Annotated in this window: 46 protein-coding genes, 2 tRNA genes and 1 pseudogene (2 of these 49 only partly in view); 19 read left to right on the forward strand and 30 right to left on the reverse strand. The window is 68.5% G+C overall.

Annotation, left to right across the window (positions count from 1 at the left end):
• The 6 genes from BN1187_RS02535 to BN1187_RS02560 all read left to right on the forward strand — a co-directional run.
• On the forward strand, window positions 1-1,094 hold the 3' portion of the coding sequence (locus BN1187_RS02535) for an ABC transporter family substrate-binding protein (RefSeq protein ID WP_157754726.1). It extends 409 nt beyond the left edge of the window; the window shows 1,094 of its 1,503 coding nt (coding positions 410-1,503); the start codon falls outside the window, past its left edge; its stop codon occupies window positions 1,092-1,094.
• 41 nt (window positions 1,095-1,135) lie between these two features.
• Complete coding sequence (locus BN1187_RS02540) at window positions 1,136-2,581, forward strand: uracil-xanthine permease family protein (RefSeq protein WP_040158434.1); 1,446 nt, start codon at window positions 1,136-1,138, stop codon at window positions 2,579-2,581.
• 23 nt (window positions 2,582-2,604) lie between these two features.
• Window positions 2,605-3,132: a DNA-3-methyladenine glycosylase I gene (locus BN1187_RS02545; protein WP_052462203.1), complete on the forward strand. Its 528-nt coding sequence runs from the start codon at window positions 2,605-2,607 to the stop codon at window positions 3,130-3,132.
• A gap of 143 nt (window positions 3,133-3,275) precedes the next feature.
• A complete protein-coding gene (locus BN1187_RS02550; protein ID WP_040158438.1) occupies window positions 3,276-5,342 on the forward strand; it encodes a cytochrome c oxidase assembly protein in 2,067 nt (688 codons plus the stop codon).
• Window positions 5,339-7,615 (forward strand): heavy metal translocating P-type ATPase, encoded by a 2,277-nt coding sequence (locus tag BN1187_RS02555; RefSeq protein ID WP_040158441.1) that lies wholly within the window; start codon window positions 5,339-5,341, stop codon window positions 7,613-7,615. The genes BN1187_RS02550 and BN1187_RS02555 overlap by 4 nt, the downstream gene beginning before the upstream one ends.
• Window positions 7,616-7,773: 158 nt before the next feature.
• Complete coding sequence (locus BN1187_RS02560) at window positions 7,774-9,384, forward strand: FMN-binding glutamate synthase family protein (protein ID WP_040158444.1); 1,611 nt, start codon at window positions 7,774-7,776, stop codon at window positions 9,382-9,384.
• On the opposite strand, the gene BN1187_RS02565 is transcribed toward BN1187_RS02560, so the two are convergent.
• The 4 genes from BN1187_RS02565 to BN1187_RS02580 all read right to left on the reverse strand — a co-directional run bounded on the left by BN1187_RS02565 (window position 9,366) and on the right by BN1187_RS02580 (window position 15,265).
• Window positions 9,366-11,618 (reverse strand): sensor histidine kinase, encoded by a 2,253-nt coding sequence (locus tag BN1187_RS02565; protein WP_162182369.1) that lies wholly within the window; start codon window positions 11,616-11,618, stop codon window positions 9,366-9,368. The genes BN1187_RS02560 and BN1187_RS02565 overlap by 19 nt on opposite strands.
• A gap of 159 nt (window positions 11,619-11,777) precedes the next feature.
• Window positions 11,778-14,012 carry a sensor histidine kinase gene (locus tag BN1187_RS02570; protein ID WP_040158449.1) on the reverse strand — a complete coding sequence of 745 codons (2,235 nt, stop codon included), beginning with the start codon at window positions 14,010-14,012 and terminating at the stop codon, window positions 11,778-11,780.
• Between the two features lie 139 nt (window positions 14,013-14,151).
• On the reverse strand, window positions 14,152-14,601 hold the full coding sequence (locus BN1187_RS02575; protein ID WP_040158452.1) for a DUF1810 domain-containing protein: 450 nt from the start codon (window positions 14,599-14,601) through the stop codon (window positions 14,152-14,154).
• Window positions 14,602-14,653: 52 nt separating this feature from the next.
• Window positions 14,654-15,265, reverse strand: a complete 612-nt coding sequence (locus BN1187_RS02580) for a TetR/AcrR family transcriptional regulator (protein ID WP_040158456.1) — start codon at window positions 15,263-15,265, stop codon at window positions 14,654-14,656.
• 90 nt (window positions 15,266-15,355) lie between these two features.
• On the opposite strand from BN1187_RS02580, the gene BN1187_RS02585 reads away from it, so the two are divergent.
• Window positions 15,356-16,744 (forward strand): dihydrolipoyl dehydrogenase family protein, encoded by a 1,389-nt coding sequence (locus BN1187_RS02585; protein ID WP_040158460.1) that lies wholly within the window; start codon window positions 15,356-15,358, stop codon window positions 16,742-16,744.
• A gap of 246 nt (window positions 16,745-16,990) precedes the next feature.
• Window positions 16,991-19,156, forward strand: coding sequence for a heavy metal translocating P-type ATPase (locus BN1187_RS02590; RefSeq protein WP_052462205.1), 2,166 nt, complete (start codon window positions 16,991-16,993; stop codon window positions 19,154-19,156).
• A gap of 144 nt (window positions 19,157-19,300) precedes the next feature.
• Here BN1187_RS02590 and BN1187_RS02595 read toward each other — a convergent pair whose 3' ends face one another.
• From BN1187_RS02595 to BN1187_RS14560, 5 genes are all read right to left on the reverse strand, one after another.
• Complete coding sequence (locus tag BN1187_RS02595) at window positions 19,301-20,584, reverse strand: MFS transporter (RefSeq protein WP_235750556.1); 1,284 nt, start codon at window positions 20,582-20,584, stop codon at window positions 19,301-19,303.
• Between the two features lie 5 nt (window positions 20,585-20,589).
• The gene (locus BN1187_RS02600; protein ID WP_147675050.1) at window positions 20,590-21,072 is read right to left on the reverse strand and encodes a MarR family winged helix-turn-helix transcriptional regulator; all 483 of its coding nucleotides are present in this window, start codon (window positions 21,070-21,072) and stop codon (window positions 20,590-20,592) included.
• Window positions 21,073-21,141: 69 nt separating this feature from the next.
• Window positions 21,142-22,344 carry a chromate efflux transporter gene (gene chrA, locus BN1187_RS02605; protein WP_040158463.1) on the reverse strand — a complete coding sequence of 401 codons (1,203 nt, stop codon included), beginning with the start codon at window positions 22,342-22,344 and terminating at the stop codon, window positions 21,142-21,144.
• The gene (locus BN1187_RS02610; RefSeq protein WP_040158464.1) at window positions 22,341-23,585 is read right to left on the reverse strand and encodes an amidohydrolase family protein; all 1,245 of its coding nucleotides are present in this window, start codon (window positions 23,583-23,585) and stop codon (window positions 22,341-22,343) included. Before BN1187_RS02610 ends, chrA begins: the two co-directional genes overlap by 4 nt.
• A 105-nt stretch (window positions 23,586-23,690) precedes the next feature.
• Window positions 23,691-24,149 carry a protein-tyrosine phosphatase family protein gene (locus tag BN1187_RS14560; RefSeq protein WP_052462399.1) on the reverse strand — a complete coding sequence of 153 codons (459 nt, stop codon included), beginning with the start codon at window positions 24,147-24,149 and terminating at the stop codon, window positions 23,691-23,693.
• A gap of 221 nt (window positions 24,150-24,370) precedes the next feature.
• Here BN1187_RS14560 and BN1187_RS02620 point away from each other — a divergent pair, with 221 nt between their 5' ends.
• The 6 genes from BN1187_RS02620 to BN1187_RS02650 all read left to right on the forward strand — a co-directional run bounded on the left by BN1187_RS02620 (window position 24,371) and on the right by BN1187_RS02650 (window position 30,243).
• The gene (locus BN1187_RS02620) at window positions 24,371-24,877 is read left to right on the forward strand and encodes an aldo/keto reductase (protein ID WP_040159773.1); all 507 of its coding nucleotides are present in this window, start codon (window positions 24,371-24,373) and stop codon (window positions 24,875-24,877) included.
• Between the two features lie 886 nt (window positions 24,878-25,763).
• A complete protein-coding gene (locus tag BN1187_RS14175; RefSeq protein ID WP_147675052.1) occupies window positions 25,764-26,027 on the forward strand; it encodes a hypothetical protein in 264 nt (87 codons plus the stop codon).
• Entirely contained in the window at window positions 26,008-27,078 is a 1,071-nt protein-coding gene (locus BN1187_RS02635) for an XRE family transcriptional regulator (protein ID WP_072041940.1), read from the forward strand. Before BN1187_RS14175 ends, BN1187_RS02635 begins: the two co-directional genes overlap by 20 nt.
• A 165-nt stretch (window positions 27,079-27,243) precedes the next feature.
• Window positions 27,244-28,146: a DUF4747 family protein gene (locus tag BN1187_RS14180; protein WP_147675053.1), complete on the forward strand. Its 903-nt coding sequence runs from the start codon at window positions 27,244-27,246 to the stop codon at window positions 28,144-28,146.
• Between the two features lie 148 nt (window positions 28,147-28,294).
• Window positions 28,295-28,732: a hypothetical protein gene (locus tag BN1187_RS14185; protein ID WP_147675054.1), complete on the forward strand. Its 438-nt coding sequence runs from the start codon at window positions 28,295-28,297 to the stop codon at window positions 28,730-28,732.
• A gap of 249 nt (window positions 28,733-28,981) precedes the next feature.
• A protein-coding gene (locus tag BN1187_RS02650; protein ID WP_097677297.1) for an IS3 family transposase occupies window positions 28,982-30,243 on the forward strand; the annotation gives its coding sequence in 2 pieces (ribosomal slippage) (window positions 28,982-29,330 and window positions 29,330-30,243; 1,263 coding nt in all).
• Window positions 30,244-30,279: 36 nt separating this feature from the next.
• Here BN1187_RS02650 and BN1187_RS14565 read toward each other — a convergent pair.
• From BN1187_RS14565 to BN1187_RS02700, 10 genes and pseudogenes are all read right to left on the reverse strand, one after another.
• A pseudogene (locus BN1187_RS14565) lies at window positions 30,280-30,423 on the reverse strand (transposase); the annotation flags it as partial.
• Window positions 30,424-30,620: 197 nt separating this feature from the next.
• Window positions 30,621-34,019, reverse strand: coding sequence for a Swt1 family HEPN domain-containing protein (locus tag BN1187_RS02660; protein WP_040158482.1), 3,399 nt, complete (start codon window positions 34,017-34,019; stop codon window positions 30,621-30,623).
• Window positions 34,020-34,083: 64 nt separating this feature from the next.
• Window positions 34,084-35,202: a PDDEXK nuclease domain-containing protein gene (locus BN1187_RS02665; protein WP_082034459.1), complete on the reverse strand. Its 1,119-nt coding sequence runs from the start codon at window positions 35,200-35,202 to the stop codon at window positions 34,084-34,086.
• Between the two features lie 3 nt (window positions 35,203-35,205).
• Window positions 35,206-38,037 carry a DUF1156 domain-containing protein gene (locus tag BN1187_RS02670; protein ID WP_052462208.1) on the reverse strand — a complete coding sequence of 944 codons (2,832 nt, stop codon included), beginning with the start codon at window positions 38,035-38,037 and terminating at the stop codon, window positions 35,206-35,208.
• The gene (locus BN1187_RS02675; protein ID WP_235750559.1) at window positions 38,034-41,531 is read right to left on the reverse strand and encodes a helicase-related protein; all 3,498 of its coding nucleotides are present in this window, start codon (window positions 41,529-41,531) and stop codon (window positions 38,034-38,036) included. Before BN1187_RS02675 ends, BN1187_RS02670 begins: the two co-directional genes overlap by 4 nt.
• A 161-nt stretch (window positions 41,532-41,692) precedes the next feature.
• A complete protein-coding gene (locus tag BN1187_RS02680; protein ID WP_040158487.1) occupies window positions 41,693-41,893 on the reverse strand; it encodes a helix-turn-helix domain-containing protein in 201 nt (66 codons plus the stop codon).
• Window positions 41,894-42,383: 490 nt separating this feature from the next.
• Window positions 42,384-42,456 (reverse strand) — tRNA-Ala (locus tag BN1187_RS02685).
• A gap of 54 nt (window positions 42,457-42,510) precedes the next feature.
• Window positions 42,511-43,272, reverse strand: a complete 762-nt coding sequence (gene sepX, locus BN1187_RS02690; protein WP_052462209.1) for a divisome protein SepX/GlpR — start codon at window positions 43,270-43,272, stop codon at window positions 42,511-42,513.
• A gap of 112 nt (window positions 43,273-43,384) precedes the next feature.
• Window positions 43,385-44,029, reverse strand: a complete 645-nt coding sequence (locus tag BN1187_RS02695) for a GNAT family N-acetyltransferase (protein WP_235750560.1) — start codon at window positions 44,027-44,029, stop codon at window positions 43,385-43,387.
• Window positions 44,026-45,342, reverse strand: a complete 1,317-nt coding sequence (locus tag BN1187_RS02700) for a molybdopterin molybdotransferase MoeA (RefSeq protein ID WP_040158489.1) — start codon at window positions 45,340-45,342, stop codon at window positions 44,026-44,028. Before BN1187_RS02700 ends, BN1187_RS02695 begins: the two co-directional genes overlap by 4 nt.
• Before the next feature lie 18 nt (window positions 45,343-45,360).
• Here BN1187_RS02700 and BN1187_RS02705 point away from each other — a divergent pair, with 18 nt between their 5' ends.
• The 4 genes from BN1187_RS02705 (at window position 45,361) to mscL (ending at window position 47,588) form a co-directional block, all read left to right on the forward strand.
• Window positions 45,361-46,008 (forward strand): 5-formyltetrahydrofolate cyclo-ligase, encoded by a 648-nt coding sequence (locus BN1187_RS02705; RefSeq protein WP_052462210.1) that lies wholly within the window; start codon window positions 45,361-45,363, stop codon window positions 46,006-46,008.
• A 55-nt stretch (window positions 46,009-46,063) separates the two neighbouring features.
• Window positions 46,064-46,378 carry an FmdB family zinc ribbon protein gene (locus tag BN1187_RS02710; protein ID WP_040158492.1) on the forward strand — a complete coding sequence of 105 codons (315 nt, stop codon included), beginning with the start codon at window positions 46,064-46,066 and terminating at the stop codon, window positions 46,376-46,378.
• A 38-nt stretch (window positions 46,379-46,416) separates the two neighbouring features.
• The gene (locus BN1187_RS02715; protein ID WP_040158495.1) at window positions 46,417-47,040 is read left to right on the forward strand and encodes an SAF domain-containing protein; all 624 of its coding nucleotides are present in this window, start codon (window positions 46,417-46,419) and stop codon (window positions 47,038-47,040) included.
• A gap of 191 nt (window positions 47,041-47,231) precedes the next feature.
• On the forward strand, window positions 47,232-47,588 hold the full coding sequence (mscL, locus tag BN1187_RS02720) for a large conductance mechanosensitive channel protein MscL (RefSeq protein WP_040158498.1): 357 nt from the start codon (window positions 47,232-47,234) through the stop codon (window positions 47,586-47,588).
• A 119-nt stretch (window positions 47,589-47,707) separates the two neighbouring features.
• On the opposite strand, the gene BN1187_RS02725 is transcribed toward mscL, so the two are convergent.
• Window positions 47,708-48,073, reverse strand: coding sequence for a hypothetical protein (locus BN1187_RS02725; RefSeq protein ID WP_040158500.1), 366 nt, complete (start codon window positions 48,071-48,073; stop codon window positions 47,708-47,710).
• A complete protein-coding gene (locus BN1187_RS02730; protein WP_040159791.1) occupies window positions 48,070-49,443 on the reverse strand; it encodes a UTP--glucose-1-phosphate uridylyltransferase in 1,374 nt (457 codons plus the stop codon). The genes BN1187_RS02725 and BN1187_RS02730 overlap by 4 nt, the downstream gene beginning before the upstream one ends.
• Before the next feature lie 381 nt (window positions 49,444-49,824).
• Between BN1187_RS02730 and BN1187_RS02735 the strand changes: the two genes are divergently transcribed.
• Window positions 49,825-49,900, forward strand: a tRNA-Arg gene (locus tag BN1187_RS02735).
• 580 nt (window positions 49,901-50,480) lie between these two features.
• Here BN1187_RS02735 and BN1187_RS02745 read toward each other — a convergent pair.
• The 9 genes from BN1187_RS02745 to BN1187_RS02780 all read right to left on the reverse strand — a co-directional run.
• A complete protein-coding gene (locus tag BN1187_RS02745) occupies window positions 50,481-50,981 on the reverse strand; it encodes a DUF4411 family protein (RefSeq protein ID WP_082034461.1) in 501 nt (166 codons plus the stop codon).
• Window positions 50,978-51,937, reverse strand: coding sequence for an ImmA/IrrE family metallo-endopeptidase (locus BN1187_RS02750; protein WP_157754727.1), 960 nt, complete (start codon window positions 51,935-51,937; stop codon window positions 50,978-50,980). The genes BN1187_RS02745 and BN1187_RS02750 overlap by 4 nt, the downstream gene beginning before the upstream one ends.
• An 866-nt stretch (window positions 51,938-52,803) precedes the next feature.
• Window positions 52,804-52,941 (reverse strand): hypothetical protein, encoded by a 138-nt coding sequence (locus tag BN1187_RS14195; protein WP_157754728.1) that lies wholly within the window; start codon window positions 52,939-52,941, stop codon window positions 52,804-52,806.
• A gap of 289 nt (window positions 52,942-53,230) precedes the next feature.
• Window positions 53,231-54,112, reverse strand: coding sequence for a 1-acyl-sn-glycerol-3-phosphate acyltransferase (locus BN1187_RS02755; protein ID WP_052462212.1), 882 nt, complete (start codon window positions 54,110-54,112; stop codon window positions 53,231-53,233).
• 53 nt (window positions 54,113-54,165) lie between these two features.
• Entirely contained in the window at window positions 54,166-54,594 is a 429-nt protein-coding gene (locus tag BN1187_RS14200) for a hypothetical protein (RefSeq protein WP_147675055.1), read from the reverse strand.
• Window positions 54,595-54,739: 145 nt separating this feature from the next.
• The gene (trxA, locus tag BN1187_RS02765; RefSeq protein WP_040158508.1) at window positions 54,740-55,132 is read right to left on the reverse strand and encodes a thioredoxin; all 393 of its coding nucleotides are present in this window, start codon (window positions 55,130-55,132) and stop codon (window positions 54,740-54,742) included.
• 50 nt (window positions 55,133-55,182) lie between these two features.
• Entirely contained in the window at window positions 55,183-56,238 is a 1,056-nt protein-coding gene (locus BN1187_RS02770; RefSeq protein ID WP_097677298.1) for a hypothetical protein, read from the reverse strand.
• A complete protein-coding gene (locus tag BN1187_RS02775; RefSeq protein ID WP_452435883.1) occupies window positions 56,235-56,936 on the reverse strand; it encodes a metal-dependent transcriptional regulator in 702 nt (233 codons plus the stop codon). Before BN1187_RS02775 ends, BN1187_RS02770 begins: the two co-directional genes overlap by 4 nt.
• A gap of 62 nt (window positions 56,937-56,998) precedes the next feature.
• Window positions 56,999-57,671: the 3' portion of a hypothetical protein gene (locus BN1187_RS02780; protein WP_040158512.1), read on the reverse strand. It continues 284 nt past the right edge of the window; 673 of the gene's 957 nt are visible here — the last part of the coding sequence; its start codon lies beyond the right edge, outside the window — the gene reads right to left on this strand; it ends in the stop codon at window positions 56,999-57,001.

A 57,671-nucleotide genomic window follows, 5' to 3' on the forward strand; every position in this document is an offset into this window, starting at 1 on the left:
AGGGCGAGAACGACCACCAGGTCGTCATCACTTACAGCGGCGTCGAACCGGACTGGAGCCAACCCTGGGAGTACGGTCCACTGCGGGCGGCGTCCGTGGCGAACGCGGAAGCGCGGGCCGGCTGGAGCACGTTCCATCCCGAGTGGTTCGCCGGGCCGTTCACGATCACGCACATCGACCGGCAGCAAGGGCTGGTGACCCTCGAGCGCAACGCGCGATGGTGGGGAACCCCGCCCCGGCTGTCGACCATCACGTTCCGCACCATCCAGCAGCAGGCCGAGGCGGCCGCGTTCGCCAGCAACGAGTTCGACATCTTCGACGCGACCGGGGAGCCGTCGGCGCTCGCGCTGGCAGGTCAGGCCGAGGGCGTGACCGTCCGCTCGGCGGAGGGCCGCGCCGGTCGCGAACTCATCCTCCAGACCGCCGACTCGCCCCTGGCCGACCAGAACGTCCGCCAGGCCGTGCTCCGGGCGCTGAACCGCGAACGTCTGGCGGACGCGGTCTCCGAGTCGGACCAGACCCAGGCCACCGTCTGGAGCAACCACCTGCTGCTCACCAACCAACCCGGCTACTCCGACCAGGCTGAGGGAACCGGGCTCGGCTACGACCCGCAGGCCGCCGGCACGCTGTTGTCGGACGCCGGCTGGACGCTGCAGGGCGGTCACCGCGTCCGCGATGGGCGGCCGCTGCAGCTGACGATCAACGCGTCCGGCGGTGACGAGCGCGCCGCCAGCGAAGCCGCCCGCATCACCTCCGACCTCGCCGCAATCGGCATCACCGTCGAACCGACCGCCGGGGCAGCCGACCTGTCGGTGAAGACCGTCACCGCATCCCGGTACCCTTTGGCCGACCTCGGCGCCCGGGTGACCGAGCCTGCGGACCTCCACGAACTCGCCGCCCGCGTGCAGGCCGAGGCCGATCCGGCGAGTCGGGTCGACCTCGCCAACCGGACGGCCGCCGGGTTGTGGCGTCGAGCCGACACCATCCCGCTGTATCAGGAGCCGCAGATCGTCGCCGTGAAGTCGGAGCTGGCGAACCTGGGGGCTGACGGTTTCGCCAGCGTTCCGTGGTCCGACGTCGGCTGGAGCCGCTAGTAGAGTTCTCCCGGCTTTGAGGCGGGAGAAGGGACACGGCAATGGCTTTGTGGCGGCTGCACGGCGACGGGACACTGCGGCCGGGAGATGTGGTCGCGCCCGGCGAGCGGCTGACCTGGGGCAAGACCATCGGGCTGGGCGCCCAGCACGTCGTGGCGATGTTCGGGGCCACCTTCGTCTTCCCCCTGCTGATGGGCCTCAACCCCCAGCTGGCCGTCATGATGTCCGGCGTCGCCACCCTGATCTTCCTCGCCGTGGTCCGGGGACGGGTGCCGTCGTACCTGGGCTCGTCGGCGTCCTTCGTCGGGGTCGCGACGGCGATCTACTCCCGCGGCGGTAATCCCTCCCACCTGTCCGGCGCGATGCTATGGGTCGGCCTCACGCTCCTGGTCGTCGGCCTGATCATCCAGGCCGCCGGGGCTCGGGTGATCCACCGCGTCCTCCCGCCCGTGGTGACCGGCGCGGTCGTCATGCTCATCGGATTCAACCTCGCCCCGGTCGTCGCCCAGACCTACTGGCCGCAAGACCAATGGATCGGTCTGATCGTGATGGTCGTGGTCGTCGTGCTGAGCGTCGGCGTGCGCGGCTTCATCGGCCGCATCGCGATCTTCCTCAGCCTCATCATCGGCTACCTGTTGAGCTGGATCTTCGACCTGGTCTTCGGCCCCATCACGTCCTTCGACCCCGCCGCCGGCAAGGTCACCACCCACCCGCGCGTCAACTGGGACGCCGTCGCCTCCGCCGACTGGTTCGGGCTGCCGCCGGTCACCGACCTCAGCACCTGGCAGTGGCACTCGAGCGCGAACGTCGTCGGCTTCCACGCCCCCACCTTCGATCTCGCGTTCATCGTCCTCGCGCTGCCGGTCGTCATCGCGCTCATCGCCGAGAACACCGGCCACGTGAAGGCGGTCGCCGAGATGACAGGGACCAACCTCGACCGCGAGATGGGCCGCGCGATCGCCGCGGACGGCGCCACCTCCGTGCTGGCCACCGCGCTCGGCGCAGGCCCGACCACCACCTACGCCGAGAACATCGGCGTGATGGCCGCGACCCGCGTCTACTCCAGCGCCGCCTACGTGGTGGCCGCCGTGGTGGCGATCCTGTTCGGATTCTCCCCCAAGTTCGGCGCCGTGATCTCCGCGACCCCGGGCGGCGTCTTGGGCGGCATCACGGTCGTGCTGTACGGCATGATCGGCCTGCTCGGCGCGAAGATCTGGAAGGAGAACGGGGTCGACTTCGGCAACCCCGTCAACCTGGTTCCTGTCGCTGCCGGCGTCATCATCGGCATCGGCGACGTCTCGCTCGTGATCGGCGGCTTCACGCTGTCGGGCATCGCGTTCGGCACGATCGTGACCGTGCTCGTCTACCACCTGGCGCGCTCCCTGGCCCCGGCCGAGCTCCGGGACGATGCCGAAGGCGCGGTGCTCATCGTCGACCGGCCGGGCGCCTACCGCGACGAGGATGAATCGCCTTCTGAGAAGGCCTGACACATCGTTCCTATCGTGGTGGCATGAACAGACCGGCTTGGGCAGAGACCAACGACCTGCTGCGCGATTACTACGACAACGAATGGGGCCTGCCCGTGCGCGACGCGCAGGGCGTCTACGAACGCATCGTCCTGGAGGGGTTCCAGTCGGGGCTGTCATGGGAGACGGTGCTGCGCAAGCGGCCCGCCTTCCGCGCGGCCTTCTCCGGCTTCGACCCCGCGGCGGTGGCGGCGTTCACCGAGCGCGACGTCGAGCGGCTGCTGGCCGACCCTGGCATCGTCCGCAACCGGCGCAAGATCGAGGCCGCGATCACCAACGCCCGCGCCACCGTGCGACTCTCCGAAGACGGCGACGACCTCGGGGCACTCGTCTGGTCGTTCCGGCCGGACGATCCCACCCGCCAGGGCGACGGCACTGACGCCGCAGCGACCACCTCGCCGGAGTCCGTGGCGCTCGCGAAAGAGCTGAAGCGGCGCGGCTTCGTCTTCGTCGGGCCGGTCACCATGTACGCGCTGATGCAGGCGATCGGCATCCTCGAACACCGGCGGTGACCCGGCTCGGAAGGCCAGGGGCGACGCCGGGCCCCGGGACCCCTGGTCCACCGTCTGGCTTTCCCCGCCTGAGTTCGGGGCACACTAGGAGGAGCGCCTCGCTGCCTCCGCGCGGCGCCACGCCCGACGACAGGAAGCAGCACGTGTCTCACCCCGCCAGCCCCCAGCCCACGCTCGAGACGAGGGACGCCTCGCCCGGCGGCGCGCCGCGCCGGTTCGGGTGGACGCTCCCTGCGGTCGTCGCCGTGGCCGCGCTGGCGCTCGTCGTGGCGAGCGCGTCCTACCTGGTGGGGCAGCCCCCCCTGCCCGGACGCATCCAGGCCGACACCGTGACGACCTACACCTCGGCGGTGGCCGACCTGGTGGCCCGGCTGTCCGCTCTCCTGACTCTCGGCCTGTTCGCCGGCGCCGCGCTGTTCACCCCGGCCGAGCCCGATGGCACGGTCGGCTCCTCGGCCGAGCGCCTGGTGCGCTGGTCCGGGCGCTTCGGCCAACTGTGGTTTTGGTCGTCGGCGCTGCTGACGGCCGCGAACACCGCCTTCGTCAACGGCGTCCCGATGGGCTACGTGCTCAGCCCGCAGTCGTGGTGGACCTTCCAGTCCGTCACTCCGTCGGGGCTGGCCTGGCTCGCCTCGGCGCTGGTGGCCCTCGGCGCAGTACTGATCTCGTTCGGCACGCGTCGGCTCGGCGCGTTCGCCGGCTGGCTCGTCCCGGGCGTCCTGTCGCTGACCTTCGTCGCGGTGACCGGCAACGTGACCGTCGGGCACAACCACGACTGGGCGACGGACGCCGCGATCGTCGCGAGCCTGACGCTGGTGCCGCTGGCCGCCGCCGCGATCGGCGCGTTCGCCCGCTGCCGCGACGCGGGACCCGAGCTCCGCGCGGATGCGCTTCGGCGCTACGACCGGCTCGCGCTGCCGTTGGCGTCCGTGGGGCTGGTGGCGCACGCACTGATCGCCTGGCAGGAGCTCGCGGGCGTCTCGCCGCTGGCCACGGCGTTCGGCCTGCCCACCCTCGGGTTCTTCGCCTGCCTCGTGCTGCTGATCGTCGCCTCGCTGCGCCGCCGGATCAGCGGCGGGCGCCCGGCGTCCGGCGGGACGCCTGCGCGCGCCGCCCTCGGCGTCGACGTTGCGATCTGGGTGGCGTACACGGCGTTCCGCACCGTGGCGAACCACATCCCGCCGCCGAGCTTCCTGATCCCGCAGAGCATCCAGATCAACTACCTCGGCTACGAGGTGCCCGACCCGGTCACGATCACCCGGCTGATCCTGCCCGGACGATCGAACCTGCTGTGGCTCACGCTGGTGATCGTCTGCATCGGCGCCTACCTCGCCGGGGTGCGCCGCGTCCGCCGGTCCGGCGGACACTGGCCCGTCGGCCGGACGATCTCGTGGGGCCTCGGCTGGCTGCTGACCCTGTTCCTCGCCACCAGCGGGCTGTGGGAGTACTCCACGGTCGTCTTCAGCTGGCACATGTTCGTGCACATGACCGTCAACATGCTGGTGCCGGTGCTGTGCCTGCTCGGGGCGCCCCTCACCCTGGTCGAGGCGGCGTCTGCCGGACGGACGACGGGCGGGCTGCCCTCCGCGTCCGATCTCGTGACGTCGGTGACGGAGAACCGGCTCGTCCAGCTGTTGCTCAGCCCGCCGCTGGTCTGGCTGGCCTACGTCGGGTCGCTGTTCGCCATCTACTACACGCCGCTGTTCCCCTGGCTGATGCGCTACCACTGGGCGCACCAGCTGATGCTGCTGCTGTTCATGGTCACCGGTTACGCGTTCTTCAACATGCTCATCGGGATCGACCGGCAGTACTGGCGCATGCCGCACCTGATCAAGCTGGCATTGCTCATCAGCATCATGCCGTTCCACGCGATCTTCGCCGTCGGCATCCTGTCGTCGCAGAGCCTCATCGGCGCCGACTTCTACCAGGCCATCGACGTCGCCTGGGTGGGTAATCTCATGGCTGACCAGAACGTGGCCGGCCAGATCACCTGGATCCTCGGCGAGGTGCCGATCGTCGTCGTGATCATCGCGCTGGCCACCCAGTGGTTCCGGCAGGATCGCTCGGAGTCGACGGAGTACGACCTGTCGGAGCAGGAGACCGAGGACGACCAGTTGCACGCGTACAACGACATGCTGCGCGAGCTCGCCGAGCGCGACGCTGACGAGGCGCGCCGCCGTCGCGCCAACGAGATCGGGCTCAAGCCGTGACCGGCACCGTCGCCACGCCCGATTCGGGGGTGCTCGACCAGCGGGTGGAACTCGACATCGCCGGCATGACGTGCGCCGCGTGCGCGTCCCGCATCGAGAAGAAGCTCAACAAGATGGACGGCGTCACCGCCACGGTCAATTACGCCACCGAGCGCGCCGTCGTGATGGGGCTGCCGCGCGAGCGCGCGGATGAGGCGGTCGCCACCGTCGAGAAGGCCGGCTACGGGGCGTCCCCGGTGATTGCCGGCGAAGAGACCTCGTCGTCGAACGACCGCATCACGATGCTGCGGAACCGGCTCATCGTGGCCGCGCTGCTCACCGTGCCGCTCGGCGACCTGGCCATCGTGCTGGCCCTGGCCCCGCAGATGCGGTTTCCGGGATGGCAGTGGCTGCTGATCGGGTGCTCGCTGCCGGTGGTGTTCTGGTGCGCGCTGCCGTTCCACAAGGCGGCCTGGCGCAACCTGCGGCACGGTTCGACCAGCATGGACACCCTGGTCTCGCTCGGCGTGCTGTCGGCGTTCACCTGGTCGGTGGTCTCCACGATTCTGGGCGATCATGCCGGGCAGGGCTACTGGGTCGGCTGGGGCATCGCGCCCGCGGGCGCCGACACGCTGTACCTCGAGGTCGCCTCGGCCGTCACCACGTTCCTGCTGGGCGGCCGGTACATGGAGGCACGGTCGAAGCGGTCGGCCCGCGGCGTCCTCGAGGCCCTGGGCCGGCTGGCACCCACCACCGTCTGCGTCCTCCGCGATGGCGTCGAGCAGGTCGTCCCGATCGGCTCGCTGAAGGTGGGCGAGCGCTTCCTCGTGCGCCCCGGGGAACGGGTCGCCACCGACGGCCGGGTCGTCGTCGGCTCGTCGGCGATCGACGCGTCCATGATGACGGGCGAGCCTGTGCCCCAGGAGGTCGGGCTCGACGACCGCGTCCTCGGCGGCACGATCAACACCACCGGCGCGCTCATCGTGGAGGCCGAACGCGTCGGCGCGCACACCCAGATCGCGCAGATGGCCGCGACCGCCGAGCAGGCCCAAGCGCGCAAGGCGCGCGTGCAGACGATGGTCGACAAGGTGGTCGCGGTCTTCGTGCCCGCCGTGCTGGTGCTGTCGGTTCTGACGCTGGCCGGCTGGCTCGTGGCCGGCGGCGGGCTGCGGGCGGCCTTCAGCGCGGCGCTGTCGGTGCTGATCATCGCCTGTCCCTGCGCGCTGGGCCTGGCCACGCCGATCGCGCTGATGGTCGGCGTCGGACGCGGCGGCCAGCTCGGCATCCTGATCAAGGGCCCGGACGCGCTGGAGGCGTCCGGCCGCATCGATACGGTCGTCCTCGACAAGACCGGCACGCTGACGACGGGGACGATGACCCTCGAACACGTCCGCGTGTTCGCCGACGCCCCGGTGAGCGATCGCGCCTTCCTCACCGCGGTGGCGAGCGTCGAGCGGCACTCCGAGCACCCGATCGCGAAGGCCATCGTCCGAGGCGCGCAGGAGGCCGGGGTGGCCGCCGACGCCTCCGTCGCCGACGTGTCCGCGCTGCCTGGCGAGGGCGCGACGGGCCGCGTCCACCTCGACGGGTCGATGCGGGAGGTGCTGATCGGCAGCGCGGCGCTGCTGGCGTCCAGGGGCGTCGACCTGCCGCCAGAGGCGGCCGCCCTCGCCGACGAGGCCGCCGACCAGGGTCGGACGGCCGTGTTCGGGCTCATCGACGGCACCGCCGCGGGCGCGCTCGTCGTCTCGGACGCGATCAAGGACTCCGCCGCCGAGGCCGTCGCCCGGCTTAAGGGGCTCGGCCTGCGCACGGTGCTGTTGACCGGCGATCGGCAGCGCGCCGCCGAGGCCGTGGGCGCCCGGGTCGGCGTCGACGAGGTGATCGCCGAGGTGTTGCCGACCGACAAGGCGGCCACGATCGAGCGGCTCCAGGCCGACGGCCGCCGCGTCGCGATGGTCGGCGACGGCATCAACGACGCCGCGGCACTGGCGACGGCCAACCTGGGGCTCGCCGTCGTGACCGGCACGGACGTGGCGATGAAGTCGGCCGACATCATCCTGGTGCGCCGCACGCTCGACGTCGTCCCGGACGCGATCGAACTCGCGCGCCGCACACTGCGCACGATCAAGGGCAACCTGGTGTGGGCGTTCGCGTACAACGTGGCCGCGATCCCGCTGGCCGCCGCCGGGCTGCTGAATCCCCTGATCGCGGGCTTCGCGATGTCCCTGTCCAGCCTCTTCGTCGTGACGAACTCGATGCGCCTGCGCCGGTACGGCACCCGGTCCGCCTGACGCCGTTCGACGGCCGGTGTCGGACCGGAGTCGACCGCCCAGGGCGGCCGCCCGACGTCGTCGCTGCCGGCGGGCCCCCAGCCGTGCTCCGGCCACGGTCGGCGGCCGGGCGCCCTGCCCCTGGCGTGTTCGCCCCCGCAGGGGGCAGGCTTACCCGTGTGAACAAGGTGACCCTCGCCACCACCCTTGCCCCGCTCGCCGGTGTCGCCGGGCTGGTAGTCCAAGACCTCCTCCAGAAGAACCACTCCCTGCGCCGCAACTTCCCGATCATCGCGCGCCTGCGCTACGGACTGGAGGCCATCGGCCCCGAGTTGCGCCAGTACATCGTCACCAGCAACGACGAGGAGCGACCGTTCAGCCGCGACCAGCGCCGCTGGGTCTACTCGTCGGCCAAGGGCGAGAACAACTACTTCGGGTTCGGCACCGACAACGACACCGAGAACCAGTCGTACACGATCGTCCGGCAGCGGACGTTCTCCGATGTCGCCCCGGCCTCGCCCGTCCATGACGGCAAGGAGGCCTGGGTGCCCAGTGCCAAGATCCTCGGCGGCCCACGCGGACGCCGGCGTGCCTTCCGGCCGGACTCCGTCGTCAACGTCTCGGCCATGTCGTTCGGCTCGCTCAGCCCGCAGGCCATCCAGGCGCTCAACCGCGGCGCGAAGCTGGGCGGCTTCATGCACAACACCGGCGAGGGTGGCCTGTCCGATCACCACCGCCAAGGCGGCGACCTCATCGTCCAAGTCGGGACCGGCTACTTCGGCTGCCGGGACGCGGACGGGAACTTCGACCTCGGAAAGCTCGTCGAAGTCGTCGAGTCTGCGCCCGTCAAGGCCGTCGAGATCAAGCTCAGCCAGGGCGCCAAGCCGGGCCTCGGCGGGCACCTGCCCGGCGCCAAGGTCAACGCCGAGATCGCCCGCATCCGCGGCGTCGAGGAGGGCAAGGACGTCGCCAGCCCGTCACGGCACTCGGCGTTCCACAACGTCGACGAGATGCTCGATGTTGTCGAGTCGATCGCCGAGGCCACCGGGCTACCGGTCGGCATCAAGTCGGCCGTCGGCGAGCTCGCGTTCTGGGAGGAGTTGACCGAGGCGATGGCCGACGGCTCTCGCGGCGTCGACTTCATCACCATCGACGGCGGCGAAGGTGGCACGGGCGCCGCGCCCCTGGTGTTCTCCGACCACGTGTCGTTCCCGTTCCGCGTCGGCTTCACCGAGGTGTACCGCATCTTCGCCGAGCGCGGCCTGTCCGACCGGGTGACCTGGATCGGCTCCGGCAAGCTCGGCCTGCCCGAGAACGCGCTGGTGGCGTTCGCGCTCGGGGCTGACATGGTCAACGTCGCCCGCGAGGCGATGCTGGCGATCGGCTGCATCCAGGCCCAGCGGTGCCACACCGACCACTGCCCCACCGGGGTCGCGACGCAGAACAAGTGGCTCGCCCACGGCCTCGACCCGACGCTGAAGGCCGAGCGGGTGGCGTCCTACGTGAAGACGCTGCGCCGTGATCTGCTCAAGGTGTCCGAGGCGGCCGGCGTCAGCCACCCGGGTCTGCTGAGCACGGACGACATGGCGATGATGGACGGCGACCGCCGTTTCGCCTCATTGCGGGACACCTATCGCTACGAGGCCGGCTGGGGCGTCCCCGGCCCGGAGATCACCGCGGAGATCCATCGGCTGATGGAGACCCAGCGGGGAAGGCACGCTTCCGCTGAGGAGAGTGTCGTCCAGCACGAGCCGCTGCCGAACGACGAGGATCAGGGCCTGGACGCCTGAACCTCGTTGCCCGACGGGACGTTCGCCTCGTCGGGCCCGGGATCACCTCCGCCGAGGCCGACCTCCACCGCGTCGCACTCGACCAGGATCGCGTCCTCGTCGACCGAGACCGCCACAGCGAGCGTGTCGGCCACCCGCCGCGCGGCGTCACGCAGCCGTCGGCTCGAGCCCACGGCTGGATTGACGATGGAGATCGACCCGCGCCGCGCCCCCACGGCGTGCCACTGGGCCGTCAGCACGGTCCCCCGCTGGGCGCAGGCGAGGGCCTCCGCGACCAACGAGGCGAAGCGGTCGCGATCCGCGGCGGGCATGGAATCCCGGACGGCGACGGACACGCGGGCCCCCCGGACGCGGGCATCGGTCAAGGCGGCCCCAAGGTCGGGCGTCATCAGCGGCGCGGCCACCAGCCAGTCGCGGGTGGACGCCTCCGTGAGGACCAGTCCGGCACGTTGCTCCGGGGTGAGCTCCACGCCCTCGGCCACCAGTTGAAGCGACGGGACGGCCGTGTTCAGCAGCCGCTGGCGCCGCAGCTCGGTCTCCGCGCGAGCCTCTTCCTCCTCGACCTCGGCCACGCGCAGGTCGCCCATCTCCCGGGACTCCTCTCCGAGCTGCTCGGTGAGCCTGTTCAGCGAGCTCCTGACCAAGAGGCACAGGGCCACGGCGATGCCGGCGGTGCCGTAGTTCCACAGCAGCACCTCCGGGTGCACGACGCCGAACCTCGTCAACTGCGCGGCGACGTCCACCACGGCCATCCCGATCAAGAGCGCCGGCGCTAAGCACGGGCGCCGCTGGAAGGAGAGTGCCCAGAGCATCGCGATCGCGGCCCCGCCCCAGAAGTACCGGTTGTCGAGGGGAAGCGGATCGACGAGATCGAGCGTCATGATCCAGGGGACGGCGAGCAGTGGCAGTGCGATGAACGGCTTGCAGCGATGGTTCTCGGGCACGACGACCGCGGCGATGCTGATGGCGAGCAACGCGGCGTCCACCGCCATGAGGACGCCCAGGTCGATGAAACTGGATGGATACACCATCACCACAAGGATGTGCATCCACGACAGCACCAGCGCGGCCATCAGCGCCGGCTGCAGTGCGTTCTCGTCCCAGGCGATCTCGTGCTGGGCGGCGAGGTCGTGCTCGGTCCAGGTCAGCGTGACGACAGTGCCCGCCCCGGGGCGCGAGTCGATGCGCGCCTCGCCGCCGATCGAGATCATCCGTTCCCGGATGCCGAGCTTCAGCCCCGCCCTCGACTGCGGGCTCTTCGCGGGGTCGAACCCGCGTCCGTGGTCGGTGACCGTGACGGTGACGGAATGCCGCTCGCGCTCGAGATGCACCCACGCCTCCTTCGTGCCGGAGTGCCGCGCCACGTTGGTGAGCGCCTCGGCGACCGCGGCGCCCAGGGTCTCGCTGACGTCGGGCAACCGGATGTGCCCCTGCCGAGTGAACGTCAGGGTGAGCCCCAGCCGCTCGGCGGTGGCGCGCGCCACGTCTTCGACCGTGTCGACGACGTGCGCCTCCCCCGTCCACTCGAGCGCGCCCAGTGCCTCCTGGGCGAGGCTCTGGGCGTTCCCGGACGGGTGCGCCTCCCGGTAGCCGAGCTGCAGCGCGCCCAGCACCTTGTCGTGCACGAGTCCGTCCCACCGCCGGCGCTCGTAGATCCGGCGGCTGCGCCGCGCGACCGACCCGCGCAGCTGGACGCCGCGCAGGCTGGATTCGTGCGCCACCCTCGCGACGCCCTGAGCCAGAAAGGTGAGCTGCTGGATCGAGAAGACCACCAGCGTCATCAGCAGCGCCTCCGAGATCGCCACCCGAAGATCGGCGTGGGCGAACCACGAGTTCAAGCCGATGATGGGCCCGCAGATGACCACGGCGACGATGCCCCAGCGCCTCCCGAAGAGGAAGGTGGCCGAGGCGAGTGGTCCCACCAGCACCAGTTCGAGGGCCGACGTCTCGCGCGGCCGCGGGCCCTGGGCACTCAGCGCCAGGTCGGCGATGACGCCCACCAAGGTGATCGCCGAGAAGACGCGCAGCCACGTCAGCCCGACTTTGCGGAGCCAGAAGTCGATGCCGGCCCCGACCAGCGGGATCAACAGCACGATGAGGGTGACGCGAGTCAGCGTGGTGGCCGCGTCGGCATGGTGGCGCAGCGTGAGCGCACCGAGCGCCCACACCGCCCAGCAACCGATGAGCACAGCGGCCTCCAACGCCCTACCGAGCACGTTGTCCCTTGCTGGCACGAACACCCCCCATCTGCACGGTCCCCCCCCGGCACACCTGCCCCGGGGTCCCCTATGATGCCCTTTCCGTGAGCCCGCGCTCGGGACATCTTGTCCCCGCATCGTGGGGCTTGTCCCGCCCAGGGCACGTCTCCCCGTGTCGCGAAGCGATTGCTGGCTTTAGCTCGCTCTCACTACGTCTGCTGGCCCCAGAGGCAGGTGGCCGTCCGCTGCGGTGTCTCGGGGAGCCTGAAGCTCGACGAGCACGGCGTCCTCGTCGGCCGAGACCTTCACGGCGAGGGCGCCGCGGGCCTGCGACGCCGCCTCGTCGAGTCGGGCGTCGACGTCGCCGCGGACGGGATTGATGACCGTGATCGTGCCCCGGCGGTCTCCCTGGGGGTTCCACTGGGCGGTCACCTCGCTGGCCCCGTCGGCGCTGGACAACGCCGCGCTGAGCACCGAGCGGAACTGCGCGCGCTCCTGCGGTAGGCCGCTGTCCTTGGCCGTCAGCCTCAGGCGGACGCCGCGACGGCGGGCGTGGCGCAGTTCGCACTCGAGGGACTCGGTCATGACGGGCGCCGCGACCAGCCAGTCGCGCGTGGACGCCTCCACGATCACGAGCTCCGCCCGCTCGGCGGGCGAGATGGGGCCGCCGGCCGCGAGCATCCGCAGCTTCGGCACCACGTCCACTGTCAGGCGCTCCCGGCGCAGCTGCGCCTCGGAGCGGGCTTCTTCGTCGGCCACGGTGGCGAGGTGCAAGTCGCTGGCCTGCTTGGCGGACAGGACGAGCATCTCCTTGAGCCGGTCGAGCGCGACACGCATCAGCGTGCACAGCGTCACGGCGACGACGGGCAGCGTGTAGTTGTAGAGCAGCACCCCGGGGCGGACCGCGCCGAAGACGGCCAGCTGCGCCACGACGTCCACGACGACGGCCGACCACAGGATAGCGGGGGAGACCCAGCGCCCCGACCGGTACGAGAGCACGGCCAGCACGGCGGTCATCGCCCCGCCCCAGAAGTAGCGGTTGTCGAGCGGCACGGACGTGCTGAGGTTCGCGGTGAAGAGCCAGGGAAGCGGTATCAGGGCCAGCGCGCTCGCCGCCGCCCAGCGGGAACGTCGGATCGCCAGCGCACACACCGTCACGAGCACGATGACCGCCGAGCCGGCGGCGAGGATCCCCAGGTTCCGCACCCCCTCGGGGTGGACGAATCCCGCCAGCATGGCCGTACCGGACAGTGCCAGCGCGCTCCACAACGCGGGCCGCAGCTGCCGGTCGTCCCAGCTCACCGTCGGAGGGTCACAGAGCGGCTGATCGCGCCAGATCAGCGTGACGACGGTTCCCCGGCCCGGCGCAGAGTCGATGTGGGCCTCACCGCCGACGGACGCCATCCGCTCGAACACGCCGACGCGCAGGCCGGCACGTCCGACGCCGGTCTTCCTCGAGTCGAAGCCGCGGCCCTCGTCCCGCACCCGGACGGTCACGGTGTGGTCGTGACGGATCAACTCGACCGAGGCGCGGTCGGTACCCGCGTGACGCGCGACGTTGGTGAGCGCCTCGGCGACCGCGGCGCCGACGGTCTGCGTGACCTCGGTCTCGTAGAGGTAGCCCTGCCGGGTGAACGTGACGTCGAGCCCCAATCGCAGGGCGGTCTGGCGCGTGATGTCCTCCACCGAATCGGCGGAGCGGTCGGCCTCCACCGATTCGAGCGCCCGGAGCGCCTCGACCGCCAGCGCCCGGGCGTTCGCGGACGACTCGCCCTCGCGGTAGCCGAGCTGCAGCGCGCCCAGCACCTTGTCGTGCATCAGGCCGTCCCAGCGTCGTCGCTCGTAGAGCCGCCGCGTCCGGCGGGCGATGGGTTCGCCGAGCACCACCTGGCGGTCCGCCGACGCCGTCATGCCGGCCATGACCTTGCGGGTGAGCTCCCACAGGCTGCAGACGGCGACCACGATCGACGAGATGAACAGCGCGTCCAGGATCGCCATGGTGAGATCACGGAACGCCACCCACGAGAACAGCCCGTACAGCGGGCCGCCGATCAGAGCGGCGAGGTGGCTGCCGCGGCGTCCGAAGATGTAGCAGGACGCACCCAGCGGCGCCACGAACACGTAGGCCAGCGCCGGAAGCTCGGCGGGCGGGAGGTGATCGGCGAAGAACAGCATCGTCAGGCAACCGATGAACGTGACGATCGAGTAGACCTGCAGCCCGATGCGGGAGGACGGACGGCGGTGGTAGAGCACCGTCGTGGCGATCAGCAGGAGCATCAGGACACCAAGGAACCCGACCGTCACGCCGACGAGGGCGGGCGTGCTGCGGTCGACGTCCAGCGCGAAGGCGCCGAGGAACCATGTGCACCAGCAGGCAGCGACGGCGGCGGCGCCACTGGCGCGGCCGAGGACCCGCGCTTGCCTTGTCACAATCCCCCTACCAACCCCTCAACTCACCCTGAGTATCGAGTTGGGTGTCGCTATCATGTCATCCCGGCCGGTCAGAGCCAACCCTTTGTCCCCCTTTACCGGGACAATGGGCGTACTTCACCCGATGGGCCGACCGGCGTCAGGACCGCTCGGGAAGGTCGTAGGCCCCGACGATGTCGAGCGTCGCCCGATCTGCCCGGCCGCCGTAGAAGCGGTCGAGGACGCGACCGAACACCGGCTCGTCCGGAGCCGCCAAGGCGAAGAGCGTCATCGACGAGCGGAGCTTCAGGGCGTCTATCCCGCCGAAGATCTCCTCAGCCCCGCGCTGCTTCCCTGTTTCCGCGGCCGCGGCGGAGATCTCGATCAGGCGCGGCCCGAGCACCCGATGGGCCAGGTAGGCGGACGCCTCGTCCAGCCCGCTCACGGCGTAGCGCTGGGCCATCGGGCTGCTCCCGAGGCCGGCTACCTGCGGGAAGACGAACCACATCCAGTGCCCCGTCTTGCGCCCGCGGCGCACCTGCGCCAAGGCGTCCTGGTAGGTGCCCGCCTGGGCCGAGACGAAGCGTTCCAGTCCGAAGGGATCTGTCATGCGCGCATTCTTGCCGCCGCCGCCAAGTCGCGACAGGGGCCGCACCCCCGTGTCAGGCGGCCCAGTCGCCGAGCGCGCCCTCCAGGCAGCCCAGGCACGCCGCGATCACAGCCTCGCGTTCGTCGCCGGGGCAGCCGCGCTCCGCCCACAGCGCGCAGGCATGGTCGACGAAACCGGCGTAGCCGTCCACCGCGTAGGCATGGCGCGCCCACTCCCCCGAGCCCAGCCAGCTGCGCAGCTGCGCCGTGCGCTCGCGCTGGGCCGCACGCCGGGCCTGCGTGGCCTCGCGCGGCTCCTCCGCGCCGAGCGTCGTGGCCGCCCAGGCGTCCGGCTGCTCGGCGACGTGGTCGAGGTAGACCTCCAGGGACGCCCGGACGCGATCGCGCGCGGACACGTTCGGCGGCAACGCCGCATCCGACGCCCGCTGCCGCTCCTCCACCTCGGCCAGGAGTCGCGAGAGCACGGCCGTGTACAGCCCCGCCTTGCTGCCGAAGTAGCGGAAGACCAGCGCCGGGGACGCCTCGGCGGCCTCCGCGACATCGTCGACGGAAACCTTCCCGTACCCGGACGCGGCGAACAGCCGGCGCGCGGCGTCCAGGATGGCGACCCGCCGGGTGTCGGCGTCGAGCCGCCGCCGAGGAGATCGATCGACGCGGGGTTTCATAGGCCGGAGCCTATTCCTCACCCACAATGACGCGGCAGTTCCGGCGGCCTGGCTCTACGGTGGAGACGAGCGTCCCGGGAAAGGATCACCATGGACAGCTACGACATCGTCGTCATCGGAGGCGGGCCGGTGGGCGAGAACGCCGCCGACTACGCCATTCGCGGGTCCGACCGCACCGCTCTGCTCGTGGAGGCCGGACTCCTCGGCGGCGAGTGCTCCTATTACGCGTGCATGCCCAGCAAGGCGCTACTGCGCCCGCTCGACGTCGCGGAGACGGCCAATCACCTGCCCGGCATCCGGCCCGACGTGACGGTGGACCGGGACGCGCTGCTCGCCCGGCGCGACGATTGGGTCTCGCACTACGACGACGCCGGGCAGATCAGCTGGGCGGAGGGCGCCGGCATCGAGGTCGCGCGCGGCCGCGGCCGACTCGCCGGGGAGAAGCTCGTCGAGATCACCGCCGCCGATGGCGGCGTCCGCCAGGTCGAGGCCCGGCTGGCGGTCGTCATCGCGACCGGGAGCACGCCGATCATCCCGAGTTCCCTGGAGCCTGTGCTGCCGTGGACGTCGCGGGACGCGACCGGCGTGCGCGAGGTGCCCAAGCGCCTCGCCATCGTGGGCGGCGGCGTGGTCGCGTGCGAGTCGGCGCGGTGGCTGGCTGCGCTCGGCGCCGAGGTCACGATGCTGGTGCGGTCCGAACGCGTGCTCGCGGACGCCGAGGAGTTCGCGTCCGAGGCCGTCGCCCAGGGCCTTCGGGAGGCGGGCGTGGACGTCCGGCTGAACACCGAGGTGACCCAGGCCACCCGCGAGGACGCCCGCGACACCGGCCTGGGGCGTCCGCACGGAGGGCCGGTGACCCTCACCATCGGCGAAGAGACCGTCCAGGTGGACGAGGTGCTGGCCGCCACCGGACGCCGACCCGCCACCGACGACCTCGGCCTCGACACCCTCGCCCTCGGCCCCGAGGATCTGGACGATCCTGAGCAGCGGCCCTCGTGGCTGCACACCGTCGGGGACGCCTCGGGCGACGCGCCGCTCACCCACTGGGGCAAATACCGTGCGCGGCAGTTCGGCAAGGAGCTCGCCGCCCGCTGCGAGGGACGCGAGCTGCCGCCCACGCCCGCGTTCGTTCCGGTGCCGCAGGTGGTGTTCAGCAGCCCGCAGCTCGCGTTCGTCGGCAAGACGGAGCGGCGCGCCAAGGCACTGGGCCGGCGCGTTCGCGTCCTCGACGCCGACTACGGAGCCGTCGCCGGGACGGCGCTGCTGCGCGACGACGCCGCCGGCCACGTCCGGCTCGTGGTGGACGCCGACACCGACGTGCTGCTGGGCGCCACCTTCCTCGGCCCGGACGTCGCCGAGCTGCTGCACTCGGCGACCGTCGCCATCACCGGCGGCCTCACCCTCGACACCCTGCAGCACGCGGTCGCGAGCTACCCCACGGCAGCGGAGGTGTGGCTGAACCTGCTGGAGAACCAGTAGGGCCTCGAGCATGCCCGCGGTCGGCAGCGGCAGCGTCGCTCCCTGCCCCGATCGGGACAGCAGCGCAGACCGTCTCACAGTTATACCCCTGGGGGGTATATGATGGACGGCATGGAGAAGCACGAAGACCATGCCGTCCCGCAGCACGGTCCCGGGACCCAGCCGGGACGAGGGGGTCGCGACAGCGATCACGGGCATGACGCGCATCACCTGAATCACGAGAACCAGGGGCATGGCGCGCACCATATGAACCAGGGGAACGGCGAGCACCATCCGAACCACGGGCACGACGAGCATCACCCGAACCACGAGAACCACGGCCACGGCCACGGCGAACACCACCCGAACCACGAGCACGGCGTCGACCACATGGGTCATACGCAGCACGGCGGCCACGGGCACGGCGACAACCAGATGGGGCACGGCGGCCACGGGGACCACGTGGCGATGTTCCAGCGGCTGTTCTGGACGATGCTCGTGGTGGCGATCCCGGTCGTCGGGTTCAACGCGATGTTCGCGAACCTGCTCGGCTACCAACTCCCGGACGTCCCCCTCGTCGGCTGGATCTCGCCCGTCCTCGGCACCGTCATGTATCTCTGGGGCGGGCGACCGTTCCTGACGGGCGCGATCGACGAGATCAAGTCCCGCCAGCCCGGCATGATGCTGCTGATCGGGATGGCCATCACGGTGGCGTTCCTGGCGTCCTGGGGGTCGACGCTCGGCGTCCTCGACAGCCAGCTCGACTTCTGGTGGGAACTGGCTCTGCTGATCGTGATCATGCTCCTCGGGCACTGGATCGAGATGCGCTCGCTGGCCCAGACGTCCTCGGCGCTGGAGTCGCTGGCCGCCCTGCTGCCCGACGAGGCAGAGAAGGTCGAGGGCGACGCAATCGTCCCGGTTGCCCCGTCCGATCTGCAGGTCGGCGACCTCGTGCTCGTCCGGCCGGGGGCGTCCGTCCCCGCCGACGGGCGCATCGTCGCAGGGTCGGCCAGCATGGACGAGTCGATGGTCACCGGGGAATCGAAGACCGTCACCAAGGGCGAGGGGGACGCCGTCGTCGCCGGCACCATCGCCACCGACTCCGGGCTGCGCGTCGAGGTCACGGCGACCGGCGATGACACCACACTGGCCGGCATCCAGCGGCTCGTAGCGGACGCCCAGTCGTCCTCGTCGCGGGCCCAGCGCATCGCCGACAAGGCCGCGGCTTGGCTGTTCTGGTTCGCGTTCGGCGCCGCGGTCATCACCGCGATCGTCTGGACCGCGATCGGACGCCCCGACGAGGCGATCGTCCGCACCATCACCGTGCTCGTCATCGCGTGTCCGCACGCGCTCGGCCTGGCCATCCCGCTGGTCGTCTCCATCGCGACGGAGCGGGCGGCCCGCGGCGGCGTCCTCATCAAGGACCGACTGGCGCTCGAATCCATGCGCACCGTCGACACCGTCCTGCTGGACAAGACCGGGACCCTGACCAAGGGCGAGCCGGCCGTCACCGCCGTCGTCACCACGCGCGGCCGCGGCGAGGACGAGGTTCTCGCCCTGGCCGCCGCCGCCGAAGCGCCCAGCGAACATCCGCTGGGCCGGGCCATCGTCGCCGCCGCCCAGCGCCGGGGCGCGCAGATCCCGCGCGCGGACGACTTCTCGTCCGCCCCCGCCGTCGGCGTCCGCGCGACGGTGGACGGCACCCTCATCCGCGTCGGCGGCCCCGCCCTCCTCGAGAAGCAGGGCGTCTCCGAGCTCCCCGAGGTCGAGCCCTGGCGCGCCGAGGGCGCGATCATCCTGCACGTGCTCGCCGGAGACGAGGTGATCGGCGCGCTGCGGCTCGCCGACGAGGTGCGGCCGGAGTCCCGGGAGGCGATCGACGCGCTGCACAAGCTCGGCATCCAGGTCGTCATGATCACCGGCGACGCGCAAGCCGTCGCCGAGAGCGTCGCCGGCGAGCTGGGCATCGACCGGGTCTTCGCCGGCGTCCGGCCGGAGGACAAGGCGGACAAGGTGTCCGAGCTGCAGCGCGAGGGACGCAAGGTCGCGATGGTCGGCGACGGCGTCAACGACGCCCCCGCGCTCGCGCAGGCGGACGTCGGCATCGCCATCGGCGCCGGCACGGACGTCGCGATCGGGACGGCCGGGGTGATCCTGGCGTCGTCCGATCCGCGGTCGGTGCTGTCGGTGATCGAGCTGTCGCGCGCCGCCTACCGCAAGATGGTGCAGAACCTCTGGTGGGCCGCGGCCTACAACCTGATCTCTGTGCCGCTCGCCGCGGGCGTGCTCGCGCCGATCGGGTTCGTGCTGCCGATGAGCGTCGGCGCGCTGCTGATGTCGGCCTCCACCGTGGTGGTGGCGCTCAACGCGCAGTTGCTCCGCCGCCTCGACCTCTCCCCCGAGGCCAGCACGCGCAGCGTCCTGCGCCACTGATGGTCGACCGCGAGCGCCCTCAAGGTGACTTCCTCGAGCAGACACCGGTGACCGTCGAATGCGCCGCGGCGGCGGGGCTCGCGAGGAACCCCGCCGCTGCGGCGCGTTTCGATGTGCGGGCCCCGCGGGGCGTCCGCCAGGAGGTCAGCCCTCCGCGGGCTCGTCGACGGCCACCATGTGGGTATCGACGGCGTCCAGACTGCGGCGGCGCAGCGCCAGCACCAGGGCGCCGGCGAGGAACGCGCCCACGGCGACCCAGTACGGCACCGCCGCGCCGAAGGACGCCGCGATGATCCCGGCCAGCGCCGAGGAGACCGCGCCGCCCAAGAAGCGGACGCCCGAGTAGGTGGACGACGCGACCGAGCGCGGCAGATTCGTCGACTCCATGACGGCCTCGGTGAGCACGGTGTTCACCACGCCCGACGCGGCGCCGGAGCACACCACGACGGCCACCAGCAGCCAGTAGTTCGCGATGCCGAGCGCGGCGATCGCCAGCAGCACAGCAAGGACGACCATGACGCCCGTCAGCACCGGGCCGCGCCCCCACCGCTTCGTCAGGCGCGGCGCCACGAGCACGCCCGACAGCGCCACCAGGGTGCCCCAGCCGAAGAACACCAAGCCCAGCTGCAGGGCTCCGACGGTGATGCCGATGCTGTGCGCGGCGCGCGTCAGCGGGAACGGGGAGTATGCCAGGATCGAGAAGAAGCCGTAGTTGTAGAGGGCGGCGACGGCGGCGAGCGTCATCAGGACGGGATGGCGCAGCGCTTGGCCGGTCACCGACATCGGGATCGGCTCGGGGCGTTCGGCCTTGTCGAGCAGCACGACGATGGCGATGAAGCCGATCGCCATGAGCGCCGCCGTCCCGAAGAACGGGCCGCGCCACGACCAGGAGCCGAGCAGGCCGCCCAGCAGGGGGCCGCAGGCCAGGCCGACGCCGAGCGCGGCCTCGTAGAGCATGATCGCCGAGTCGACGCCGCCGGCCGCCGCGCCCACGATCGCGGCCAGCGCGGTCGAGATGAACAGCGCGTTGCCGAGGCCCCAGCCGGCACGGAACCCGAGGATCGTGTTCACGTTGTTCGCGAAGCCGGCGCCCGTGGCGGTCAGCACGATCAGCACCAGGCCGATCAGCAGGGCGGTCTTCGTGCCGATGCGGCTGGACACCCAGGACGTGAAGAACATCGCGATGCCGGTGATGAACAGGTAGCTGGTGAACAGCCACATCGCCTGGCTCGGGGTGGCGTGCAGCTGCTCGCTGATCGCCGGGAGGATTGGGTCGACGAGGCCGATGCCCATGAACGCCACGGTGCAGGCGAAGGCGACGGCCCACACGGCCTTGGGCTGGCGCAGGATCGAATCGGGGGTCTGATGGTTTTCTTCGGTGCCGTCGGGCACCAGGTCCACGTCGTGGTCGTTGGCTGGGCGGGACACGTTCCTCACTTTTCTGGGTCGGCTGGGCTGGACGTTTCGTGGGTGCCCGCGGCAAGCAGGTCACGGACGAGGGACGCCGCGGCACGCAGGTGCTCGAGGTCGTCCGGACCGAGCGCGGAGATGCCGGGCAGCAACCGGGCGACGGCGAGCTCGCGCAACTCGCGCAGCCGTCGGCGTCCCGCGTCGGTCAGGCTGAACCGGACGGCGCGCTTGTCGTCGGGATCGGCGGATCGCTCGACGAGGCCCGCCGCGACGAGGCGGTTCATCTTCGCGGTGGCGGTGGGCTGGGTGAGCTGGTCGAGTTCGGCGAACTCCCCCAGCCGCAGCGACCCGTGCTCGGCCAGCATCGACAGCGCGCGCCAGGTGGCGGCCGTGTCGGCCGGGCCGTGCCGCCGTACGTAGCGGGTCAGGCGGGCCGCCTGGACGATGAGGCTCATCGCAACCTGCTCCTCGGCAGCCGCGGTGACCTCGTGCTCGGGGATTCCCACGGAGAGCAACTATATAGATCGTCTATCTATCTAGCAACTTTCACGACATCGAGACGACCCCGGGGGTTGTCAGAGCAGGAAGAAGCCGAGCAGCCCCGCGACGATGACCACCGCCCAGGCGGGGACCTTCCACTGGGTCAGCGCCACGAAGGCGGCCACCGCGACGGCCAGCGTCGCCGGCGACGTGACCCCCTGCAGGAACACCGGGTTGTACAGCGCGGCGCCCAGGATGCCGACGACCGCAGCGTTGACGCCCATCAGGGCGCGACGAGTGCGGTGCGAGCGGCGCAGCCGATCCCAGAACGGCAGGACGCCCAGCACCAGCAGCCCGGCGGGCAGGAACATCGCCACCAGCGCGATCGTCGCGCCGGCGATGCCGGTCGGCCCCGTCGTCGTGGACGCCCCGAGGAACGCCGCGAACGTGAACAGCGGTCCGGGCACCGCCTGTGCGGCCCCGTACCCGGCGAGGAAGGCGTCGTGGCCGACCAGGCCGGTCTGCACGGTCCCCGATTCCAGCAGCGGCAGCACCACGTGGCCCCCGCCGAAGACCAGCGAGCCGGCGCGGTAGAAGACGTCCGCCAGCCGCAGGCCGGGGTCGCCCGTCACGGCGACCGCCACGGGCAGCAGGAGCAGCAGCGCGACGAACGCCACCAGCGCCCCGATCGCCAACCCCCGGGGCACCTGCACCGGGAACGACCCGCCCTCGCCGGCGTCCTCGGACGCCTCCCGGCGCAGCCAGAAGAAGCCGAGCAGCCCGCCGAGCACGATCGCCGCGACCTGGACGGCCGCGTTCGGCACCAGCAGCACGACGATCATCGCCAGCCCCGCGATGGTCGCGCGCTTGGCGTCCGGGGTGAGGCTCTTCGCCATCCCGAGGACGGCCTGGGCCACGACGGCGACGGCCGCGGCCTTCAACCCCGCGAGCCAGCCGCTGCCGGCGGCGTCCCCGAGCGCGGCGACGCCGTAGGCGAACGCGACCAGCACGATGGCCGAGGGCATCGTGAACGCGAACCAGGCCGCGAGCATCCCGCCGAGCCCGGCGCGCTGCAGCCCGATCGCCATGCCGACCTGGCTGGACGCCGGGCCGGGCAGGAATTGGCACAGGGCGACGAGGTCGGCGTAGACGCGGTCCTCGAGCCACTTGCGGCGCTCGACGAACGTGTCGCGGAAGTAGCCCAGGTGCGCCACGGGACCGCCGAACGAGGTCAGCCCCAGACGCAGGAACACCCCGAACACCTCGGCGATCGTGCCGGGGTGCCGGCGCGCGGTCACAGCGCCCACGTCGTCTGCGCGGGCACCCGGCGCAGCACCTCGCGTCCCTCGTGCACCGACAGCAGGACGTCCGGGTGCGTCCGCACCACCGCGGTGTCGTCGGCGGCGTCCAGCACCAGCAGGCTGGCGAGGCGTCCCTCCTCGATGCCGTAGCGGTCGGCCAGGCCGAAGTTGGTGGCGGGGTGCAGGGTCAGGAAATCGAGCGCGCGGTCGAGGTAGGCCGGCGTCAGCATGTGCCCGACGTGCAGCGCGACGTCCAGGACGTCGACGAGGTCGCCGTCGCCGAGCGGATACCAGGGGTCGACCATGGAGTCCTGGCCGAACGCGACCGGCAGCCCGAGGTCGTCCAGGTCGCGGATGGGCGCGACGCCCCGCGGCACGGGCTGGCCGAAGCCTCGTCCCTGCAGTTGCAGGTTCTCCTTGGGGTTGATGACGAACCCGAGACCGGCCTCCTTGAGCTTGGGCAGCAGCTTCGCCATGTACCCCGGGTTGTAGTAGCCCATCGCGACGGCGTGGGCGACCGTGACGCGGCCCTGCATCCCGCGCTTGGTGGTCTCGGCGGCCATCACCTCGACGAAGCGGGACTGCTCGTCGTCGATCTCGTCGCAGTGGATGTCGAGGCGGGCGCCGAACTCCTCGGCCAGGTCGAACAGGTACTGCACCGAGCGGACGCCGTCCTCGCGGGTGGGCTCCAGGTGCGGGATGCCGCCGACGACGTCCGCGCCCCGCTCCATCGCGGTGCGCATCAGCTTGTCGCCGCCGGGGTAGGCGTAGACGCCGTTCTGCGGGAACGCGATGAGCTCGAGGTGGCACCACGGCTTGATCTCTTCGCGGAGCTCTAGCAGGGCGTCGAACGCGGTGAGCTCGGGGTCGGTGACGTCGACGTGCGAGCGGATGTAGCCGACGCCGTGGGACGCCAGCGACCGGGCGGCCTCGCGCGCATTGGCGAGGATCTGGTCGCGGTTCTGCAGGCCCTGGGCCTTGCGCTCGCCCCAGATCTCGATGGCCTCGAACAGCGTCCCGGAATCGTTGACGCGCGGCACGCCGGCGGTGTTGGCGTAGTCGAGGTGGACGTGGTTCTCGAGGAACTGCGGGCAGACGAGGCGTCCCTCGGCGTCGAAGTCGCCCTGCGACGCCTGGGCGCCGTCGCCGGCAGGGGTGAGGGACGCGATCGTGTCGCCCTCGATGCCGATCGTCCACAGGCCGTCGCGGCCCCTGATGCGCGCGTTCGTGACCTGCATGGGCTCTCCTTCGCGGGGGTCCCCAGGGCCTGCGGCGTCCCCGGGGAACGTGGGTTGGTGTTGCCTCCACCCTTTCACCCGGACGCCCGCGGCGGCACCCCGGGTTCACGGCCCGGAAAGCTCGGACGCCGTCGCGACGACCCAGCGCCGCTGCCACGGCGTCTCCACCGCGCGGGGGTGGTAATGGCGACGGACCCAGCCGATCGCCTCCTCGACGGGGACGCCGGTGAGCGCCGCGACCAGGGCCAACGCCGACCCGGTGCGACCGACGCCGCTGCCGCACAGCACCGCCACCCGCTCCTCCCGCCCGCGCTCGACGACCTCGCGGACGGCCAGCACCGCGGCGTCCGTCGAAGCGGGGAGTCCGAAGTCCGGCCAGCGCACCCACCGGCACGGCCAGGGGGCGCCCATCGGCGGGCGCCCCAGCAGTGCCAGGACGAAGTCCGGCGCGGGGTCGAGGTCGAGCCGGTGCCGCCAGCTCGCCCCGCGGAGCGAGAGCCCGGTAGGAAACTCGACTCTCCGGCAGGACGCGAGGAATTCACGCGGCCGCTTCCGGTTGTCCACGCGGCCCACGGTAATGCCGCCGCGGGCGTGCATGGGCGCCCTGCCGCTATGCCTTTCCCAGGGACTCACCTCCCGCGGTTAGGAGGAATTTTCGGGAGGGAGAGTTCCGTTGTGAGGGTCAGCGTGGACGCAAGATGGCGGCACGCCAGTCACGGTCCGACCGCTCGGATGGCGGCCGATGGCCGCGAGCGTCGTGATCACCAACGACAAAGGAGACGACGATGAGCATCCTGAACGAGACCTACACCCTGAGCAACGGCGTCGAGATCCCCAAGCTGGGGTTGGGCACGTGGTTCATCGACGACGACAAGGTCGCGGACGCGGTGAAGGCCGCGGTCGAGATCGGCTACCGCCACGTCGACACCGCGCAGGCCTACGGCAACGAGCGCGGCGTCGGCGAGGGCGTCCGCGAGAGTGGGGTCCCGCGCGAGCAGCTGTTCGTCACCACGAAGCTCGCCGCGGAGATCAAGAACCATGACGACGCCGTCCGGGCCATCGACGAGTCGCTCGCCAAGCTCGACGTCGGCTACCTGGACCTGATGCTGATCCACGCCCCGCAGCCCTGGAACGACTTCCGCGGTGGAAACTACGACGAGGGCAACCTCGAGGCGTGGCGTGCCCTGGAAGAGGCGCACCAGGCGGGCAAGATCCGGGCGATCGGCGTCTCGAACTTCTTGGAGGCCGACCTCGACAACATCCTGAACAACGGCACCGTGGCGCCCCACTGAAACCCAGGGCGCTTCATACTCCCCCGTCGCGTCAGGTTTGGCCACGACATTGGGAACGCCGTTAGCGAGCTACTCGATTTACTGGGACTCGGACAAAGGTCACCACACCCTCGCATCGTCGGTGCGCCTGGCCTGCTGGGAACCGCGCACTTGGGTCACGCGGAGGACACCTCGGGCCGCCTTGCGCGAGGACTCGAACCTCTCCCAGAGGCGGAGCGATCGTGCAGAGCAGCTACAGACGGAGCCGCCCGAGTGTTCGAATCTCCAGTTGTCTGGTCGCTCGAGCTCGAACGCTGAGTCTCCGTGCCCCACGTCATCCCCCGTCAAATGGTCTAGCTCTGTCAGGAAAGCGCCCTGGCCCCACCCAAGGCGCAGCAAGCGGGTGTCCCAGTCAGGCACAACTGCGACGCGGACGCGAAACTTCCTCTTTTGGAACCTCAGTTGTGGTAGCGTAAGAGGAAGACGCATCCGATTGGAGAGCCCCATGTCCGTGGCCCCCTTGGGCAAAGAGTGCATTGAGTACCGCGCCGCCTCAGCCGATAGGCGACTCCACGAGCTGTCGTTGACTCGTGCGCAACTGGAGGGGGCGATCCAGTTCGGGGATGAGCGCAGGCAGCTGGTCTCCCCTCTGTGCCCAAAGACATATCCAGGTCAGGTCATGTGGGCGGAGACCGTCAGGGCTCTCCGTGAGAGATTGATCGGCTCGGGGCACGATTGGCGGCCTGAGAGCGGGCGCAACTATGAGACGGTTGATAGCGATGCCACCGGGGTCTCCATCGCGTACGTTGGGGGGGACCAGCGGACGGGTCGACCTGGACTTCCCTATCCCACCACCGCCCGTGCCCGCGGGCCCATGACCCGGGAGCGTGTGGATCAAAACAATCGCATGGTCCTGGTGCTGCCCGGAATGGAGCTGGCCCAGGACGGTACCGCCGATGAACCGCCGGCCACCTGGTTCCTCATGGCTCACGGCTCAGGGAAGGCGATTCAGGCGGAGCTCTCCCTCCCCCTCATCATCGGGAATGATGGTTATGTGAAGGTCTGGGCAGAGCGCATTCTCCTAGACGATATTGATACCGCAAGCGGTGTGACACCCATCGAGGTGGAGCCCGTTACTACTCCAGCCGTCCATGTCCGTCGTCGCGGCTGAATTTCGTCCCGAGCAACTCACCTTGGCGCGCGAGAAGAGAGGCCTGACCAAAGCTCAATTGGCCGAAGTGTGCGGTGTCTCGCGTCGCGCTGTGAGTGACTGGGAGGCAGGCAGGGTTGCCACGCCACCTTTGGGTGTGCTGGCAGCGGCTTTGAATTTCGACGAAGAGTTCTTCACCTTGGAGATCGAGGATCGAGTTCAGCCAGAGCACGCAAGTTTTAGAGCTTTGAGTAGCCTGAGTGCGCGCGATCTTAAGGCGACGCTGGCGACGGCAACAGTCGTTGGCGTCTTCTCGAAATGGATCGACGAGCATTTCGACACGCCGGAAATCGATGTGCCCTGGCTGGATCAACTCGTTGGGCCGATCCAGAGTCGGGCACTGACGCCCTCGGAATCTGCTGAGGCCCTTCGGAGACTCTGGTCGATGGGGTCTGCTCCTGTCGGTGACATGATGGCCCTCTTGGAGACCAAGGGCGTCCGCGTTTTCTCTCTTGCTGGAGACATTCGGGAAGTAGATGCTTTTTCCCTCTGGCTGTCGGGTCGCCCCGCGATCTTCCTAAATGTCAATAAAAGCGCAGAGCGGTTGCGCTTTGATCTAGCCCACGAGCTTGGGCATCTTGTGATGCATCGGGATGTTGTGACGGCGGGGGATCGTGCGTCGGAACTTTCTGCCAACGAGTTCGCTGGGAGTTTTCTGGTGCCCCGCGAGTCGCTAATGTCTAGAGTTACCGGGCGGCTCAGCCTGCCGGATGTCCTCCTCCTAAAGAAGTCATATGGTGTGTCCGCAACAGCGATGGTCGTCCGGCTTCATCAACTTTATTTGATTAATGATTGGCAGTACCGCAACTGGATGGTCGAGTTAAGCAAGCGCGGTTATCGAAAGAACGAGCCGGATGGCATCTCAAAGGAAAGGTCAACCCTCCTTACCGAAATCTTGAGGATGTGCCGCAAGGATGGGCTTTCGTTGAGACAGATTGCTGGCTCCCTGAAGGTCCCGGGAGCCGATCTTGCAGAAGCAGTCGATGGGCTTACTCTCATCGGCGTCCCGTAGTGCGAGCCCTCGGCGTCTCATCCTTGACCGACCGCCCCCCCCTGATGGAGGAACCTTGGGCAGATCAGTTAAGCGCTCCAGTGCCCGAGGTGCGTTGGTGGGCGATAGTCCTGCTTGGACACGCTAACCTGCGGGCACCACCTACCCTGGATTGAGAGGCATGTCATGGCTCGATTGTCCCGCACCGTTCGCCTCTACTCGCTACACGGTCGCGTGAAAGATGATCCGATCGACTACAGCAAGCTGTTCGATGGCCTGGCGAGCAGACCACCTGCCTCACGGGTCGTGGCACTTCCAAACGGTCTGAGCATTGCGGTGGAGTCCATAGAACGGCGTGAAGACAGGTTCTACCTTCGCCTTCTCGCTGGGGACCCTACGGAGATTCCCATCCTGTTCGATGAGGCAACCGGCGAGTCGCGCCCTGGCGAAATTGAAGGGGGCCAGTGGCTCGCATCTGCCACCCGGGCTGTCGTCGATACAGATCCAGAAGTGCGAGTCGTTGCACTCGAGCTCCGCCGCAACGGTATCGCGGCAGGCGCTTTTGAGAAGGTGATCGAACACCTCGGTACAGGCGCGGGTGGTGATCTCAAGATCGACCTCAACCCGCTCCCCTCGAAATCATTCATTGAAGAGATTGAACGATTTGAGCGTATTCGTGAAGCCACTCTGGTGGTTGCGAGGCCGAACTTCGACTGGAATGACCACCATGACCACCTTCATGGGTTGGCCGAGGAGTCTGGTGCCGCGAGAGCAGAATCGACGGTAACGGCTGGTCGCAATGAGTCGCTGAATAAATCGAAAGGCTTGGTCGAGTACATCACGCGACTTGGAAGGAGTGCGGTTTCTGACGTGAAGAACGCAATAGTTCGAGGGACTCGCAAGGGAGAGAGCCAAGAGACCTCGGTATCCCTTGAGCGAAACATCTTGAGTGGGCGGGTGGAGTTCGACTCGTCTCTGACGGGTCGAGAGCAAGACGTTGCAGTGTGGGAGCAAGAATCCTCGCTCATCGACGAACTGTTGCCGCGTGCAGACGTGATTGACGATGAGCACCCCATCGTCAGAGGGTAGGCAAGCGCGCCGCTTCAGGGACGAGGTGCGGCTCAGGAGGCGTGAGGTTCTCCTTCACCCGAATATGGCGATTTCGCTCCTCTCTGCTGTGATTTATGTGCTGCTTTCCAGTTTTAGGAGTCCACTCGCACCAAAGGAACGAGTCTCGGTGTCTGAACTCACGGCCGGTACATTTGCTCTGGCAGGTTTCGGGTTCTCCGTCGCTCTGGCTGCGGTTGCGATCGTCGTTGCCTTGCCAGGATCCCGCCTCCTAAATAACATGTTGAAGCCGAGGGTTTCGGGGTCTGGAAGATCTCCATATCTTGATCTCGTCTTTCTTTTCACTTGGACGGGAATTGTTCAGGGGATCGCCTCAGGCGTGGGAATCGTCGCCCTCGTGTTGGGGGGAAAGGCCGTCCTGCTTACGATTGATGACCCCGTGGGGCTGTTGCTCGGTGCGGCGGTCATCGCAACTTCAGCCTATGCGTTACTACAACTCATGACTGCGGTGGTGACGATCAGCCAAGTGGCCTCGTTGCAGGCGCGGTACAACTCGATCGACGGTGTGCATCCAGAACAGGCGAAGCCCGAGGTGCCGCCCTCGTAGTCGATTTGGCGCAACGCTGGCGTTCCCTCGGAGGGCGAGGACCGCACCGCAGCGAAGCGAGGAGCGGACCGCAGCCGCGCCGGCGGAGCCGGCGCCTTGATCAGGTCACCGGGGGCGACCTGCGTGCGGCCGCCCGGTTCGCCGGCACCATTCGGGTGGCCACCTTCGCCGACACCGGGGCCTGACCCCGGTTCTTGGACACGCTGAATCCAGCACGTGGTGCTGGGGAAGCGAGATGATCCGAGAACCATGGCCAGGAAGAACTACTCCGAGGAGTTTCGTCGTCAGGCCGTCGACTTGTACGAGTCCACCCCGGGCGCCACGGTCCGCGGCATCGCCGAGGACCTCGGCATCGTGCGCGGCACGCTGCGGGGCTGGCTCGAGGTCTACGGGACGGGCAAGAAGACCGCCGCCGACGGAACGCTGACCTCCAGCCCGTTGCAGTCCAAGCCTCCAGGGCCGAGCCCCGCGGTACCCGAGGGTGAGGCGCCCGAGCAGAGGATCGCCCGACTCGAGGCCGAGAACGCGGCGCTACGTGCCGAGACGACCAAGCTCACCACCGAGCGGGAGATTCTCCAGCGGGCGGCCAAGTATTTCGCCGGGGAGACGCGCTGGTGAGTCGCTTCCAGTTCGTCGCCGACAACTCCGCCACCTTCGAGGTGAAGCGACTGTGCGCGCTCGTCGAGATCGAGCGCTCGTCCTACTACGCCTGGCTCAACGCCGCCCCCGCTCGCGCAGAGCGCGCCCGGGCAGATGCTGAGCTCGCGACGCGGATCAGGGCCGTTCATGCCGAGGACGACACCCAGGGGGCGCCGCGGATCACCGCCGAGCTCAACGACTACGCCCCTGCCGGTGAGCGCGTGAACCACAAGCGCGTGGCCAGGGTGATGCGGCTCGAGGGCATCCGTGGCTACGCGAAGAAGCGGCGGGTGCGGACCACGATCCCCGAGCCGTCGGGGCAGAAGTATTTGGATCTGCTCAAGCGGGACTTCACCGCCGAGCGCCCGAACCGGCGCTACGTCGGGGACATCACCTACCTGCCGTTGGCCGACGGGACGAACCTGTACCTGGCGACCGTGATCGACTGCTACTCACGCCGGCTCGCCGGCTGGGCGATCGCCGACCACATGCGCACCGAGCTCGTGGAGGACGCCCTCAACGCAGCGGCCGCGACCCGGGGCAGCCTCAAGGGCGCGATCTTCCACAGCGACCACGGGTCGGTCTACTGCTCCAAGGCCTACGCCAAGCTGTGCAGGAAGCTCGGTGTCACCCAATCCATGGGCGGCATCGGATCGTCCGCCGACAACGCGCTCGCGGAGTCGTTCAACGCCACGATGAAGCGCGAGGTCCTTCAGGACGCCGCCTGCTGGACAGACGAGCTGACCTGCCGCCGGCAGGTCTTCAGGTGGCTCGTCCGCTACAACACCCGCCGCCGTCACACCTGGTGCGGCTACCTGTCCCCGTCCACCTACGAGGCCCGCCGGGCCGCTACGCGGCCGACCGCCGCGTAATCACACCCTGTGTCCAAGTTCCGGGGGTAGGGCCCCCTCGACGTCAGCTCGAGCCAGCCAGTTCCGCAAACAGGACTCGCTGATCCCGAAATCCTTCGCGACCTGCGCGATTGGAGCCTCGCCGCGGCGCGCGACCGCGACCACGTCATCACGGAACTCCTTCGGATGGGGTTTCGGCATGGTGCACATCCTTCCAGCAGGACCCTCAAGGCCCCACAAGTCAGTTGTCACCTATCCGTGCACCAGTCCCCAGGACTCTTCATGCGGTAGTTCGGTCGGAACGAAGTAGGCCTCAACTCTGCCATCCCCATTCGTCGCGCGGACGTCGAGGCGACCGATGTTCGTCTGGTCGTTTCCGAATCGAGCCATCATTGGCCTCAGCTCTTCTCGAAGCCGGAGCTTGGGTCGAACTTGAGAACGCGGGCATTCTCGCTGATGGTGCGGACCTCTGCCTCGTCGAAGCCTTCGGGTTTGGTGGCCTGGATATCGATGGTGATGTCCAACCGTGCACCAGCTCCGGAGAGACGGTCGATGACTTCACGGGTGACGTTGCCGATGTCGCGGGAGTAGCGGTCGGGGTCGATCTTGACCGAGCCGAAGAATCGCGCAAGCGCCGCTTCGAGCGCAGACTCTGCCGGAGACAGCGAGTCGCTGTCCGACGCGGGCTGACCGGCTCCCGTCCACGCGAAGTCCACCGGGCCGACACCCTCGGCACCGTCTTCCGTCTGCCGGGCAGCGGCTTCTCGGGCTGCTGCCCGGTCTGCGTCGAGCTGTTCCTGGGCCTTGTCGGCGTCGATGAGCAGGGTGCTGTTCGTGACCTGGATGCTGGCGTTCGGGTCGGGCGGCACGACGAGGCCGCGGTAGCGGCCGGTGTCGGCGTCCTTTCCTGCCGCGATGCCGAAGCGTTCGCTGTCGACGAGCACGGTGGTCAACGCTTGCCGAATCGCACGGTCGAGCACCTCGCGCCGGACGAGGCGGGGCAGGTAGGTGTAGCGGGTGAAGTATCCCCACAGCTCGCCAACACTGATCTCGCCTGCGTCACGCCAGAGCGCACCGAGCTCGTTGTGCAGGGTGGCGCCGAGGATCGGCGCACCGAAGTCGGTGACGAGTTGGTCTTCGCGGCCGAGTTTGGTGCCGACCCGCTCCGCGAGGGAACGCCCGCCGGAGTCGGGCACGCGGTCGGCGATCAGCTCGAACGGCTTGGTCGGGTCGAACTGTTCGGGGTAGATAGCCCAGACGAAGGTGTCACGGATGCGATCCGAGACGGTCTGGTCAAGGCGTCCCACCCAGTCGTCGGTCTGCTTGCGCTGCTGCGCCGAGAGGTTGAGGCTGTCGCTGGTGGCCTGCACTCGCTTCCAACCGAGGTAGCTGCGGGTGGCGGCTTCGAGGCTTTCCAGTTCGCTCTTGTCTGCGAGCAGGAAGATCAGCGTGTTGCGGTGGATGCGCTGGCTTACGCCCTTGCTCTCGATAGCGTCACGGACCCAAGCGTGCGCCGCCGAATCGGCGCCGTCCTGCTTGCGGCGAGCATGCCGCGGATGAGCGATCACCAGGCGCGTGTCCTCAAGATCGGGGATGTCTCCCGAGGACGACGGGGCGATATGCACGCGGTCGAACAACCCCCGCACCTTCTCCTCACCGTGGAGGCGGCGACTGATCTCGTTCCACACGGTCTCGACATCTTCGCGGAGCCGTTCAGCGTAGTCGTTCGCGGTCTTCGTGACCGACGGCTGGGTGTCGAACCAGTAGTGGCCCTGCTCTTCATAGAAGTACGTCGAGCGTTGCGCGAGCAGCTCGACGGCGCTGCCGAAGTTCCCGAGCGTGTCGCCAGGGATCGCGGTGCCGAGCCAGAGGTACTGCTTGTCGAGCCCCTTGCGGCTGCTCTTGATCCTGGGAGCGGCGCCCATGAAGATCGAACGGGCGATGCGCTGGGCGACGAACCGTTGCCCCAGGTTGGGGCGGTCGAGGTCGATCTGCTGCGCGGTCGATCCTGGACCGTCGATGTCGGAATCGATGATCGGCTTCCACTGATCTTCGAGGTACTGCGTCAGGTCCGTGTTCACGGTCGTCGCATCCAGCGGAACGTTGCCCGGAAGGATCAGCGGCGAGGTGTCGTTGGACGCCCACAGCTCGTGCACGATCGACGAGACGAGCTTCAACACTCCGCGGGTGCGCTGGAACCGCTCCAGCGTTGACCAGTCCTCATACAGCCGGTCGAGGAGCTCGGGGTGCAGCGGGTAGGAGGCTCGGATGCGCTTCTCGTAGTCATCGTTCGGTGACGCCGCGTCACGGGGGAACAGTGCGGTGTTGTTCCGGTAGAGGTTCGCGAAGCTGCGCGCCACGGCAGAGATGGTGGTGAGCCCCTCGGCGTTCGGTGCCTGGAACAGGCGACGGCGCACGATCTCGAACGACTCGTCCTTGCTCGACGGACGCCACTGGTCAGCGACACGGCGGATTACGTTCTGAAGGCGCTCCAGCGCGAGCTGACCGTTCGCGCCACCGATCTCGATGTCGCTACCGCGGCCCTCGGTGCCGGTATCGGATGCCGGGATCGACACCACCAGCATCACACCCGGCACGGAACGCACGATCTCGGTCAGGGACTGGGCGAACGTGAACTGCGTCTCGAACGACCCAGACGGCAGTTCCTTATCGGTGACGAGCTGACGCGCGTAGGCAACCCATTCGTCGATCAGGATCAGCGACGGCGAATACCGCACGATCAGGGTGCGCAGCGCCTCGCCGGGGTTGGTGCCGGCGCGGTCATCCTCGGCGATCAGGTCGTAGGCCTCGCGGCCGCCCAACTGCCAGGCGAGTTCGCCCCACAGGGTGCGAACCTCGGTGCCGTCGTCCTTGATGATCGGTGAGCCGGCCTTCAGGTAGGTGCCGACCAGCGCGACCCGCTTGACGTCGAGCGCGCCAAGGTCGGGGTTGCCGTTCGCTGCTATCAGTTCTTGGAGTTCCTGCGGGAAGTCCTTCGCCGGGGTGCCGCTGAACAGGTGATACAGGGCGAGCATCGAGTGGGTCTTGCCGCCACCGAAGTTGGTCTGAAGGTTTACCACCGGGCTCGCCCCAGCCTCGCCGTTCACCCGCCGCAGCGCGCGCGACAGCAGATCACGCAAACCCTCGGTGAGATAGGTGCGGGTGAAGAACTCAACCGGGTCCCCATACTCCGGGCTGGTCGCCTGCCCCGTGTGGACCAGGTGAAGATCGGCCGCGAACTCCGAGGCAGTGAACGCGCCGCGCGCCACGTCATCGTGAGGACGGATCACCTCACGCCACGGCCGCAGCCCGGACCCTGGATCGAGGGACACCTTGGTGCGCTTGACCTGCTTGCGGGTCTGATCCTCGAACACGGTGCGCTGGAGATCGACGCGGAGCTTCCGAACGTCCTCGGCGGAATCGACTGCGCCGACGGCGTGGAGCAGACGCTCAATGGTGTCCAGCGCGCGGGCGGCGTCGTCGGAGCTGAAGGGCTCGTTGTGCGCCCACAGGTTCCGGGCCTCTCGCAGCTCCGATGCGAAGCCCTGCTGGGCGCGAGAGAGCACGTCCTTGAAGTGGTAGCCCTGCTCCGTGATGGCGCGAAGCTGCACTTGCACGTCGTGCTTCGTCATCGTGCGCAACGGCCCGCCCCGGCGCTGGGCGTCTTCCTTCGCCCACGCGGCCGGCCAGTCAGCGGTCTTGTAGGCGCGCGTCATGACCTCATCGACCTCGTCGAGCAGCCCCTCGGAGAGCAGGTCAAACGCCTTGCCCACTCGATCTCGGTTGTTCATCGCCATCGCTGTCTCCTATGACCTACTGCCTACGACCATCGTGGGCACTCCCCGCAACGGCCAGTTCCTGCTACTCATCACTGTCGCCGTCTCCGCCTGCTGCGATCTGCCTACGAGCGAGCCGCTCCTGGGCCTCTCGGTAGATTTCCCTGATCTTGGCCTCAAGCTCGGCCTTCGGCGGCAGTGCCGTCCAATACTCCGCGACGACAATCCCGTCCTTGTGCATCTCCAGCAGCTCGATCTGATCCCGGCTCGCCTCGGTACACAGGATCAGACCGATGGGTGGGTTCTCATCCACCTGGCGCTCGTGCCGATCCAGCCACTTGAGATAGAAGTTCATCTGCCCCTGGTAGCTCGGCTTGAACTTGCCGACCTTCAACTCCACGGCAATCAACCGGCGCAGCGGGCGCGAGTAGAACAGCAGGTCGAGGTAGTAGTCGTCGCCGTCGAACGTCATACGCTTCTGACGCTCGACGAACGCCCACCCGCGCCCCACCTCCAACAGGAAGGACTCCATGTCACGGCGGAGCGCAGCTTCGAGGTCCCGCTCCAAGAAGGTGTCGGCGAGCCCCAGCATGTCCAGCAGCATCGGATCGCGGAAGGCATCGAGTGGCACCGCCGATCCCTCTGGAATCTGCGAGTCAGCGATCTCCCGACGCTCGAAGGCTTTGCGCTCGATGGCCCGGCGCAGATCGCGAACGCCGAGTCGGCGCTCGATGGTCTCCTTCACATAGAACGCTCTCGCCTCGGGACTCGACACCGGCAACAGTGTCTTGAAGTGGGTCCAACTCACTTGTCGCCCCAGTGAGGCGACAAGTTCGACGTCCGGGAAGACCTGCGAGAACTGAACCATCCGGTAGAGGTTGGCCCGCTCGAAACCTCGACCGTACCGAGCGGACAGTTGTCGCCCCAGTGAGGCGACAACTTCCTGGTCGTGCCCCGCACGGTCCTCATGAAGCACGGCCACGTCGATCATCCGACCGATGTACCAGTTCCGCAGCGTCAGAGTCGCGTTCACCTGCGCGGCGGCGAAGGACTGCGCCTGATCGATCAGCGCAGACACCCGCTCCACGAGATCGCCGCCTTCGGCGCTGACGGACTCCGCGATGGCACGGAACGGAGAAAGACCGTCGTCAGATTGGTGCCTCACCGTGGCACCAATCTGAGCTCCGTCCGAGTTCCGAGCCATGGCCTAATCCTCGTCCTCGTCGAAGTCGAACTCCTGCTGCGACGACCGCGGCGTTGAGGCGAACTTGCGCGCCTGCTCGTTCACGTCGCCCCAGGCACTCACCAGGCCGTTGAACAGGATCGCGTCCTTCGTATCCTTCTTCTTCTCCGCCTCGTGGAACAGCAGGAAGCCCAGCTCCTTCACCGCATCCAGGTTCACACGGGTCTGCACCGACGGCAGCAGCTCCGCCACCTTGTCGGCGCCGTCCTTCGCCATCACCGCAGCCAGACGAACCGTCGCCTCCCACACGCTGACGCGCTCGTCTGTCGTTGGGTCCCACGTTCCTTCCAGGTGGCCAGGCGCGAGCAAGCGGGCGTTCCCACCCTTCGCCTCGAAGATGCCTCCACGTTCTAGCGCACCGATAGAAGTGTCGGATGATCTAGCCAACTGGTCGGCGATGCCCGAGCTTTCTTGAGCCCAGCCATACTGTCGATACCACTTCACCGCGAACCGGGTATCAGGGTCGAAATCGGACTCCTGCTCTCCCAGAACCTCGTCGAGCGTCGAGTTGATAAGCAGAAGCGCGTCCCTCACGCTCATATCGGAACCATCTGCTTCTCGAACACGCGAGTAGCGCGAATAGACTGAGATACCGGGACCGATCGCAGCCTGGGCCAAGTCAACTGGTGCGATAGCCCCTTGCATTAGGTTCCGTAGCGCCACGGGCAACTCCGATTTGAGCGCAGCTACGAAGGCTCGTCTTGTCGTCGCGACAGCATCCACTGGACGAGGGCGACATGCCAAGACGACTGAGGTCGCCAGCGCGTTGGCTCCAAGGCTGCGAGGACGCTTGGCGGACTCGGTGCGCACTGGCCAAGTCGCGGTTATCTCCCAACCGCTCCGGATGAGCCCCCCGAGCAGGGTGTGCCACCCAGTTGACGATGTGCCGTCCTTGTTCGTTTCACTCTGGCGATAGGCGTAATACACAGCGATCGGGCAGTCGGAACTTGCGGTCGTCCGAATGGCGCTGAAGACCTGGTTGAACCCATCGATGAAGAAGCGCTCGGCACCCTGCTGCCCGCCGTGTCGGAACGGATTGGCCACCAGCTCCTCTTGCTTCGGCGTAAGGAGGGTCGCGAACGACTCTGGCAGAATACCGGAGAGCATCCGACGCAACCACACGTAGTAGAAGTCGGAAAGATCGGAGTACCCGATGTTGTCGTAGTACGGCGGGTCGGTCGAAACTACGACCGACTCGTAGCTCCTAGTCGAAGCGTCGGCTTGCGTCACGCTCACCGCTGGCGGACCGGCAGGCACCCGCTCCAATGCTCTGGAGACCCAGTCCACTTGGCCTAGGAAGCTTCCAGAGGATGACGAGAACGGATTGGCCTCGGGATAGCTCCAGGTCATCGACATGGCCGGCCGAAGAAATACATGCTCGACGGTCTCCCGTCCCGGGTGCCAGATGGATAGATTGCTCGATCGGGCGGTCAGCCGACTGATCGCCAACGACAGGTATACAGAGACCGCGTCGGCGTAGGCTTTGCTACCGCTTCCGCCTGCATCCAGGCCTACGCCTGCACTATCGAAGCCAGCCGCAAGCGCGTCCCGCTCGACCATCAGACGTAGCTCAGGCAACAAGCCCGTCATCGCGTTGATAGCAAGCAGCTGCCGATTGGTGAATAGGTCTCCCCATTCAGTCAGGCCATAGTTCTGCACGCGGAACCCCAGTGCCGCGTCTGGGAGCGCCTCGCTTGGGCCGTCAAGCGGCCGTTCCACATCGGCGGCAGCCTCGGCTTCCGCGGTTGGAGATAGATACAAACGTCCGCGAGCGTCCTCGACGATCGTCGCAATGAGACGCGCACCGATTCGGCCCGCCCGACCTTCGCCGCGTATGTACTCGAAGGAGATCGGAGTTCCATCGGCCACCGACTCGGCACCGCTCCGATCAACCGTGCCAAATCCCTTCATATCGTCAGGCAGCGGCCCGCGGTTTACTTTGAAACGAACCTCTCCATCGACCACCGTCGGTCGGACGTATACCTCCTTACCCTTCTTGGAGCAGATTTGCCATGATGGAACGAGCGGAACTTCGACCGGGTTGGCAGGGTTCGGGTTGGTGACTGTTCGAGCCCAAAGCCACGCGATGACCGTCCGAGGTTCGCCATCGGGGCCGATTGCACACGGGTAGTGACTGCCAACGCGACGTTCGGCTTCATCACGGAGCCATACCCCGTACTTGCGCACGTCCTCCGCAAGACCGCGGCCACGCGACCAGTCCGTCGACTGGACGTCCGCCTCGGGGTGAACTGGAGACCGGTCGGCAAATCTGGAGGGGAAATCAACTAGCGCACGGTTGATGAGCACCGCCACAGGATTGAGGTCGGAGGCGTTGGAGGGAAGGCCTAGACGCTGCGCCTCCAAGGGAATCGTGCCGCCACCGGCGAATGGATCGAGCACGGCAGGAAGGTTCCCATTGTTGCTGCGGCGAATTTCTTCCTTTGCCGCGCTAAGCAACTCTTCATCGTTGGAGTTCTCCCATACGACGAGTTTCGCGATCAGGTCGTGGAGTCTGGCACGTTCAGCATCTTGCTCGTCTCGGGTGGGGAACTCCTCTGGCCGTGAAGATGGATCATCGACAAGCTGAGAGAAGAGGACTGCGCGTGCGGTGGCGAGCGGTCGACGCGCCCACCAGAGGTGGAGCGTTGACGGGTGTCCATGTCGGATAGATTTCTCGCGCCCGCCTGCTGCGTTGATCGCTTCGAGCGGCAGCGAGACTTCGATGAGTTTCTTCTTCGGTGCGGTCACGGTGCTTCTCTCGCTGGCGTTGGGCTGGTTGTCGGTGGTGTGGGTCATCGCGGTGGTCCTCCGCGTTCCCAGTAGTCGCGCCAGACCTCGTTGTAGGAACGGGTGGTCGCGGATGGTTCGAGGTGGGCGAACGCGTCGGAGACGTAGCGCAGTTGATCCTGCTCAGGGCCGCTGGTCGATACTTCAACCAGTGCGAGCCGATGCCTGTCTCCCTGGGTCTGGGCGAAGGTGATCTCGTTCGTGGTGATCGTGAAGGTGTCGGAGCCCTCGATCCGGCCCTTGACCTCGATGTAGTGGACGAAGCCTTGGCTGTCGGTGGACTGGATGTCGTAGCCGGGGTTGTTGCGCGGCATCTCGACGGGCTCACGGCCAAGTGCACGCTCAGCAGCGAGCACAGCGTCAACGGCCCGACGCTCGACTTCCTCGGTCTGCCGAGCGACGGTCTGCGGCGCGGGGGCTTCGTCGCTGTTGAGAAGGTCGCTGGGGATGACGAGCGCTGCGCCACGGATCACGGCGGGTACGGCAACAAGGTTGGTGGCCTCGTCGAGTTGTTCGAGCCGGTGGTTGAGGCGTTCGTCGAGCTGGCGTGCGCGGACGAGCGCGGTCTCGGCGCGGAGTCGGCCGACGGTTCCTGCGCGTTCGAGTGCTTCGAGGCGGTTGTGCTCGCGGTCCCAGTGGTTGATTTCGGCCAGCAGCCGATCCTTGACCTGTGCCCGGGTTCGCGCGGTTTCGATGTCGAGGCGGGTCTTGATTTCGTCCATGCGGGGCTGGAGCCCTTCACGGTAGGCCCAGGCACGCACGAGCTTCTCGTGGTTCTGCCGCGCCCAGTCACCACCGACGATCTCGGTGATCGCCTCGACCTCATCCGGCTCGGGGCGGTCGTAGTCCAGGTACGGCGGGGCTGCGGAGACGGTGACGGTGCCGTCTTGTTCGAGGAGGGGGTAGTCGAAGTGGTGGGAGACGGTGTCGGCGTCGGCTGCGGTGTTCTCGATGCGCTGTTCGACGCTGAACATCAGCATCGGAGCGTCGGTCTGTTTGGTGCGGCGGTCGACGAGCACGGTGCCTTGCTTGAGGGTGGGGCCGAGGTCGTCGATGGTGGCCTCGATCACGGCGTGCAGCAGCGGGTGACCGGGTGCGATGAGGGAGGCGTCGGCGAGTCCGTCCGGGTGCATGCGCGCGAGCTCGAAGGTGATGCGCTCGTACTGTTCGGCGACGGGTGCCCAGCGGTTGAGGCGACGCGCGGTGTCGATCACTCGTGCGGGGACGCGGGTGATCTCGTAGCGGCCTTTCTCGCGCTTGCGGATGCGTCCGCCGAGGCGTGTGAGCGCGGGGATGAAGAAGGCGGCGATGTAGCCGGGCTGGAGTCGTCGCTCGCGGGCCTTTTCCATCCGTGCCCGGACTTCGTCGAGGTTGAGGGCGCTGAACATCTCGGGGTGGAGCGCTCGTTCGGCGAGCATCTCATCGAGTCCGTGTGAGACTCCGGCGTCGATGATGCGGTCGAGCTTGGCCTTGACCTGGGGCTGGTCGCCGTAGCGGATCGCCTCGATCAGCAGGTCGCGCAGTGAGCGTTCTTGGAAGGCGTCGGCGTCTCCGAGCACGTTGAACAGGTTGCCGTTATACGCGATCGACATCTGGTCGATCTTCGCCAGTAGCCTGGTGAACACGTCGCCCTCGCGGGTGTCTCGGGCGACCATGTTCCATAGGTGGCAGACCTCGCGCTGGCCGATGCGGTGGATGCGTCCGAAGCGCTGCTCGATGCGGTTCGGGTTCCACGGCAGGTCGTAGTTCACCATCAGGTGCGCACGCTGAAGGTTCAACCCTTCACCGGCTGCGTCGGTGGCGAGCAGGACCACGGTGTCGGGGTTGTGGGTGAAGCGCTCACGGGCGAGCTTGCGATCCTCGCGGCGGGTGCCGCCGTGGATCGTGATGACCGAGTCCGCGCGCCCGAACTGGGCGGTGATCTTGGCGTGCAGGTAGTCGAGTGTGTCGCGGTGCTCGGTGAAGATGATGATCTTCCGCGCCTCGCCGGAACCGTCGTGGGTCAGGAGTTGCTCGTCGAGGATGGTGCGCAGCTGCACCCACTTCTTGTCGTCGTCATGCAACCGGACCCGACGGGCGACCTTGATGAGGTCTTCGAGGATCGCGATCTCTGCCCGTAGCTCGGGGATCGTCTGCGCCGCCGTGGCCAGGTCAACAACCTGGTCGGCTTGTTCCTCGAACTGAGCGCGCTCTTCGTCGGTGGTCTCCTCGTCGAAGTCCTCGAAGTCGTCAATCGAGAACGCCGGGAGCGCAGCATCGTCGATCGGTAGCTGGGCGACGGCGCCGGTCCAGCGGGCCGTCTCGGTGACACGCTGCATGTCCCGAAGCTTCATGTCGAGGCGTTGCTGGCGTCGTTCCAGAGATCGCAGGATCGCCTCGGGGCTGGAGGCCAGGCGTCGCTGGAGCACGGTGAGCGCGAAGCCGACGTTGTTGCCGCGTTTCTTGTCGCCTGCCTGAGCGATTCGCTCGGCACGTCCCATCTCCGTGCGGACGTAGTCGGTGACGAGTTCGTAGAGTTCCCGCTCGGCGGGGCTGAGCTCGTACTCGACGGTGTACGCCTTGCGTTCAGGGAACAGTGGCTTGCCCTCGAACGTGAGCAGGTCTTCCTTCACCATCCGGCGCATCAGACCGTGGGTGTCGGTGCGGTGCACGCCTTGCCGGTACTGACCCTCGAAACGGTCCCGATCCAGCAGCGACATGAACAGCTGGAAGTCCTCTTCCTTGCCCGCGTGCGGGGTCGCGGTCATCAACAGGAAGTTGTGCGCGGTCTCCGACAGCAGGCGTCCGAGCTTGAACCGCTTAGTCTCGTCGACCTCGCCCGCCCATGACGAGTAGTGCGCAGACATACGGTGCGCCTCGTCTACGACCGCGACATCCCAGGTGACCTCACCGAGTTGCTCGATCAGGTCTTCGCTGCGCGAGAGCTGATCCATGCGGGCGATCAGGAACGGGTGCTCGGCGAAGACGTTGCGGCCCTGGGCGTCATCGACCATCTGGCGGCTGAACACCTCGAAGCGCAGATCGAACTTCTGCGACAGCTCCTCGCGCCACTGCTCAACCAGACCACCAGGGGCAACGATGATCGCGCGTTCGCAGTCCGAGCGCAGGATCAACTCCTTCAGGTACAGGCCGGCCATGATCGTTTTTCCCGCGCCAGGATCGTCAGCCAGCAGGAATCGCAGCGGGATGCGCGGCAGGAGTTCTTCGTAGACCGCGCGAATCTGGTGCGGCAGCGGGTCAACGTCGGAGCTGTTGACCGCGACCATCGGGTCGTACAGTGCCGCGTACTTGATCCGCAGCGCCTCGGCCGCGAGCCGGAACTCGTCCGGGTCTGCGTCGTAGGCCGGGGCGGAGTCGAAGTCGCCCGTGATCTCGAAGCGCGCCGCGTCGGCATCGGTGATCGCCCGGGCTCCGCTGCGGCCGGAATCGTCACGGTAGAACACTTCGAACAGCCCAGCATCGATGGGGTCGATGGCGATCAGCGTGACGGTCTGACCCGGCACCAAACCTCGGAGACGCTGGCCCGCACGCAGAGTGGCGAGGGTCAGTGGTTCGTCAGTTGCTGCTTCTGTCACGGGATGCCTCCTTCCGGTTTTGGGCAGTGGATCAGGATATGGGGTACCACCGACAAAGTGTCAGCAGCGGCTCAATTCGAGCGGGGCGATCACCCTGGCGGCGAGGGGTCAGAGTCGGCGGCCGCGCCGCCTCGGCGTACCCAGTCGTCGATCTCGCTGGCTTGGAACTTCCAGAGGCGGCCGACCTTGTGGGCGGGCATGGCCTTCTTGGCAATCCAGGTGTAGACGGTGTCTTTGGTGACCCCGAGGTGGGCGGCGATGTCGTCTGCGGACAGCCACGGTTCAGCCACGTTGGTCCTCCCTCGCACTCCGCGACCCGGGTATTCCAGGATCTTTCATCATATCGAGGTTGTGCCGACTAAAGTGGGTTTGACCGGGCGTGGCCCAATGAGGTGTACGCGGTGGTCCGGCAATCAGAGGCGACTAGCGCGATGTCGCGTTCGCTGAACTGACGCTGGCCGGGGGCGTGGCAAAGGGCGTTCCAGTAATGCCGTCTGCCAGCGCGCCCCTCTCTCCGTGGGAGGTGCTGAGGGCTATGTGGCCGTTCCCATCTGGCCGCGGGGCCGCATGGGCTGCAACTTGAAAACCGTGGCTATGCCGCCAGCGGTGGCCTGCGGGGTGCGGTGAACATGGCCAGCCGAGTCCGAAGCCCGCCCCATCGGGGTGTCATCCATGACCAGGTCGCCGGCGCCGCGCTACATCAAGGCCGGAAGCCGCACCCAAACAAAAGCCCGGGCCGATGGCCCGGGCGTTCTTGTCTTCGGTTAAATCTCACCTTAGTGGAGCTAAGGGGATTCGAACCCCTGACCTTCTCATTGCGAACGAGACGCGCTACCAACTGCGCCATAGCCCCAAGTGCTTCAACAGCGACCGTCAGTCTAGCACCGGCACCGCGGAAGCGAAAAACCTAGCCGTTGACCACCCGCGGGCCGCCGAACTGCTCCGGATCCTCCGGGGTGGCCACGGACTCCGGGGCGTCCGCGGTCACCGGGACGCCGGAGCCGGCCGTGCCGGGCGCCGACAGATCGATCGTGCGCACCGTCCGCGGGGCGAGCGGCTTCTGCACGTACGTCGGGGTCGGGATCGGCACCGGGTCCCACAGCGACGCCGTGACCTCCACCGGCGCGGTCAGGTCGATCGTCCCGTCGTCGACGGCGTCCGGCTCCTCGGCGGACGCCAACGTCGCGATGCCCACCGTCTCCTCGGTCGCGTCCTCGCCGGACCGGATCTTCTCGGCGCGACGGGCGAGGTCGGCCCGCATCCGCTTCACCGTGACCCGCGCGACCACCAGGAACGCGGCCACCAGACCCGCCGGGATCAGCGCGCTCCACCAGGGCAGGGCGTTGAGCCCGACGGCCACGCCCACCCCCAGCAGCGTCACGAGCAGCACCAGCAGCACCACCCGGCGGCGCAGAGCGGCGCGACGATCCAGCAGATCGAGCTCGCGCAGCGCGGCGCGGCGGTTGAGCGGCGTCGAGATGACGGCCGTCCCCTGCTCGGCGGTGTCCACCTTCGTGCCCCGCCGGACGATCGTCACGGTCGAGGTGAACGGCTCGCCGGGCTCGACCTCGTCGAGCAGACCGTTGTCGTGGCGGCTCAGAAAAAGGGGCACGAGATAGACCAGCCACGCCGCCGCGATCACCACGAAGATCAGTCCCGTAAACCCCACGGCCCAACCTTAAGGCGGCGGGCGCAACGACCCGCCGGAGACACGCCCGGCGCGTCCCCTGCGCCTCGGCTTGTCGGTCACAGACCGGTCCACCGGCCCGCCCGACCTGGCGTTATTCGCCCGGCGGACGCAGGCGTCCGATCAGCCCGGTCGGTTCGACCTCGTCGGCCAACAGGGCGAACATCAGGTGGTCGCGCCACTCGCCGTCCACGTGCAGGTACCGCGGGATCAGGCTCTCGTACCGGAACCCCAACTTCTCCACCACGCGCAGGCTCTTGAGGTTCTCCGGGCGGATCGCCACCTCGAGGCGGTGCAGCTTCAGTGTGAAGAAGCAGTAGTCCCCCGCCATCGCCAGCGCGGTCGGGACGATGCCGCGTCCCGCCCATTTCTGGTCCACCCAGTAACCGGCCTGCGCCCAGCGCGCCGACCCGTAGGCGATCCCCGACACGGTCAGCTGCCCAGCCAGCACCGGGTCTTTCCCCTCGTCGGAGTACGTGATGAACCAGGGCAGCATGCGCCCTTCGCGCGCCTGCTTCGTGAAGTCGCTGACCATCCCGCCGAACGTGAGACCCGGGCCGGACGCCTCGGGCGGGCGCGTCGAGTCCCACGGCCCCGTCCACGCGTCGTTGCGGCGCCTCAGGTCGTTCCACGCCCACTCGTCCGAGCGCGCGACCGGGCGCAGCCCCACCGGTCCGTGCTGCAGCGTCACCGGCCAGTAGGGGGACGGTGGCCGGAACAGCGAATCGAACAGGCTCACCAGCGTGGCCCGGCGTCGGGTCCGGCGGAATCGGTGTCGTTGAGGACGAGGCACTCGACGTCCCAGCCGTCGCGGGCCCGTCCGTGCGGCAGCGTCAGCAGGACGTTGGCGCGGGCCAGGTCGAACGCCAACTCGTGCCCCGCGGACGCGACCGGCGTGACGCGGCGTCCCTCCAGCACGGCCGGGACGTAGCGCGTCCCCTCGCCGACTGAGTGCACGTCCCCGGACAGCGTCGCCCACCGCCGCGGCACGTCGCCGTAGGAGATGTCGGTCAGCTTCGCGATCAGCGGGCGGACGAACGCGTGGTAGCCGATGAACGCGCTGACGACCCCTCCGGGCAACACCAGCACGGGGACGCCGTCGGCGCCGGCGCGTCCGAAGAAGTAGGGGGTGCCGCCGTTCATGGCGACGTCCGCCTTGTCGAGCGTGCCGAGCTCGCCGAGGACGTCGGCGACGATTTGGGTCTCCTCGGCGGAGCCGCCCACCACCAGGATCAGGTCGGCGCGGATGCCCTGGTCGACGATCGCCTGGCGCACGGCCGCGGCGTCCGGTTGGACGACCCCCACGGGGAACACGGTGGCGCCGTCGGCGCGTCCTGCCGTGGCCAGCAGCGCCGTCGCCGAGTCGTAGCGCTGCCCGGCGGACGTGAGCGGCAGGCCCGGCTGCACGAGCGTCCCGTCGACGCCGAGCACCACCAGCCGCGGACGCGGGCGCACCAGCACCTTGTCGAGGCCCGCCTCGGCCAGCAGCGCGATGGTGCGCGGGTTGAGCACGTCGCCGGACTTCAGCAGCGTCTCCCCCTCGCGTAGCTCGGAGCCGCGCTCGTGCAGGTGCTCCCCTTGCGGCGCCTCGGCGGTGAAGTAGGCGGTGCGACCCTTCAGTTCGACGGCCTCGTCGGGGACGATCGCGTCCACCCCCGCCGGGACGGGCGCCCCCTCCTCGAGGAAGATCGTGCCGCCGGCGGGCAGCGGGTCGGGAACCGGATCGCCCGGGGACGCCGTGGCCAGCAGCTTCAGGTCGATGGCGTGCCGCGGGCTCGCGCCGACGAGGTTCGCCGAGCGGACGCCGTAGCCCTCGACCCGCGCGGTGGTCACCAGCGGCAGGTTGAGGTCGGAGACGATGTCCTCGCAGATGGTGAGGCCCGCGGCGTCCAGGATCGACAGCCCGAACGGGCGCAGCGGCTCCACCGCGGCCAGCAGGACGTCGCGCTGCTCTTCCAAGGTGCGATGCACCGGCCCGGGATCGATCGGCTCCGGCTCGGCCGGGGCGACGGCCTCGGGGGTCTGCTTCTTCCTGCGTCCGAACAGCGCCATGGCGCTTACGATAAGTCAATGACGCAGCCAGGCCGCCGACCTTCGTCGCGAGCCCGGAAAACCGGCTCCCCCGCCGCTCCGCCGGGCACTGAGGCCGACGCGATCACCCGGGCCAAGGATGCGCTGCGGGCCCAGATCCGCGCCGAGCGTTCGCGCTCTCCCGTCACCCAGGCCGACCAGGACGCCCGCCTGCGCCACGCCCTGGACGTCAGCGCCGGACGCGCGCGCGTGGCGCTGTACGCGTCGATCGATCCCGAGCCCGACACCTGGCCGCTCATCGACGCCCTCCACGCCCGAGGCGTGCGCGTGCTGCTGCCCGTGCTGGCGGGGCGCCGCACCCCGGCGTGGTCCTGGTTCACCGGACGCGCCCACCTGCGACCGGGCTGGCATGGCATCCCGGAGCCGACCGGCGACGTGCTGGGACCGGAAGCCCTCGGCGAGGCCGACCTGGTCTGGTGCTCCGCGCTGGCGGTCGGCGCGGACGGGCATCGCGTGGGAACCGGCGGCGGGTGGTACGACCGTGCCCTGGCTCACCGCCGCCCGGACGCGCCGCTCGCCGCGCTGGTGAACGAGCGCGAGGTGCTGGACGCCGTCCCGGCCCACCCGTGGGACCGCCCCGTGGACGTCGTGGTCACCGAACGCGGCGCCCGGTGGACCGCGGAATAACGGCCTGGCGACGCCGTTAAGATGTCCGGGTCTCACTCTTGGAGGAAACAACCGCATGCCCACCTATCAGTACCGCTGCACCTCATGCTCGCACGACCTCGAGGCCTTCCAGCACTTCACCGACGCCCCGCTGACGACCTGCCCCGAGTGCGGCGGGACGCTGCGCAAGGTGTTCTCGCCGGTGGGCGTCGTCTTCAAGGGGTCGGGCTTCTACGCCACCGACAGCCGGTCCAAGAGCAAGGCCAACGCCGCCAAGCCCGGCGAGACGCACAAGGCCGACAAGAGCGACGCCCGGGCGGCGTCCAGCTCGAGCGATGCTTCGTCGAGCAGCACCACGTCGACGGCGACCGAGAGCAAGGCCGCTTCCTGAGCTGACAAGGGCTGACACACCCTTCCCATAGTGGGGGCGTGAAGAACCCTCGCTCCTCGTTCGTCGACGACCTCGTCCGCGCGCTGCGCTGGCGACGCCGTCCGCTCGCCGCGGTGGCCGCGGCCATCGCCGTCTTCTGCGTTGTGATCGCCCTGCAGCCGCCCAGCCCCGCCACCGTCGGAGTCGTCACCGTCACCCGCGACCTGCCGGGCGGCACGGTGCTGGCCCAGTCCGACGTCGAGGTGACGCAGCTTCCGCCGGGTTCCGTGCCCGGAGCGGCCCTCACGGACGCCGGCGCGGCGGTCGGCCGCACGATCAACGGCCCGCTGACGCGGCTGAGCGCAGTGACGGAGGCGACCGTCGCGTCCGGCCAGCAGCTCGCCCGGCCGGGCTTCGTGGTCGCCGCACTCCCCCTGACGGACGCCGCGATCGCGTCGGTGCTGCGGGTCGGCGCGCACATCGACATCATCGGCCCGGCCGGCGGCAAGGTGGGCGTCGTCGCGTCCGACGTGCGGGTGGTGGCCGTTCCGCAGACGGCCAGCGAGGGCCTCGGCGGCTTCTCGGGCTCAGAGCGCGTGGCGCTCGTGGAGCTAAAACCCCAGGTGGCCGCGCAGTTGGCCGGGGCGACCCAAGCGGGGGATCTCACGTTGACCTTGCGGTAGCAGGCCGGAAGAGGCAGGCGGGTACCACTCCTCAGCCACCGCCCTCACCATCACCGACTTATTGTTAATATTTCGTTATCCTGAATCGCGCCCGTTTGGGTGTAGGCGACTAAAAGGCCGATACCCTCCTCTGGGAGGCAGCCCCACGCCCCTTCCTTGCCGGGGCACTGCCTCTCATGCGAAAGGTAGTAATGAAGGGTTTCAAAGAATTCCTGATGCAGGGCAACCTCATCGACCTGGCTGTTGCCTTCATCATGGGCACCGCGTTCGCGTCCGTCGTCACGACGTTCACGGCGGTCATCATGGACGTGATCGGTAAGTTCGTGGGCTTCCCGAACTTCAGCAACGTCGCGGTGGGCGGCATCAACATCGGCGCGTTCCTGACCGCGCTCGTGTCGTTCATCATCCTGGCCGCGGTCGTGTACTTCGCGATCGTCAAGCCGTACAACGCCGTCCGCGCGCGCTTCAGCCCCGCCGAGGAGGTCGTGACCCCGACCACCGACGAGCTGCTCGTCGAGATCCGCGACCTGCTGGCCAACCGCCGCTGATCGTGGCCGCGCCGGCCCTCAGAGTCGGCCGGTGCAGCACTGAGCCCCCGTCGTTGCTTCCGCACGGCGGGGGCTTTGTCTGACCCGACGGACGCATCGAGCGCTGGCGTCCGACGATTTCAGCGGACGTGATGGGGCGGGACCTCGGCGAGCAGCCGGCGCTCGTCCGCGGTGAGCGTCGTCCGGTGGGACGGCGCGTGCACGTCGAGCACGTCCACGCCCAGCGCCGTGCGGGCACGTGCGAGGGCGGCGAACCACTGCGCGAAACCCATCCCCTGCCGCGCCGCCGGGGAGACCGGGTGCGGCCACGGCAGCCCGGCGGCCTGGGTGTCCAGGGCGTGGCGCCGGACGGCGGCGGCGTCCCAACCCCGGGATGCCAGCGCCCCAACCAGCTCGGCGATGTTCGGCGACTCCTGGACGCCGAGGTCGAGGCTCTCCCCCGTCAGTGCCTGGGCGAGCGTGGTGTGCCAGGACGCCGGCGTCACCGACCCAGCGTCCCGGCGGGCACCTCGCGGGGCTCCCCCTCGTCGGTCAGCGAGGCGTCCCCGACGACGGTGACCGGCGCCTTGAACGTCCAATCGCCCTGGACGCGGAGCGAGGTGGCCTGCTTCAGCGACGGCGGCACCTGCACCCGCTTTTCGAAGTCGTCGATGAGCTTGTAGTAGCGGTCGTCCAGCGAGACCGTCGGGGTTTCCGTGGTCGCGATGAGGCGTCCGTCGTCGCGGAGGTCGTACAGATCCGAGCGCAGCAGCAGCAGCTCGTTAGTGGTCTTCACCGGCTGGAACCGGTCGCGTTCGACGGCGATCGCCTGCGATCCTTCGAACACCTCGATGGCGGCACCCATGGCCGTCTCGATCTGGATGACCTTCGGCGAGGTCTTGTCAGAAGGGTCCACGTTCTTCTCGTTGCGGATCATCGGCAGCCCGAGGACGCCCTCGCGCTCGGCCATGATCTCTTTGAACTGCTGCAGGTCGAGCCACAGGTTGTTCGTGTTGAAGTACGCGTGCCGCTCGGTGTCCTGGAAGGTGTCCATGTCGTCGTCGGCGGTCTGCGCCGACTCGCGCAGGATCAGCTGACCGTCGGCCTTGCGTACCGCGAGATGGCCGCCCTTGCGGTCGTTGGCGGTGCGGTTGCACACCTCGGACGCGAACGGCGCCCCCGACTGTGCGAACCAACCGGCCAGCACCGGGTCGGGCGCCGCCCCCAGGTTGTCGCCGTTGGTGACGCTGGCGTAGCGATAGCCCTGGTCGAGCAGCTGGTCGAGCAGCCCGGACGTCACCAGCGCCGTGTAGATATCGCCGTGGCCGGGCGGGCACCACTCGAGTTCGGGGTCCGCGGGCCACTCGACCGGCTCGAACGTGTCGACGAGCAGCTTCGGCTCGGAGTTCTGCAGGAAGTCGAGCGGGAGGCCGTCCACGGGCAGGTCGTCGTACTTGGCGAGGTAGCCGACGGTGTCGTCGTGCGTGCGGAAGCTGTCCATGAACACCAGCGGCAGCTTGGCGCCGTACTCCTGGCGCGCCCACAGCACCTGGCGGACGAGGATGTCGAGGAAGGTCTTGCCCTCCCGGACGGGAAGCAGCGTCTTGGCGCGCTCCAGCCCCATGGACGTGCCGAGCCCACCGTTGAGCTTGATGATGACGGTCTTCTGCAGCGCCTCGCGGGCCACCGCGTCGTCGACGTCGACGTCGGAGAGCCGGGGCGGGTTGGTCAGCGGCTCGATGTCGCTCTCGGCGATGAGTCCGGTGTCACCGGAGCGAGCCTGCTCGAAGTAGTGGGAAAAGACATCGATGGCGGCATCCGCGATGCCACGGTCGCGCATCTTGGCCTGCGCGCGGGCAAGAGGGCTCTCGGTCATGCTGGCCATGCTAGCTAGCGGGGCATCCGGCGGAGGTCTCGAGTCCTGAACAATGCGTCCCCGCTGCCACCCGGGCATAAAAGGAGAGCGACGCCGGTCGAAGGGCTAAGAAGCCGTCTACCCACCCCCAGGAGACATCAACCACCTGGCGTCGCTCTCAACGGCAAGCCTACGTCATCTTGGTCCGGACGCAACCTCCGGGCTGCCTTCCAGTCATCAAAATGTCACCAGCAGTTAAATGCGCATGTATGGGTTGGTGAGGGCTTCGCGGGCCTACTCCACCGCCCGGAGCGCGCCTGCCGCAGCGTGCGTCTTTTCCCCGACGTCCGCGCCGCCGGTAGAGTGGTCCACGCTCCACGCTCCACGCCCGGACGTGGCGCTGGCCCCATAGCTCAGGGGATAGAGCAGAGGTTTCCTAAACCTTGTGTCGCAAGTTCGAATCTTGCTGGGGTCGCCAGACGCACCACTCGCACGGGACAACGCTTGTCACCACGGCCGCCAATCCGTCGCTGCACGACTCGCCTCTTACCCGACCAGCCTGGTCGCCGGGCCGGGTGCCGGGGTCGGGCTTGCCCGGGACACCCTGGACGCAGCGATGTCAACGCCTCGCCGCCTCGCCCGCCTCCACTGCTCGATCGGCACGTCGATGTCGAACAGCCCGCTGTCGGCGTAGCGGCGCCAAGCCAGTGACCCGGTCTTGTACTCGGGGTGGCGGAAGGGGCCTTCGCGTAGCGAGCGCGCTTCGTCGAGGAAGCCCTCGACATCGCCAACTCTGGGAATGCACGCAGCCGTTCGGGGCATCGAGACATGACCGCAGTGAGGCACCGACAACAGTGTATGTACCCGGACCACAAACTGAGAAGGCCGAAGCTTGAATCTATTCCCGCGGGCTCGGTAGCCAAAATGTACGGACGTGATCCAGTCGCGCTTCTTTCCTGATTCGACCTCTCAAAGATGAAGGCGCCGACTGACGCCGGCGCGCTCTGCGGTCCGCTCCTCGCTTCGCTCCGGTGCGGTCCTCGCACGACCTCTTGGCCTCAGAGGCGTAGCCCGAGCCGCCGGTAGGCGGCGAATGGATCGATACATTCCACGTCAAATGCCTTGCACACGTCCGGGATCTTCACGCGCCTAACGCAGTTCGGGTCGGACGTCTCGCGAGTGACCAGAGTGGCCCCTTCCGCGATTGATTGTGCAATGAGCCGGAGATCGGCCGACGCCATGAACTCAGACACAGCCGACTGTCGGTACTTGCGCTTCGGACTTGCCGCCCACCTAGCAACAACCACCATGGCGGCGGCCGATTCCGGCGTTGGGTCATGCCAAAAGTCTCCTCGAATTGACATCGCCCAGGCAGCAAGGGGGTACCTTCTGCCCTTCGGGTCGCCCGCCGTCAATTCGTCCCTAATCGCCACAATCGAGCCCACATCATCAATCAGCTGGCCATTCTCGAGCCAGTCCCAAAACGTGGGTGCTAAGTCGAGTGGATAGTAGGTACGATGCGCCTCAGAAAACGCATTGTTGTCGAGAAGGTGCATCATGCGGCCCCAAGGCGCTTCGCGTATTCATCAAGCGTTGCCGGGGATTTCATCGACATGAGACTCAACGCCTCAGAGAGGGTCGTTCTTCCCTCAGAGGTCTCTTGAAGGACGGCCCGCGAGAGGCGTTCGCTCGCACGTAGGGGCTGGCTGTTGTAGAAGTCTCCTCCTCCGCCACCCTCCTTGACGAAGCCATCCAGCCTTGCCTCTTCCGCCGCGTATGTCGCCCCGAAGTTTTCAAACTCGACCAGGCGAGAATCACGTAAAGCCTGGAGAATCACCAAGGTGCCGCACTTGTACGCTCTTGCGAGCGCGTCCAACTTCAGCGGCAACTCTTGTTTCGGAAGCTTGTCCATCCGCTCCTTGAGATCCTCCCGGGGGACAAGGAAATGGGATGCGGTAAGACTGCACCACCTTTCAGTTGGTGAATCTGGGGTGATTGAGATCTCCGGGCTGTCGATGCCACTCTGGCCGTGCCAAACGTGGGCCAGTTCATGGGCGAGTGTAAAAATTTGGCCGTTCATCGTCTGGTTCGTATTGACGAAGACCAACGGTGCCGTGGTGTCTACGAAAGAAAACCCGCGAAACTCGTTTGGGTCCAACAGCTTGCGTGTCTTATTGCCAACCATCGAGGTAGCGATCGCTAAGCCTCCGAGTTCTTCGAAATTGCGAATGAGGGTGCGGCGAGTGTCCGCCCATGACCCTCTGCGATCCGACACCTCGAATGATAACGTTCGGCGCATCTCACCGGCAGCTTCGGCTGGCTTCATGTCCGCCGCGCTGCCGACGAAACCCAGCTCACCCAGGCCGTTCGCCTCGGCGAACTCTTTGTACCAGGCTTGACGGCGTTCGCTCTGGTCCAACACCGCGACCAAGTTCGCGCTGGGTTCTCCCGCCATTGCCGTGTAGCCGGAGCGGAAATCGGGCACAGGCAGGTTCAGCTTCGGGGGTTCATCCAATAGGAGGTACCCGAACGGGACACCTGTCCGCTGGGCGAAGCCCTCAAGTTGAGCAAGGGTCGGCGCCTCGCCTGGGATGACCCACCGTTGGGTTGCATGGTCCAAGTCCTCCACCGATAGACCGGCCCTCTGGAGTGCCCAGTCCATCACGGAGGAAGAGACCGGTACGCGTAGACTCACGCGACCCCCTTCCAAATCATCGCTAACCGAGCAAGGGAGTCTGGGGGATGAGCAGCGCACGGTGCAGCCCCATCCTGCCCACTCCACTCCCACCCTACGCGACCCGCGTGGCGAGGGCTAGAACGGCTCGTCCTAACGAACGCACCGAAAGCTCGTAGTCCACCGTCTCAGTTCTCGTCTCGTTGGCATTCGTCCGCAACTGTTCGCCTCGCGCTTCGCGCCTCGGTTGACGCTCACCCCAGACGTACCCGGCCACTCCGGGCGCTCAACCACGACCTAACAAGCGGGCTTTCCGAGCGACCGGCGTGGGCAGGCAAGAAGTAGCCCTCAGCAGTGAGAATCGAACAAGCGCCACTATTGGTCCGCACATGGTCTGCAGACCGGTGCAACCAGCTCCCATTTCATCCCACTGCGTGACAGTCGTTGCGCCTCGCACAGGGGCTCCCTATGCCGCTCCACCAAGCCGGGACGATTTCCCACACCCAGGGTCGCAGAGTTCTAACTTGCAGGGATCACCACGCGTGAATACCCGATGGACGGGCCGAACTTTCATCTTCGACCGGGCTGAGCTCACTTGGACGCTGCTTCGATGATCCTTGCAGTCGATCAAGCAGACGGTTCATGGGTGACCCGACGATGGGCCCTCTCCCCGGCCAGTTGTGCTAGCCCTCAGTGTGGCCTCCGACTCAGCCTGACCACAGCGTCACCGGCTCGACGCCAGCGGTGTTCTCGACTGTGACCTCGTACAGGCTGAGTTCCGGCGTGCCGAGCTCAACCCCGGGCTCGCGCACCCGGCGGGCCACCACCGTATGGGCCGGACGCAACGAGGTTGACGGTGACGGCCGCACCGGAATAGCGGACGTCCCAGCCGTCAGTTCGCCGTTCGGAGGCAGGACGCCAGTTGGGACGGTTGCCGTCGTGGCGCCACGTCGGCGGGGTGCGGCCCGTGCAACCGGCCTGCGCGAGAACGCTACACGCTTCGTCATGATCGGGTCCTTTCCCACTGCGCCCCGGTTGTCGCCCGCGGTCAGGCAGGCGCGGACCCGGAGATCTGCCCCTTCTGAAGTAGTCGCAGCGCCACAATCGAACTTTCGCGACGACAGGGAAGGGTTCCTACCCGTCAGGTCGATGCGTCGAGGCCGGGCGTCTTCCGTCGCCGGCACAGATGAGGCCACGCATGGCGTCCTCGAGGCGTCCGGTGAGGCCGTGCGGGTCACCGGACAGCGGCTCACCGACGACCACCCGTGGGGTGATCGACCGATCCCGCCGGACGAGCTGCAGCGCTGCGGCGGCGAGTTCCCGGGCGTCCGTGTCCGCGAACCGCCGGGCGAGCGGGTGCCCGAGCCACCGCTCCGACAGCACTCCTGCGATCGCCACCGGCAGCACCACCGTCCCGGGAGCGAGCCGGGCGAACAGTTCAGGGCTGCGCGACCACTCCCCCAGCGCTGCGAGGGCGTCCGCCGGCCGCAGGCTCGGGTCCGGCTCGATCGTCCCCGCGGGGAAAGTCACCAGCGCCCCGCCGGCCCGCAGATGCGCGGACGCCGCGCGCACCAGTCCGCCACGGGCGCCGACGCCGTCCCCCACGTACAGCGTCCGCGCGCTGAGGTTGGGCAGCGCGCGGAGCAGCGGCCGGTCCAGCGCGATGAGCAAGAGATCGCGTCGCGTGGCCAACAACCGCCACAGCAGCGGGGTGTCCACGGTGCCGGGGTGGTTCGCCACGACCAGCAGCGGGCCGTCGGCGGGGACGCGGTCCGCGCCACAGAACATAGGCCGCCCGCCGTAGCCCGGGAGCAGGACGTCCGCCGCGGCGGCGAGCCCATCGGTGCCGACGCGCGCGTCCGCTTCCTCAAGTTCGCGCCGGAAGCGGAGCGCGAAGGGCAGCAAGACCGCCGTGGCCGCCGCCCGCGCGAGCCCGGGTCTCGGCGCGAGCGCGGACGCCGCATCGGACAGCGCGACTGTCCTCAGGGCGCCGTGGTCTGGGTCGTGGCGGGGCACCCAACGATGCTAGTGGCGCGGCGATCCCCCCGCCTGGGCGGGCGTCCGGGACGCTAGCCCTCCCGCGCCAGGCGCTTCAGCTTGGGCACGGGCACGGGCACGCGATGGTTGAGCGCCGCGGCGGTGGCGTCCCCGGCCTTGTGACGCCAGCGGAACAGCCCGGCAGCGGGCTCCCCCGCCACCACCTCGTCGGGGTCGCCGTCCAGCGGCAGCCAGCCGCTCGCCTTGAGCGCGAGGCCGAAGCCCTCTGTCCAAGACGGCAGCCGACAACCGTCCCGCTGCTCGTCGCCCACCGGCACGACCAAACCGACCGCGTCGTCGATCGAGTCACCCGGATTCTGGCTGAGGTGTCCCGCTCCCAGGACGCCGCCGTCCCCGGCTGACGTGGTGCCTGGACGCTTCTGCTGGCCTGCCCGACGACCGCACCTCAGCATCGGTCGGGGCGCGAAGGACGTGATGCCCCGCGCCGAACGTCGCGCCATGAATGAACGGGACCGCCCCCACCCAGGGGGATGGGGCGGGGACCGTCCCTAAGATCAGCCTACCCAAGAACGGCTGCGCCCGACCATGCACACATGGCCGGACGCAGCCGTTTCTCGAGTGGTGTCGCTTAGCAGCGACCGCGGGTCAGTTCTCGGTCGGGGCGCCCTCGGCGTCCTGCGCCTGGGCGGCGGCGACCTGCTTCTTGAGCTCCTCGCTGTCGATGCCCTTGACGGCCTCGATCAGCTGCTCAAGCCCGGACGCGTTCATCGCCCCGGCCTCGCGGTAGACGAGCACGCCGTCCCGGAAGGCCATGAGCGTCGGGATCGCCTGAATCTCGAGCGCGCCGGCCAGCTGCTGGTTCGCCTCGGTGTCGACCTTCGCGAACGTGACGTCGCCGTGCTTCTCGGACGCCTCTTCGAACACGGGAGCGAACATGCGGCAGGGGCCGCACCAGGAGGCCCAGAAGTCGACCAGGACCGTCCCCGATCCCTCGACCGTGCTGACGAAGTTGTCTTGCGTCATTTCGACGGTAGCCATGGAGTCATCCTCTCTTCGGGTACCCCACCTCAACACGGACGCCCCGGGGACTATTCCGTGCTCGTCGCGGCCGCGATGTCGGCACCGATGTCGCGGATGAGGCGGCCGGGCCCGATCGTCCGGCCGGCCACGGCGGACACCAGCGCCGAGAGCCCCGGCAGCGCCTCGTCGGGGTCGGGGTTACCGGGCACGCGCATCGTCTCCAGCGGGTTGGCCCCGTCGGGCCACGGCTGCGACACCTTCTCCCAGGTGCGCAGCCAGGCGGTCGAGATCTCCGAGACCGACGGCACCCCGAAGAAGTGGCCGACGGGCGCGTGGTGCCGCAGCGCCACGATCGGCGAGTTCTGGTAGATCAGCGCGAGCCGCACCCGGGCGTCCAGGTCGCGGCGTTCCTCCAGCGTTCCCCGGGTCGCCCAGCCGCAGGGGTTCGGGCAGGTGTCGCCCACGTCCGGACGCTCCCCGGCGCTCACCGTCGCGTGGTTCATGGCGCAGATCGCGAGGGCCTGGCCCTGCCGCGAGTGGAACCGGTCGAGGTAGGCGGTGAAACCGGGCTGGTCACCGTTCGCGGCGTTCAGGGCGCGACGGCAGGTGGCCTGCAGCGCCGAGCTGTGCGGGCACGCGGGATCGCCGGTGCCCCAGCGCTCCCCCACCGTCCGGCCCAGCACCAGCGGGTCGCCCGCGTGCCCGAGCATGCCCTCCCAGGCCAGCTGGGGCAGGTACTCCCCGATCAGGTGCGCGGTCACGACGATCTGCAGCGGCTCGTGGCGCTGGGCGCGCAGGTCGACGACCTCCAGCATCAGCGCGTACAACGGGATGAGCGAGCCCAGCGCGCCCCGATTCTCGTCGCGCGGCTGCTGCGGGAAGCACGCCGAGGCCAGCTCGGCCGCCCAATGCGACCCCACGAAGTCGGCCGCGATCTCCGCGTAGTCCTCGGCGTCCAGGTCGAGCACCCGCTTGGCGGCAACCGCCAGGTCGCGCCCCCGCGACCAAGAAGTGTGCCCACCGCGCACCTCGAGGTCGAGCAGGGCGGCGACGGCGTCGTACCAATGCCCGGCGAGCAGCGGAGGCAGGCTCCGAGCGTCCACACCCGGCGCGCGCTCGGTCACTGGTCCAGGGGTTCGACGAAGAGGAAGTCGGCGACGTGGCCGTCCACCATGACGGGTTCGCTCTCGCCGCCCCCGCCCGGACGAGGCGCCGCGGGCCGGACGAGGCGGATGGCGAGCAGGTCCCCGCGCGGCTCGATCAGCGCCTCCGCATTCGGCTTGAGCCCGGCCGCATCGAGGCTGCCCAGCAGCGCGACGTCGGGCTGGATCCCCTCGCCGATGCTGACGGTGCGCACCCGGACGGTTTCCTCGGGGCGATCGTCCAAGACGTCGCTGAGCCGCTCCGCGCGACGGGGCTCGACCGACACCCCGCCGAGCTCCTCCAGCGCGGGGATGGGGTTGCCGTACGGCGACATCGTGGGTTCGTTCAGCACCTCGTAGAGCCGGCGCTCCGCCGCCTCGGACATCACGTGCTCCCAGCGGCACGCCTCGTCGTGCGCAAGGTCCCAGCCCAGCCCGATGACGTCGGTGAGCAGCAGCTCGGCCAGCCGGTGCTTGCGCATCACGCGTCCGGCCACCTGCCGACCTTCTGGGCTGAGCTCGATCCGCCGTTCGGCGCCCACGCGCAGCAAGCCGTCCCGCTCCATGCGCGCGACGGTCTGGGACACCGTCGGGCCGCTTTGGTGCAGCCGCTCCACGATGCGGGCGCGCAGCGGCGGGACGCCCTCTTCGACCAGCTCGTAGATGGTCTTGAGGTACATCTCCGTCGTGTCGATGAGGTCGCTCACCCGTCGCCCCTTTCCGTGGTCATCCCAGGCTACTTCTACCGCCGCGCCACGACGATGACCGCGGCGATCAGGGCGGCCGCGGCGGCGCTGGCGAGGACCATGCCGACACCGCTCGTGAGGCTGAAGAGGGCCGGCGCTCCGGCCGGCTGACCCTGCGGGGTCGGCGCCGCGGACGGAGTGACGAAGTCGGACGGCGCCGGCGCCCCGCCAGGGATCGCGAGGCTCACCACGGCTCCCTTCGAGGCCGCTGGGGCCGCGAGCAGCTCCGTACCCGACAGCGTCGTCGTCAGCGCCGCCCCGTTCGATTGCTTCGGCAGGGCGCCCCGCGCGGAGACCGCGAACGACGCGGAATCCAGCGTGGAGACGGCCGACGCGGTGCGCACGACGACGCGTCCGTCCGCGAGCGAGGTGGCGTCCGTGACGCCGACGGGGGCGGAGGCGACCCTCTTCAGGGCGAGGACGGCGGCGCCGTTGAGCTGGTCGGGAGCGGCGTAGATGCCGGGGTTGGCGCCGGTGGTGACGACGTGGATGCGTCCGGTGGGGGTCACGAACATCGCGGCGGCGCGGTGGCTGCCGTCCGGGTAGCGGTAGCGCAGCCGCTCGGCGTGGCTGATCACCGTGCCGGGCACGGGCGTGATCAGGCGCCAGACGTCCACCTCGGAGCGCTGCCCGCCGATGTCGCCGACGTAGAGCCGACGGTCGTGGAAC

The sequence above is a fragment of the Nigerium massiliense genome, from assembly GCF_000826085.1.
In the GTDB taxonomy this organism is placed as follows: Bacteria; Actinomycetota; Actinomycetes; order Propionibacteriales; family Propionibacteriaceae; genus Propioniciclava; species Propioniciclava massiliense.

Bases quoted from the DNA above. Each gene is read 5' to 3' on its own strand.
- BN1187_RS02540 (WP_040158434.1), top strand. From the start codon at position 1,136: ATGGCTTTGTGGCGGCTGCACGGCGACGGGACACTGCGGCCGGGAGAT.
- BN1187_RS02545 (WP_052462203.1), top strand. From the start codon at position 2,605: ATGAACAGACCGGCTTGGGCAGAGACCAACGACCTGCTGCGCGATTAC.
- BN1187_RS02575 (WP_040158452.1), bottom strand. From the start codon at position 14,601: ATGACAGATCCCTTCGGACTGGAACGCTTCGTCTCGGCCCAGGCGGGC.
- BN1187_RS02580 (WP_040158456.1), bottom strand. From the start codon at position 15,265: ATGAAACCCCGCGTCGATCGATCTCCTCGGCGGCGGCTCGACGCCGAC.
- BN1187_RS02585 (WP_040158460.1), top strand. From the start codon at position 15,356: ATGGACAGCTACGACATCGTCGTCATCGGAGGCGGGCCGGTGGGCGAG.
- BN1187_RS02590 (WP_052462205.1), top strand. From the start codon at position 16,991: ATGAACCAGGGGAACGGCGAGCACCATCCGAACCACGGGCACGACGAG.
- BN1187_RS02610 (WP_040158464.1), bottom strand. From the start codon at position 23,585: ATGCAGGTCACGAACGCGCGCATCAGGGGCCGCGACGGCCTGTGGACG.
- BN1187_RS02620 (WP_040159773.1), top strand. From the start codon at position 24,371: ATGAGCATCCTGAACGAGACCTACACCCTGAGCAACGGCGTCGAGATC.
- BN1187_RS14175 (WP_147675052.1), top strand. From the start codon at position 25,764: ATGGTCCTGGTGCTGCCCGGAATGGAGCTGGCCCAGGACGGTACCGCC.
- BN1187_RS02635 (WP_072041940.1), top strand. From the start codon at position 26,008: ATGTCCGTCGTCGCGGCTGAATTTCGTCCCGAGCAACTCACCTTGGCG.
- BN1187_RS14180 (WP_147675053.1), top strand. From the start codon at position 27,244: ATGGCTCGATTGTCCCGCACCGTTCGCCTCTACTCGCTACACGGTCGC.
- BN1187_RS02660 (WP_040158482.1), bottom strand. From the start codon at position 34,019: ATGGCGATGAACAACCGAGATCGAGTGGGCAAGGCGTTTGACCTGCTC.
- BN1187_RS02665 (WP_082034459.1), bottom strand. From the start codon at position 35,202: ATGGCTCGGAACTCGGACGGAGCTCAGATTGGTGCCACGGTGAGGCAC.
- BN1187_RS02670 (WP_052462208.1), bottom strand. From the start codon at position 38,037: ATGACCCACACCACCGACAACCAGCCCAACGCCAGCGAGAGAAGCACC.
- BN1187_RS02700 (WP_040158489.1), bottom strand. From the start codon at position 45,342: ATGGCGCTGTTCGGACGCAGGAAGAAGCAGACCCCCGAGGCCGTCGCC.
- BN1187_RS02705 (WP_052462210.1), top strand. From the start codon at position 45,361: ATGACGCAGCCAGGCCGCCGACCTTCGTCGCGAGCCCGGAAAACCGGC.
- BN1187_RS02710 (WP_040158492.1), top strand. From the start codon at position 46,064: ATGCCCACCTATCAGTACCGCTGCACCTCATGCTCGCACGACCTCGAG.
- mscL (WP_040158498.1), top strand. From the start codon at position 47,232: ATGAAGGGTTTCAAAGAATTCCTGATGCAGGGCAACCTCATCGACCTG.
- BN1187_RS02730 (WP_040159791.1), bottom strand. From the start codon at position 49,443: ATGACCGAGAGCCCTCTTGCCCGCGCGCAGGCCAAGATGCGCGACCGT.
- BN1187_RS02745 (WP_082034461.1), bottom strand. From the start codon at position 50,981: ATGATGCACCTTCTCGACAACAATGCGTTTTCTGAGGCGCATCGTACC.
- BN1187_RS14200 (WP_147675055.1), bottom strand. From the start codon at position 54,594: ATGGCGCGACGTTCGGCGCGGGGCATCACGTCCTTCGCGCCCCGACCG.
- trxA (WP_040158508.1), bottom strand. From the start codon at position 55,132: ATGGCTACCGTCGAAATGACGCAAGACAACTTCGTCAGCACGGTCGAG.
- BN1187_RS02775 (WP_452435883.1), bottom strand. From the start codon at position 56,936: ATGTACCTCAAGACCATCTACGAGCTGGTCGAAGAGGGCGTCCCGCCG.